The organism is Gluconobacter sp., from assembly GCF_047723935.1.
Classification (GTDB): domain Bacteria; phylum Pseudomonadota; class Alphaproteobacteria; order Acetobacterales; family Acetobacteraceae; genus Gluconobacter.
This window is the reverse complement of sequence record NZ_JBDOBO010000003.1, coordinates 57672-115018: the sequence shown is the minus strand read 5'-3', so window position 1 is coordinate 115018 and position 57347 is coordinate 57672. Positions and strand designations below refer to the sequence as shown.

Annotated in this window: 52 protein-coding genes and 1 riboswitch (2 of these 53 cut by a window edge); of the genes, 33 read left to right on the top strand and 19 right to left on the bottom strand. The window is 56.0% G+C overall.

Translation table 11 applies throughout. From position 1 onward, the window contains the following. The 4 genes from ABF979_RS03635 to ABF979_RS03620 all read left to right on the top strand — a co-directional run. Positions 1-279, top strand: partial view of a fatty acyl-AMP ligase gene (locus ABF979_RS03635; RefSeq protein WP_415557849.1) — the 3' end only. 1533 nt of this gene lie to the left of the window's left edge; only the last 279 of its 1812 coding nucleotides appear in the window; the start codon falls outside the window, past its left edge; the stop codon is at positions 277-279. A 2-nt stretch (positions 280-281) separates the two neighbouring features. Next, the gene (locus ABF979_RS03630; protein WP_415557848.1) at positions 282-1466 is read left to right on the top strand and encodes an autotransporter strand-loop-strand O-heptosyltransferase; all 1185 of its coding nucleotides are present in this window, start codon (positions 282-284) and stop codon (positions 1464-1466) included. Next, entirely contained in the window at positions 1463-2797 is a 1335-nt protein-coding gene (locus ABF979_RS03625; protein ID WP_415557846.1) for an autotransporter strand-loop-strand O-heptosyltransferase, read from the top strand. The genes ABF979_RS03630 and ABF979_RS03625 overlap by 4 nt, the downstream gene beginning before the upstream one ends. 101 nt (positions 2798-2898) lie before the next feature. Next, complete coding sequence (locus ABF979_RS03620) at positions 2899-4077, top strand: serine hydrolase domain-containing protein (protein ID WP_415557844.1); 1179 nt, start codon at positions 2899-2901, stop codon at positions 4075-4077. Between the two features lie 86 nt (positions 4078-4163). On the opposite strand, the gene ABF979_RS03615 is transcribed toward ABF979_RS03620, so the two are convergent. The 5 genes from ABF979_RS03615 to ABF979_RS03595 form a co-directional block, all read right to left on the bottom strand. Next, complete coding sequence (locus ABF979_RS03615; RefSeq protein WP_415557843.1) at positions 4164-5801, bottom strand: S10 family peptidase; 1638 nt, start codon at positions 5799-5801, stop codon at positions 4164-4166. 233 nt (positions 5802-6034) lie between these two features. Then, positions 6035-7396, bottom strand: a complete 1362-nt coding sequence (locus ABF979_RS03610) for an 8-oxoguanine deaminase (RefSeq protein ID WP_415557842.1) — start codon at positions 7394-7396, stop codon at positions 6035-6037. Between the two features lie 152 nt (positions 7397-7548). Beyond that, a complete protein-coding gene (locus ABF979_RS03605; RefSeq protein WP_415557840.1) occupies positions 7549-8043 on the bottom strand; it encodes a nucleoside deaminase in 495 nt (164 codons plus the stop codon). A gap of 12 nt (positions 8044-8055) precedes the next feature. Beyond that, positions 8056-9387 carry an amidohydrolase family protein gene (locus tag ABF979_RS03600; protein WP_415557838.1) on the bottom strand — a complete coding sequence of 444 codons (1332 nt, stop codon included), beginning with the start codon at positions 9385-9387 and terminating at the stop codon, positions 8056-8058. Beyond that, complete coding sequence (locus ABF979_RS03595) at positions 9384-10223, bottom strand: aromatic ring-hydroxylating dioxygenase subunit alpha (protein ID WP_415557836.1); 840 nt, start codon at positions 10221-10223, stop codon at positions 9384-9386. Before ABF979_RS03595 ends, ABF979_RS03600 begins: the two co-directional genes overlap by 4 nt. A 128-nt stretch (positions 10224-10351) precedes the next feature. Here ABF979_RS03595 and ABF979_RS03590 point away from each other — a divergent pair, with 128 nt between their 5' ends. The 8 genes from ABF979_RS03590 (at position 10352) to ABF979_RS03555 (ending at position 17718) form a co-directional block, all read left to right on the top strand. Next, complete coding sequence (locus ABF979_RS03590) at positions 10352-10579, top strand: hypothetical protein (RefSeq protein WP_099212816.1); 228 nt, start codon at positions 10352-10354, stop codon at positions 10577-10579. Then, positions 10576-11187 (top strand): Rieske 2Fe-2S domain-containing protein, encoded by a 612-nt coding sequence (locus ABF979_RS03585; protein ID WP_415557834.1) that lies wholly within the window; start codon positions 10576-10578, stop codon positions 11185-11187. Before ABF979_RS03590 ends, ABF979_RS03585 begins: the two co-directional genes overlap by 4 nt. Beyond that, entirely contained in the window at positions 11184-11735 is a 552-nt protein-coding gene (locus ABF979_RS03580; RefSeq protein ID WP_415557832.1) for a glutathione S-transferase C-terminal domain-containing protein, read from the top strand. Before ABF979_RS03585 ends, ABF979_RS03580 begins: the two co-directional genes overlap by 4 nt. After that, the gene (locus ABF979_RS03575) at positions 11726-12829 is read left to right on the top strand and encodes a BMP family ABC transporter substrate-binding protein (RefSeq protein ID WP_086634647.1); all 1104 of its coding nucleotides are present in this window, start codon (positions 11726-11728) and stop codon (positions 12827-12829) included. Before ABF979_RS03580 ends, ABF979_RS03575 begins: the two co-directional genes overlap by 10 nt. Then, positions 12822-14408 carry an ABC transporter ATP-binding protein gene (locus ABF979_RS03570; RefSeq protein ID WP_415557830.1) on the top strand — a complete coding sequence of 529 codons (1587 nt, stop codon included), beginning with the start codon at positions 12822-12824 and terminating at the stop codon, positions 14406-14408. Before ABF979_RS03575 ends, ABF979_RS03570 begins: the two co-directional genes overlap by 8 nt. After that, on the top strand, positions 14405-15451 hold the full coding sequence (locus ABF979_RS03565; RefSeq protein ID WP_046901946.1) for an ABC transporter permease: 1047 nt from the start codon (positions 14405-14407) through the stop codon (positions 15449-15451). Before ABF979_RS03570 ends, ABF979_RS03565 begins: the two co-directional genes overlap by 4 nt. A 2-nt stretch (positions 15452-15453) precedes the next feature. Further along, on the top strand, positions 15454-16389 hold the full coding sequence (locus ABF979_RS03560; protein WP_415557828.1) for an ABC transporter permease: 936 nt from the start codon (positions 15454-15456) through the stop codon (positions 16387-16389). Between the two features lie 111 nt (positions 16390-16500). Further along, the gene (locus tag ABF979_RS03555; protein WP_317214428.1) at positions 16501-17718 is read left to right on the top strand and encodes a cation:proton antiporter; all 1218 of its coding nucleotides are present in this window, start codon (positions 16501-16503) and stop codon (positions 17716-17718) included. Positions 17719-17776: 58 nt separating this feature from the next. On the opposite strand, the gene ABF979_RS03550 is transcribed toward ABF979_RS03555, so the two are convergent. Together ABF979_RS03550 and putA are read right to left on the bottom strand one after the other, a co-directional pair. Continuing rightward, a complete protein-coding gene (locus ABF979_RS03550; protein ID WP_415557825.1) occupies positions 17777-20410 on the bottom strand; it encodes a M1 family metallopeptidase in 2634 nt (877 codons plus the stop codon). Positions 20411-20609: 199 nt separating this feature from the next. Further along, entirely contained in the window at positions 20610-24179 is a 3570-nt protein-coding gene (gene putA / locus ABF979_RS03545) for a bifunctional proline dehydrogenase/L-glutamate gamma-semialdehyde dehydrogenase PutA (protein WP_415557823.1), read from the bottom strand. 136 nt (positions 24180-24315) lie between these two features. Between putA and ABF979_RS03540 the strand changes: the two genes are divergently transcribed. Continuing rightward, positions 24316-24768 (top strand): Lrp/AsnC ligand binding domain-containing protein, encoded by a 453-nt coding sequence (locus ABF979_RS03540; RefSeq protein ID WP_202207954.1) that lies wholly within the window; start codon positions 24316-24318, stop codon positions 24766-24768. 84 nt (positions 24769-24852) lie between these two features. Then, a complete protein-coding gene (panS, locus tag ABF979_RS03535; RefSeq protein WP_211511016.1) occupies positions 24853-25782 on the top strand; it encodes a ketopantoate/pantoate/pantothenate transporter PanS in 930 nt (309 codons plus the stop codon). Here panS and ABF979_RS03530 read toward each other — a convergent pair. Together ABF979_RS03530 and ABF979_RS03525 are read right to left on the bottom strand one after the other, a co-directional pair. Continuing rightward, on the bottom strand, positions 25769-26674 hold the full coding sequence (locus tag ABF979_RS03530; RefSeq protein ID WP_415557821.1) for a LysR family transcriptional regulator: 906 nt from the start codon (positions 26672-26674) through the stop codon (positions 25769-25771). The genes panS and ABF979_RS03530 overlap by 14 nt on opposite strands. A gap of 209 nt (positions 26675-26883) precedes the next feature. Beyond that, on the bottom strand, positions 26884-28602 hold the full coding sequence (locus ABF979_RS03525) for a M20/M25/M40 family metallo-hydrolase (RefSeq protein WP_415557866.1): 1719 nt from the start codon (positions 28600-28602) through the stop codon (positions 26884-26886). Between the two features lie 139 nt (positions 28603-28741). On the opposite strand from ABF979_RS03525, the gene ABF979_RS03520 reads away from it, so the two are divergent. Continuing rightward, on the top strand, positions 28742-29293 hold the full coding sequence (locus ABF979_RS03520; protein WP_415557819.1) for a histidine phosphatase family protein: 552 nt from the start codon (positions 28742-28744) through the stop codon (positions 29291-29293). On the opposite strand, the gene bluB is transcribed toward ABF979_RS03520, so the two are convergent. From bluB to cobT, 5 genes are all read right to left on the bottom strand, one after another. Beyond that, a complete protein-coding gene (gene bluB / locus ABF979_RS03515) occupies positions 29283-29921 on the bottom strand; it encodes a 5,6-dimethylbenzimidazole synthase (protein ID WP_415557817.1) in 639 nt (212 codons plus the stop codon). The two genes, ABF979_RS03520 and bluB, sit on opposite strands and share 11 nt — an antisense overlap. A 3-nt stretch (positions 29922-29924) precedes the next feature. After that, positions 29925-30662 carry a CbtA family protein gene (locus ABF979_RS03510; protein WP_415557815.1) on the bottom strand — a complete coding sequence of 246 codons (738 nt, stop codon included), beginning with the start codon at positions 30660-30662 and terminating at the stop codon, positions 29925-29927. A 15-nt stretch (positions 30663-30677) separates the two neighbouring features. Continuing rightward, complete coding sequence (locus ABF979_RS03505) at positions 30678-30902, bottom strand: CbtB domain-containing protein (protein WP_415552198.1); 225 nt, start codon at positions 30900-30902, stop codon at positions 30678-30680. A gap of 166 nt (positions 30903-31068) precedes the next feature. Next, positions 31069-31836, bottom strand: coding sequence for an adenosylcobinamide-GDP ribazoletransferase (gene cobS / locus ABF979_RS03500; protein WP_415557813.1), 768 nt, complete (start codon positions 31834-31836; stop codon positions 31069-31071). Then, positions 31833-32891, bottom strand: coding sequence for a nicotinate-nucleotide--dimethylbenzimidazole phosphoribosyltransferase (cobT, locus tag ABF979_RS03495; RefSeq protein WP_415557812.1), 1059 nt, complete (start codon positions 32889-32891; stop codon positions 31833-31835). The genes cobS and cobT overlap by 4 nt, the downstream gene beginning before the upstream one ends. A 30-nt stretch (positions 32892-32921) precedes the next feature. Here cobT and cobU point away from each other — a divergent pair, with 30 nt between their 5' ends. The 8 genes from cobU to cobJ all read left to right on the top strand — a co-directional run bounded on the left by cobU (position 32922) and on the right by cobJ (position 42004). Continuing rightward, positions 32922-33482, top strand: a complete 561-nt coding sequence (cobU, locus tag ABF979_RS03490; RefSeq protein WP_415557811.1) for a bifunctional adenosylcobinamide kinase/adenosylcobinamide-phosphate guanylyltransferase — start codon at positions 32922-32924, stop codon at positions 33480-33482. A 37-nt stretch (positions 33483-33519) separates the two neighbouring features. Continuing rightward, positions 33520-33758, top strand: a riboswitch (cobalamin riboswitch). A 120-nt stretch (positions 33759-33878) separates the two neighbouring features. After that, positions 33879-34292, top strand: a complete 414-nt coding sequence (locus ABF979_RS03485) for a DUF1636 family protein (RefSeq protein WP_415557810.1) — start codon at positions 33879-33881, stop codon at positions 34290-34292. Beyond that, positions 34289-35341 (top strand): cobalamin biosynthesis protein CobW, encoded by a 1053-nt coding sequence (gene cobW, locus ABF979_RS03480; RefSeq protein ID WP_202207945.1) that lies wholly within the window; start codon positions 34289-34291, stop codon positions 35339-35341. The genes ABF979_RS03485 and cobW overlap by 4 nt, the downstream gene beginning before the upstream one ends. Before the next feature lie 4 nt (positions 35342-35345). Continuing rightward, positions 35346-38714, top strand: coding sequence for a cobaltochelatase subunit CobN (cobN, locus tag ABF979_RS03475; protein WP_415557808.1), 3369 nt, complete (start codon positions 35346-35348; stop codon positions 38712-38714). After that, positions 38711-39895, top strand: coding sequence for a precorrin-3B synthase (gene cobG, locus ABF979_RS03470; protein ID WP_415557806.1), 1185 nt, complete (start codon positions 38711-38713; stop codon positions 39893-39895). Before cobN ends, cobG begins: the two co-directional genes overlap by 4 nt. Next, positions 39892-40533, top strand: a complete 642-nt coding sequence (locus ABF979_RS03465; protein WP_415557805.1) for a precorrin-8X methylmutase — start codon at positions 39892-39894, stop codon at positions 40531-40533. Before cobG ends, ABF979_RS03465 begins: the two co-directional genes overlap by 4 nt. After that, positions 40530-41255: a precorrin-2 C(20)-methyltransferase gene (locus ABF979_RS03460; RefSeq protein WP_415557803.1), complete on the top strand. Its 726-nt coding sequence runs from the start codon at positions 40530-40532 to the stop codon at positions 41253-41255. Before ABF979_RS03465 ends, ABF979_RS03460 begins: the two co-directional genes overlap by 4 nt. Continuing rightward, entirely contained in the window at positions 41252-42004 is a 753-nt protein-coding gene (cobJ, locus tag ABF979_RS03455) for a precorrin-3B C(17)-methyltransferase (RefSeq protein WP_415557801.1), read from the top strand. Before ABF979_RS03460 ends, cobJ begins: the two co-directional genes overlap by 4 nt. Here cobJ and ABF979_RS03450 read toward each other — a convergent pair. Further along, complete coding sequence (locus ABF979_RS03450; RefSeq protein ID WP_415557800.1) at positions 41977-42738, bottom strand: cobalt-precorrin-6A reductase; 762 nt, start codon at positions 42736-42738, stop codon at positions 41977-41979. The two genes, cobJ and ABF979_RS03450, sit on opposite strands and share 28 nt — an antisense overlap. A gap of 29 nt (positions 42739-42767) precedes the next feature. On the opposite strand from ABF979_RS03450, the gene cbiE reads away from it, so the two are divergent. From cbiE to cobM, 3 genes are read left to right on the top strand one after another with little or no spacing between them, the layout of a single operon-like run. Beyond that, the gene (gene cbiE / locus ABF979_RS03445) at positions 42768-43988 is read left to right on the top strand and encodes a precorrin-6y C5,15-methyltransferase (decarboxylating) subunit CbiE (protein ID WP_415557798.1); all 1221 of its coding nucleotides are present in this window, start codon (positions 42768-42770) and stop codon (positions 43986-43988) included. Then, positions 43985-44353: a cobalamin biosynthesis protein gene (locus ABF979_RS03440; RefSeq protein WP_415557796.1), complete on the top strand. Its 369-nt coding sequence runs from the start codon at positions 43985-43987 to the stop codon at positions 44351-44353. The genes cbiE and ABF979_RS03440 overlap by 4 nt, the downstream gene beginning before the upstream one ends. A gap of 13 nt (positions 44354-44366) precedes the next feature. Next, the gene (gene cobM, locus ABF979_RS03435; protein WP_415557794.1) at positions 44367-45134 is read left to right on the top strand and encodes a precorrin-4 C(11)-methyltransferase; all 768 of its coding nucleotides are present in this window, start codon (positions 44367-44369) and stop codon (positions 45132-45134) included. Here the strand turns inward: cobM and ABF979_RS03430 are convergent. Beyond that, the gene (locus ABF979_RS03430; RefSeq protein WP_415557865.1) at positions 45098-46186 is read right to left on the bottom strand and encodes a cobalt-precorrin-5B (C(1))-methyltransferase; all 1089 of its coding nucleotides are present in this window, start codon (positions 46184-46186) and stop codon (positions 45098-45100) included. The genes cobM and ABF979_RS03430 overlap by 37 nt on opposite strands. A gap of 62 nt (positions 46187-46248) precedes the next feature. Here ABF979_RS03430 and ABF979_RS03425 point away from each other — a divergent pair, with 62 nt between their 5' ends. From ABF979_RS03425 to ABF979_RS03415, 3 genes are read left to right on the top strand one after another with little or no spacing between them, the layout of a single operon-like run. Further along, entirely contained in the window at positions 46249-47565 is a 1317-nt protein-coding gene (locus tag ABF979_RS03425; RefSeq protein WP_415557792.1) for a cobyrinate a,c-diamide synthase, read from the top strand. Positions 47566-47567: 2 nt separating this feature from the next. Continuing rightward, positions 47568-48176, top strand: a complete 609-nt coding sequence (gene cobO / locus ABF979_RS03420) for a cob(I)yrinic acid a,c-diamide adenosyltransferase (RefSeq protein WP_415557790.1) — start codon at positions 47568-47570, stop codon at positions 48174-48176. Positions 48177-48205: 29 nt separating this feature from the next. Next, positions 48206-49648, top strand: a complete 1443-nt coding sequence (locus ABF979_RS03415; protein ID WP_415557863.1) for a cobyric acid synthase — start codon at positions 48206-48208, stop codon at positions 49646-49648. A gap of 4 nt (positions 49649-49652) precedes the next feature. Here ABF979_RS03415 and cbiB read toward each other — a convergent pair whose 3' ends face one another. Then, positions 49653-50645: an adenosylcobinamide-phosphate synthase CbiB gene (gene cbiB, locus ABF979_RS03410; protein ID WP_415557788.1), complete on the bottom strand. Its 993-nt coding sequence runs from the start codon at positions 50643-50645 to the stop codon at positions 49653-49655. A gap of 36 nt (positions 50646-50681) precedes the next feature. Between cbiB and cobD the strand changes: the two genes are divergently transcribed. Both cobD and ABF979_RS03400 read left to right on the top strand, forming a co-directional pair. Then, the gene (cobD, locus tag ABF979_RS03405) at positions 50682-51719 is read left to right on the top strand and encodes a threonine-phosphate decarboxylase CobD (RefSeq protein WP_415557786.1); all 1038 of its coding nucleotides are present in this window, start codon (positions 50682-50684) and stop codon (positions 51717-51719) included. Further along, a complete protein-coding gene (locus tag ABF979_RS03400) occupies positions 51716-52297 on the top strand; it encodes a histidine phosphatase family protein (protein ID WP_415557784.1) in 582 nt (193 codons plus the stop codon). The genes cobD and ABF979_RS03400 overlap by 4 nt, the downstream gene beginning before the upstream one ends. Here the strand turns inward: ABF979_RS03400 and ABF979_RS03395 are convergent. Both ABF979_RS03395 and ABF979_RS03390 read right to left on the bottom strand, forming a co-directional pair. After that, complete coding sequence (locus ABF979_RS03395) at positions 52269-52445, bottom strand: hypothetical protein (RefSeq protein WP_415557782.1); 177 nt, start codon at positions 52443-52445, stop codon at positions 52269-52271. The two genes, ABF979_RS03400 and ABF979_RS03395, sit on opposite strands and share 29 nt — an antisense overlap. Positions 52446-52628: 183 nt before the next feature. Then, the gene (locus ABF979_RS03390; RefSeq protein ID WP_415557780.1) at positions 52629-53744 is read right to left on the bottom strand and encodes a PQQ-dependent sugar dehydrogenase; all 1116 of its coding nucleotides are present in this window, start codon (positions 53742-53744) and stop codon (positions 52629-52631) included. 284 nt (positions 53745-54028) lie between these two features. Here ABF979_RS03390 and glgP point away from each other — a divergent pair, with 284 nt between their 5' ends. Then, complete coding sequence (gene glgP, locus ABF979_RS03385; RefSeq protein ID WP_415557778.1) at positions 54029-56536, top strand: alpha-glucan family phosphorylase; 2508 nt, start codon at positions 54029-54031, stop codon at positions 56534-56536. A gap of 50 nt (positions 56537-56586) precedes the next feature. Next, a protein-coding gene (locus ABF979_RS03380) for a CHAD domain-containing protein (protein ID WP_415557776.1) crosses the window boundary here: on the top strand, positions 56587-57347 show its 5' portion. 736 nt of this gene lie beyond the right edge of the window; only the first 761 of its 1497 coding nucleotides appear in the window; its start codon is at positions 56587-56589; the stop codon falls past the right edge of the window.

Below are 57347 nucleotides of genomic sequence, written 5' to 3'. Positions count from 1 at the left end.
GTTCTAGTGACGGAACTGCCCTCAGGATCCGCCGGCGATCTGACGCAATTGGGGAAAGCTATTGGCGAGAAAATCTGTGCACATTTTCCTGCCTCTCGATGCCGTATTGTTTTCCTGCGTGCCAGTGCGATCCTGAAAACACCGAGTGGGAAAATCCGCGTAGGGGAAACAAAGAAAGAGCTTCTTCAGGGTAACATTCCGATCCTTGGCGAATATACCCACAGTCCTCTTGGATCTGGCCGGGTGCGTATTCTGAAAATCGCAGAGGGAAAAATGTGAGCATGAGCAGTCCCTCAGTGCCGCTAGTTCAACAAGCCCCCATTGTGCCAGCACTAGAAGGGCCAGGAGGCATCCGCTTCGATTTCAATGATGGCTGCCGCGTTTTTCTTCCAGCGGGGAACTGGCATGTTGTTCTGAAGGACCTGGATACGCATACGATCCTGTTTTCAGAGGATGTATCTCAAGGGATCGTGCAGAGCTCAAAGCGATATTACCTCCGCTTTCAGATCGAGATTACGAAAGACGGTGAACCTTTCTTTACGTATGAAATGAATCTGAAAGACCAGCCTGTTCTTGTTCGAATGCGGGAAGGGGGCATTGGAGATCACTTGGCTTGGTTTGGGCAGGTAGCTGAGTTCGCCCGCAAACACGAGTGTCGCCTGACATGTATCGTGCGCCCGGATATCGCAAATCTGCTCATCCCGGTTTATCCTCATATTCGCCTTGTATCGACTGAAGAAGAGGCGGGAACAGACTATTACGCCTCTTATAAAGTTCTCATTTTTTACAACGACGTTGCCCGGAACCATAGTCCGGTCGATTATCGCGAAGCAGGTCTGGAAAATAATGCAGCGCTCATCCTGGGCCTTTCGCGGACATCGCGTCGGCCCGATGTTGCGATCATGGAGGGAGGGAGGCCTCTTGAAGAGCGATATGTCTGCATTGCTACCCAGGCAACATCCCAGAACAAATACTGGAACAATCCTTTCGGCTGGCTGGAAACGATCCGCTTCTTAAAAAAGCGAGGGTATAGGGTCATCTGTATCGACAGAAACCGGCTGAACGGGGTCGGAACAATCTGGAACCATATCCCGTATGGGGCGGAAGATTTCACAGGCGCGCTGCCTCTGGCCGAACGTGCCCGATGGTTGCGACATGCGGAGTTTTTTATTGGTCTTTCCAGTGGTTTGAGCTGGTTGGCATGGGCTGTCGGTACGCCTATCGTGCTGATCAGCGGCTTTACGAGGCCAGATAACGAGTTCGAAACACCCTACCGCGTGATTAACTGGAATGCCTGCAACAGTTGTTCCAATGATATCCGCTGTCAGCTCAATCCAGCCGATTATCTCTGGTGCCCACGGCAGAGCGGTACAGACAAGCAGTTTGAATGCACCAGACTGATTTCTTCGCAACAGGTGATCGACACAATCATGCAAATTCCCGACCTTGAGGGAGTGTCAGAATGACCGTTGCCAAAGTGAATGACATTTTCCAGTCGATTATGCTTGCTGGCAGCTCGAGTGCGTCTGTTTCAGCGCCAGTCGCCGAGGACCCATCTAGCGAGACCGATAAAGCCCCGAGAGAAGAGGGGGCAGTAGCCTCGGCGTCATCAACCGAGACGACGACATTTCCCAGTCCTTCAAATGTGGCGACACAGGAGGGGCCTGAAGGCATTCGATATGACTTCAACCAAGGTATCCGTGTTGCGGTTCCAGAAGGGATATGGCGTATTCGGCTTACCGATCTTGATACTGACACGGTTATTTTTGATGGGGAGGGAAGTGCCTCTACTTTTGAAAGTCGGAAAAAGCATTATCTGAACGCAAGGATTGAAGTCTTTCAGGCGGGCATGCTCGTTTTTTCGCATGACTACGATGCTAAGGGTAAAAAGATAGCCATTCTTATGGCCGGCAATACAATCGGCGATACGGCTGGTTGGGTGCCATATGCTGTGCGTTTTGCACGAGATCATGCATGCGAACTCACAGTGATGGTATCCGCGCAGATGAAAGAGCTGCTGTCTGCGTCATACCCAGATATCGGATTTATTGAAAAGCAGGAATTCAGCGCGTTAAAAGACGAGTTTTATGCCACATATTACATCGGTTTATTCTTCGGGGATGAAGATAATATCTGGCAGCCTTCTGATTTCAGGCTCGTGGGATTACACAGAACAGCAGGCTATATTCTCGGGGTTTCTCCCGAGGAAGAGCCTCTGCATCTGGATATTTCTGAAGAAAGACCGATTGAAGAACCCTATGTTGTCATAGCCAGTCAGGCCAGTGCACAGTGCAAATACTGGAATAACCCGACAGGTTGGTATGATGTCGTGGAGTTTCTCAAGAGATCAGGTTACCGCGTTATCTGCATCGATCGTGAAATAAAGTATGGTCAAGGTCTTCACTGGAACCAGATTCCGCATAATGCGGAAGATGAGACGGGGGCACGGCCCCTTCAGGAACGCCTCCAATGGCTGAAGCATGCAGAGTTTTTTGTTGGCCTTTCGAGCGGCTTATCCTGGCTTGCCTGGGCGGCTGACACGCCCGTCGTGATGATTTCCGGATTTACACATCCGATAAATGAGTTTCAGACACCATATCGGGTCTTTAATACTAATGCCTGCAACAGTTGCTGGCACGATATTCGCCATCCGTTCATCCACAGTGATTTTCTCTTTTGTCCGCGCCATGCAGGCACCAGTCGTCAGTTTGAATGCACGCGGAATATTACCTCTGGGCAGGTTATCAGCGCCATTAAGGCGGCGATGAGTAACAGGGGGGCGGATAGACGGACCTAATTTGAACGTGCTTTTAAAACTGCCCTGCTTGCGCTCTGCCTGAAGCACGCTACTGTTCAGTTTCTTACGTATCCGGAAGAACCTGAAAGCAGGAGACCAGATTGCAGTATCCATTGACCAAAGAGCGCAGCAGTCGGCGTCAGTTTCTGATAGGAAGTGCAGCGCTGTCTTGTAGCGCTCTGGTGGGGTGTGCCTCCTCCAGTGAAGGCAAGTTCTATAAAGTGGATGCCTTGGCTCGACAGGCCGTGAAAGACAGGGAGACACCAGGCGTCGTTCTTGCTGTTGGTCATAATGGCGAGATTGCACATCGTTATGTGTGTGGAAGCCGTGCTTTGGTGCCTGCTCGCGAGCCCATGACCTGGGAAACGCGGTTCGATATGGCCTCTCTGACCAAGCCGACAATGACGGCTCTGGCTGTCATGCAGTTGGTGGAACACGGAAAAATCAATATTGACGATCCGGTGGTGCGTTATCTTCCAGAGTTCGCCGCAAACGGGAAATCGGCAGTTACCCTGCGACTTCTGCTGACCCATTATTCTGGGCTTCCACCGGATATCCCGCTTGATGATCCCTGGAGCGGAAAAGCAGAGGCTGTCCGTCTTGCCATGACATCGCCGCTTGCCAATCCGCCGGGGGCAAAGTTTGTCTATAGCGACATCAATTACATTACGCTGGGTCTGATCGTGGAAAAGGTTACAGGTCAGCCCCTGAACCAGTATGTCGCTGACAATATTCTGGCGCCTTTGGGGATGTCTCACTCCGGTTACCTGCCCGATGCTGCATTACAGCCAGATATTGCGCCTACGCAGTATGATGACCAACATCACATGCTGCGCGGTGTCGTGCATGATCCGACCGCCCGCCGCATGGGGGGCGTCGCAGGGCATGCGGGGCTTTTCTCCAATGCACAGGACATGTGCCTGTATGCACAGGCGTTACTGGATCGTCTTGCCGGTCGTCCCAGCGCGTTTCCGCTTCAAAGAAGTACATTGGAGTTGATGACAACCCCACAACAGCCCGCTGGGAAAACTGACCTGCGAGGACTGGGCTGGGATATCGCCACGCACTATTCCTCCCCAAGAGGGGATCTGCTTTCGGCGAGATCATTCGGCCATACCGGCTTTACGGGGACGTCGCTCTGGATTGACCCTGAGAATGACAGTTATGTGCTTATTCTGACCAATCGGGTTCATCCGTCCGGGGGCCACAGTGTCGTGAAACTCCGGCATGATATTGCCACGGACGCTGCTCGTGCACTGGGCGTAGCAGCACACGCCTGATCATGTTCTGAATGACGGACCTTTCAAAGCTCAAAAGTTGACAGGTCCGCCATTTAGTATCGCTTAATCGTCAAGACATAATGGTGTTAGCCATGTTGTGTCTTGTTGATGAAGTTGACAACATTATCATGCAGTTCGGTGAGGGCTGGTGCATGGGCATAGACCATGTGACCGGATTCATACTGATGAATTTCGATGTTTGAGGCCAGTTTGTGAGGGATCGGGAGATGCTGCATCTCATAGATCCCTTCGAAGAAGGGCGTCCCAAGATCGTAGTATCCCTGATTGAGCATAATCTTCAGGCTCGGGTTCTGCTTCATGGCGCTTGCAAGATCCGGTAGGACGTTTGGCGCGCCCTTTGCTGGCCGACCGGAGCCTGGCTGCTTGTGCACAAAGGCCCATTTGCCGATTGAATGGGCGCTGACCTTGTATTCTTCGTAGCCGTCATTGAAAGCCGGGTTTGTGCCGTAATGCAGTGTATTGCGCGCATAATCGTTGAAGGCGGACACATAGGCTGACTGCATCGCGGCAAACTGGGGGTCATAGTCAGGGGTTTGCGCCAGTGGATCAATGGCTGGCCCGGAGAAGCGACTGTCCAGACGGCCTGTATCCATTCCGTCATTGCCGAGCAGGGTTTTGGCAAATTCGCCACCACTGACGCGTAGATCAGCTTTCTTCAGGTATTCAACGGGAAGGCCCGTATATTGGTGCAGCTTCTGGGCCGTTTGTTCCAGCTTTTCGTCTGAAATGGCGGTACCATCCTGAAGGGCACTGGTATAGTCCGTCAGGGCAAAATGTTCGACTTCGCTCAGGAAGCTTTTTAGGTCTTTGGGCTGTGCTGGCAATTTGTGATGATACCAGGCCGTGGCAGCGAAGCTAGGCAGGGCAAGGACATAGGGCTGGTCAACACTGGGGTTTGATTTCACATTGTCGATCGAATTGTCGTAATCCAGAATCTGCGACAACAGCATAACGCCATTCAGATCGATGCCTTTTTCAGAGGCTAGCTGGTTGGCGACGATTGCTGAGCGCGTCGTGCCGTAGCTTTCTCCGAACAGGTATTTGGGAGAGTTATATCGCCCGAAACGGGTCAGAAACTGAGCGATGAAGTCCGTGAAGGCTGCGGCGTCCGGATCTGTACCGTAGAACGCTTTTTCTTTGTCTTTGCCAACAAGGCGCCCAAATCCAGTGCCTGGCGCATCAATAAAGACAAGATCCGTGGCATCCAGCGGGCTGTCATTGTTATCGATCAGCTTGTACGGGGCTGCTGCCGTGTGGCTGTCATCTGCGGTGACGATACGATGCGGGCCAAAAGCACCCATATGCATCCAGACACTCGAAGAGCCGGGACCACCATTATAAACAAACGTAATCGGGCGGTTCTCTGCATGCGCGCCCTTCTTGAAATAGGCCACATAGAAAATGGAAGCGACGGCGTCCGGGTTTTTCTTTTCAGCTTTTGAATCGCTGGGGCCGGTATCGGAATCATCCCACCCTTGGGCATGGACAATCAGCGTGCCGGTGACGGCCTGATAAGGAATGTGCTGACCACGAATGGTTACAACTCCATCTGATACAACCTTCTGGGGTGTTGTCAGAAACTGCGATGCCGTTTCAGCCTGTTTGACGTTGTCAGAGACCGGGGCCTCGGCGTGAGCTGTGAGACAGGTGGCTGCCAGCAGGCTGACAGCAAGAAAAGAACGGGTCAGGATGCCTGAACGCATGGGTAACTCCTTACAGATTGAAATGATTTTGTAAGGAATACGGAACCGTTACAAGTTCAGGATCTGGTGAGTGAAATGCGTCACCTCTGAACTGTCACGTTCTGTCTGACGAAACAGGGAGCATACCGCAGTCTTTTCGTTGAAAATAATATTTTCGCAATCTTCAGAACGATCGTTTTTCGATAGCTGAATGATGATCCAGACAGATGTCCAGATCATCGTTCAGCTCTGTTTCAGGCCGCAGGCGTCAAACGCTGGATGCGCATGGCTTCCTTGCGATGAGCACCAAGGATATCCCCCAGATTTTTCAGAACAGGCTGCCCGTTCTCAACCAGAATTTTGCCGTTGACGATGGTGGTTCCGGCAGTCGCCGGGGCGCAGCGAAGCCACGCCTCCACGGGGTCCGTCAAAGCTCCAGCAAGGGAAATGTCCGACATCTGCCAGATAACCAGATCCGCACATGCCCCTGGACGTAGATGCCCGATCTCATCATCCCAGCCCAGGCAGGCAGCTCCACCGCGTGTGGCCATATCCAGAGCGTCTCGGGCCGTCATGGAATGTGGCCCATTGCGGAAGCGCCCCAGAAGGAGCGCCATGCGGGTCTCTAGCCAGAGCGATGCATGGTCTGTCGAAGCTGAACCGTCACAACCGAGCCCGACACGCATCCCACGACGCCGCATATCCATGGCATCCGCAGAGCCGCCTCCAATCATCATGTTGGAGCAGGGACATTGCGCCGTGCAGACGCCCGCATGCGCCAGACGGTCGATTTCGTCAGAGGAGGGGTAAATGTAGTGCGCCACCCAGGAGCGAGGGCTGGCCCAACCTACACGTTCGAAATATTCTGTCGGTGTGCAGCCATAGACTTCCGCACAATAACGGTCCTCATCGTGATCTTCTGCCAGATGGGTGTGTAACCTGAGGTCATATCTGTCTGCCATGGCAGCAGATTCTGTCATGATCCGTTCGGAGACGCTGAAAAGAGAGCAGGGCGCCAGAGCGACTCTGCCCATCGCGCCTGGAGTGGCATCATGATAGGTTTTTACCAGTCTTTCACTGTCTGCCAGAATTGTCTCTTCGTCCTGCACGACGGATGCGGGTGGAAGTCCTCCATCCTCTACGGATCGCGTCATGGAGCCGCGAGTAGCGTGAAAACGAAAGCCTATATCCTTGGCTGCACGAAACTGGGCGTCGATTAGAAAGGGCTTGGGATGGACATACATGTGATCCATGGATGTCGTGCAGCCCCCCATCAGCAGTTCAATCATTGCAACAGCTGTTGAGAGGTAAATAGACTCTTCGTCCAGTCCGGCCCAGAGCGGATACAATCCCTGAAGCCACTCGAACAACGTCCCATTGGTTACGGGAGCATAGGAGCGTGTGAGATTCTGATACATGTGATGGTGGGCATTGATCAGGCCCGGAGTTACCAGCTTTCCATTAGCCGATATGATTTTTTCTGCTTGTGGAGCAGCTTCTCCGGAGTGACCTGTGGAATGAACGCGCCCGTCTTTAATGGCGATCCACCCATTTGGGATTTCCCAATTCCGATCAATGTACAGAGAAGCATTTGTGATGAGGAGGTTGACCGTCATTGCGGCATCCTTTCTCAATAACCATCAGCAAGCCATGATCACTCATGGCTTTCGCAGAAGGCCCTGTTCCGGAGATGCGAAGTCCGGATCGTCATCAAACTTGCTTTGAGCGGGCGAGGAAGGCTTATCGTAGCATCAGGTTCGTCCTGCTGTCACGAGCCATGTGCCGCCCAGAATTCTACCTGCAATGCGGCAGCTTCCTGTTCCAGGAGGGGACCCACAACGTCCACTGGCTGTTGGCCAGCAGCAAAGACGGTCCTGCAAGGGAGATCCAGCGTGGGATTTTCCGCGTGATTGCCGGTCATGTCTTTCAGGTCCTTTTCGGACTGGCCGTAAACCACGCGTCCGATCCCGGACCAGTAGATCGCACCTGAACACATCGCGCAGGGTTCTGCAGAACTGTAGAGCGTGCACTGGCGCAGGCGTTCTGCCCCATAAGCTTTGCTGGCCCGGCTCGCGAGGAGACGTTCGGCATGGGCTGTCATGTCGCATCCTTCTGCGCTGTAGCCATTACCCTGTTCCATCAGAACAGCGCCTGTCTCGTCCACGAGAATAGACCCGAACGGATGATCCCCGCCGTCACGTGCTTTCCTGGCAACATCGAACGCCATACGGAGAAAACGCAGGTCGTCTGTTTCTGTAATCATGCAATCAGTTCCTTATTCCTTGACCAGACGGCCATTGATCCAGACACGATCAATCGTCTCAGGCGAGGCATGACAGACAATTTTCTGGGCACAGCTGGCCGCACTGTCTTGCGATGATAATCGCAGGCTGCCTGACGTGCAGCGAAGCTCCAGCGCATCGAACGCCTGTCCGGGCAGGAGTTGTCCACTTGGCACCCCGAGAGCCTCAGCGCCGCCTCGTGTTGCAAGCCAGAACGCTTCCTGGAAATCTATTCTGTGGTTAGGGAGGCCACGTTTTGTCGGCGGAATTTCTGGGTTTGTCCCGCTTTCCAGCATCCGGGACGCCAGAACGGCCTGCCGCGCATTTTCAAAGATGGACGGAGAATAACCGCCCGAAAGGTCTGTTCCCAGCCCACAGTGAACGTGGTCATCGAGAACGTCGCGAACGGGAAGGGCCGCTCCTGCAAAAAAGGCATTCGAAATGGGGCAGTGGGCAAGTCCGGCGTTGCGCTCTTTGACCAGCGTCCGGTCATTCTGGTTCAGGAACCCTGCGTGCGCAAGAATGGTATGGTCTCGCAGGAGACCAAAAGCATCCAGTGCAGACGTGTCTGTCTGGCCTGTTCTCTCCAGAACATGATGATGCTCCCAGTCGCTTTCTGACGCATGGGTCTGCACTCTGACACTCATTTCTGCGGCAAGTGCGCCAAGACCATTTAACAGTGCGTCGGAGCAGGCGGGAATAAAGCGAGGCGTAATAATGGGCTGGACCAGACCGGCCTCGTTGTCTGGCAAGGCTCGGACGGCATGAATGAAGCGTCGGGTTGCATCGAGAGCCTCCTGAGCGCTGGCCTGACGATAGTCTGGCGGACACAGGTTCGGATGATCCATTGCCACCAGTCCAACGAGCCCGCGTTGCCCGTATTTGAGGCATGTGCGGGCAAGAACAAGACTGGCTTCTTCGTGGATCGTGGCAAAATAGAGCGCGGTGGTTGTGCCATTTCGCAGAAGGGTTTGAACCAGGTCTTCATAAACCGCGGCCGCGAAGGCTGCGTCCGAATAGCGGGACTCTAGAGGGAAGGTATATGTGCCCAGCCACTCTTCCAGCGGACGATCCAGAGCCGTGCCAGCTTGAGGCCATTGAGGCGCATGAATGTGTAGATCTGTCAGGCCGGGAACGAGGAGAGTGTTGTCTGGCAGCTCAATCACAGTTTCACTGCTTTGCAGGTCTTGATAGGCCTGTGTCCCGCAGGTTGCACGACGCTGAATAATCCCGTCGTCTCCAACCAGCAGAGCCACGGTCTCCAAAACAGTTTCCTGCGGTGTTCGAGATGCTAGCGCCCGGCCGGTGACGACAAATGCACTCACGTCAGAGCACCATATGTCACGCCTTTTCCTTTAAGCCAGCGCCGGTAAGCCACGGACGAACGATCTGCCATGGTCGGAATTTCATATTTTCCGTCCAGTGGCATCAGCCGAGGTCGCTGGTTTTCAAGAATGATCCTGTCCTGAAGAAAAATGAACTGCTGGAATTCAACCAGTCCGCCCAGTGAAGAACTGTCGTCGATCAGGAACATCACAGGGTGGGCGCGGGAACGGGTTGCGGTCATCGGTTGAACAAACAAAGCGATGACGTCCTGTCTTTCGGGAGAGGCCGGGCAGGTTTTATAAAGAAGCGTCGAGAACGGCGCTGCCACCCGGTAAGTATAGTCAGTTAAAATCCCGCCGGACGCGGAGAGTGCCGCCTGAGGCTGGAAGAATGTACAGTCGGTTGCCCAGACTTCCGCGCCGTCTTCTCGTGTTTCGATCTGATATCGCCGAACCTCGGTTTCAGGCTCTGCTCCGAGGATATTGGTATGAACAAAGGGGAAGTGGGCCATATCGAGGAAGTTTTCGACGACCCTTAGGCCGGACGAATGTACTGCGATGGACCCGCAACATACTAGCCGGCGGTCTGGCTCAGCGGCCTCGGGAATGGTGGGGATATCCCGGACTGGCTCCCCAAGAGACGTCCAGAGATAACCGTAGCGTTCCTGCACGGGGAGGAGGCGATTGCCGCAGAGCGCCTGAAACGCATTGTTTTCGTCCCGGGAGATCTCAATCAGCCGGTCGAGCAGCATGGTCTGGAAAGTCGCATGTGTCAGATCCCCGACCATAGCCACAGGATACCAGTGTGATAACGTCTCTGGATCGGGGCTGGTCATGGCACGGGCAACCTGCTGCTGGTGACGGATGGGAAGAGTTAATCATGCTCCCCGGCATTGATGGAATACAGAATATTGATAAACCGGAAAATTCTTATTGTGAAATGAGATAAGAAAGGCATGATCCAGTGGTGCGGGAGATTCGTTTCGAAGGGCGCTTTGATCCCGAGCTGTTCCGGGATTTTGCCATTGCCCGGGCGCGCCTTCTGGCCGTGGAGATTACAGACATGTCTGTTTCAGATCATTGTTTTTCAGTTCGGCTGGTGGGTGAAGAAGCACTTCTCGGAATGTTCGAGATGGCATGTCTCCTCGGGCCAGCGGGCTGTATTGTGACAGGCACGGAGAGCCTCGGATGACAGAGTGGTTTCCAGTTGCTCTCAGTATGGATGTTCCCGCTGGAACAGCCGCTCCGGTACGCTTGTCAGGCAAAGAAATTGCTCTTTGGCGTGGCACAGATGGTGAGATTCATGCCTGGGAAGATCGCTGCCCACACAGAGGAATGCGGCTGAGTTTCGGTTTCGTGCGGAACGGAAATCTGGCTTGCCTCTACCACGGCTGGCAGTTTGGAGCAGATTCAACGTGCCGCCACATTCCAGCTCATCCTGAACTCCGTGTACCGGGCACCATTCGCGCGACAGCTTATCAGGTGCAGGAGCGATGCGGAGTGATTTGGGTGAGCCTCGATGAGAAGACATCACTTTCGCACCTGCCGGAAGGCGAGGCGTCAGGCGTTCGGAGCTTGCTGGTTCAGGTGCCTTTGCAAACTGCGCGGACGTCTCTCAATATGGAGGCTTCGAACTGGAAGCAGCAGGATAACTGTCTTTTCGCTGTGCATGAACCAGCAGTTGGCCTGACCATGTTGCATGTTGCGTCATGGACTGTCGCTGGGCGGCAGGAGGCTGCGCGACAAGCTGTGCAGTTACGGGATCGTCTGGAATCCATCAAGGAGACCGTTTCAGCATGAGGTTACGAGACTGGGCACTTGATGACAGATGCTATGCAGTTCGGCTGGGAGCGTCCCTGATGGGAGTGAAGCTGCCTACGGTCACGGATGATAGCGCCTTGGAAAGTGGCCCGGCCCTTGAAATCGTTGACGATGTTCTTCATGGGCCGTTAGAGATCCTGAAACGGCTCGTAACGCTTCCAGACGTCCAGCAGGAGTGGAATTCCGGAACGGACGAGATGACGTGGGCAGCGAACGCCTTGGACCGCTTTTCCATCATACGCAGGATGGTCATGCTGGCGTCTCTTCCTGTTGAAAATCCCGACCAGCTTGCGATGCCGTTGATGGGCGAGATTGAAGATCGGCTTGCAGAGAACCGCTTGGACGGTCGATGCTGGGTGTCAGGGGATCATCCAGGAGTTGCCGACATCATGCTGTTTCCAGTCGTTGCCTTAAGCCAGGATCTTGAAGTTCCTTTGGATCTTTATCCGGCAGCTCGGAACTTCATGAGGCACTTCAAGGCGCTGCCTGGGTTCATAACGATGCCGGGAGTGCCGGAATGTCACTGAAAAATCCTCTGATGCTCCCGCGGCGTTCCGTACTGGCTGCTTTGGGCAGCTCGCTTGTGATGCCGTCAGCTCTGAAGGCAGCGTCACGTCGTTTTGCGCCCATTCGGGAAGAGGATCTTCTGATTGGCTTTGGGCACACCAGCCCCATCACCGATGGCGGATGGAGCCATGCTCATGATCTGGCGGTTCAAGCCGTTAAACGTGCCTATCCAGCCGTCAAAACCCTCTTTGTCGAGAGCGTGCCTTACTCCGCAGATGCAACCCGCATCTTCCGCCAGTTCGTGGCAGAAGGCGCGCAGATGGTGATTTCCACATCCAACTATGGAGACTTCATTCGCGACGTCGCCGATCGCGCTCCGGACGTTGCGTTCATGGAGTGTGATGGCCATGCTGTCAGCAATAATCTTGGCTGGTATTATATCACGCACTGGTACGCCAGTTATGTCATTGGTATCGCCGCAGCCCGTCTGAGCAAAACCGGCAAGCTTGGCTACGTGGCTTCTTTCCCCGTTCCCTCCGTATACGCCAGTGCGAATGCCGTGCTTTTGGGTGCGCGCTCGGTCAATCCACAGGCGACGATGCGCGTCATCTCCATCAATTCGTGGTTTGATCCGCAGGCTGCAACGGAAGCGGGGGCTGCTCTGGTAGACAGTGGCTGTGACTTCCTGTGCGGGATTATGGACGATCCGGGCTATCTGCGTGTCGCGGAGAAACGCGGCGTTTGGGCCGCGATGTGGAACACGGACATGCGTGAGTTCGGGCCCAATGCATATGTCAGCTCTGTCGTGCTGGACTTTGCTGACTACTATATTCAGCAGGTTGGTGCTCGGATCCGGGGAGAGTGGGCGCCGGAGGGACGTTTTCTCACATTGGCCAAAGGCGTCGATCGGGATCGCTGGGGGCAGAACGTTCCTGAGGCTGTACAGAAAGAAGCCGACGCTGCGCGGGACCGGATGCTGGCTGGATGGTCGCCTTTTCAGGGGCCGATCTATGACTCTGAGGGAACGCTGCGGGTTCCAGCAGGCCATGTCATGACTGACATGGAGATGTATAACTGGTCGTGGCAGGTTCAGGGAGTGTCTGGTCTTGGTTGATGTCACGCATGCGTCCAACGCGCCTCCCGCTCATCTTGCAGCAGGAACACCGCCCATTCTGGAACTGGTGAATATTGCGAAATACTTTCCAGGCGTCATTGCGAACGAAAATGTTTCCCTGAACGTCTTCCCCGGTGAAATTCACGCCCTGTTAGGGGAGAATGGTGCAGGGAAGTCCACACTGATGAACGTGGTGACGGGCCTGTATCAGCCCGATGCCGGGGAGATCATCATTGATGGATATGGGACCACGTTTCCGGCCCCTGACGCAGCCATCGCTGCCGGGATTGGCATGGTTCACCAGCATTTTCGTCTGGTTCCCCGTTTTACAGTCGCTGAAAACCTCCATCTGGGTTGGTCTGAAACACCCCGCCGCCTTGCAGGAAAAGACATTGAAGAGCGTGCCTTCGCGCTTTCCAAGAAGTTTGGTCTCCCCATTACACCGTCGGCTATTGTGTCTTCTTTGTCTGCGGGCGAGCAGCAGCGCGTTGAAATCCTTCGTGTTCTGTCTCGTGGCGCTCGACTTCTTATCCTTGATGAACCAACGGCTGTTCTCAGCCCCGTCGAAGTCGGCGAACTGTTTTCCGCCCTGCGTCGGTTTCGCTCCGAGGGAGGGGCCGTCGTTATCATCAGCCACAAGCTTGATGAGATCATGGCGCTTGCGGACCGGGTTTCCGTTCTGCGGCAGGGGCGACTGGTGGGCACGCATCAGACGTCCGATGTAACGCCTGACAGTCTTGTAACGGAGATGATCGGACGCCCTGTTACACTTGCAACCTCGTATCCCCGGCAGTCTCCTGCTCCGGCAGGCGGTGGCTCTGAACCTCTGTCTCTGAAACAGGTGACAGTGCGGGATGTCGCAGGCGTGGTCCGTCTGGATAATGTCAGTCTTTCTCTTCGTCCGGGAGAAGTCCTGGGGATTGCAGGGGTGACGGGTAACGGCCAGCCCGAACTGGCAGAAGTCCTGACCGGGTTGAAGGCGCCTGAGAGCGGAACGGTCTGTTTGAATGGCAATGCTGCCAATCGTGCAGACCCGGCAATGTTTGCGCATGCGGGCGTGGGTCACGTACCTGAAGACCGGCTGAAACGTGCCCTGATGCCGGGGCTGAGCGTTGCGGAAAACATGGCACTTCGGGAGTATGACCGTCCGCCGATTGGTGGCCGGTTCAGCTTCTCCATGGCGCAGGCGCGCAAGTTTGCCCAGATGCTTGCAGACAGGGCAGGGGTGAAGCTTCCGGGCATACAGGTGCAAATTCGCGGGTTATCCGGCGGCAATCAGCAGAGGCTGGTTCTGGAACGTGAGATCAGGATTGCCAGTCATGTTCTGGTGGCCAGTTATCCCAGCCGTGGTCTGGACATCGGGGCTATCTCAGCCATGAGGGATATGCTCGCCCGTGCGCGTGACGCAGGTGTTGCCGTGGTTCTGATGTCAGAAGATCTGGATGAAATCTTTGCCCTGAGTGATCGTATTGCTGTTCTGTATGCAGGGCGCCTTATGGGGGTCATGGATCGTGCAGACGCAGATCGGGAAAGCATAGGCGCGCTCATGAGTGGCCGTAATCTGTCGGAGGCCGCATGAGCGCCGTATCCCCTCGCACGCGTCTTACGGTTGTTCCGTCTCATCGTATTGCCGTTGGCCGCGGGCTTTCCATCCTTGCGGCTCTGGGCATTGTAGCGATTACGCTCGCCGCGATGGGGCGGTCTCCGATTGAGCTTGCCGGGCTCGTCGTTCGATCGACCGTCGGGTCGCGCTTTGGCATTGAGGATCTCGCACTCTTCATGACGCCTCTGATGCTTACAGGGGCGGCAGTTTGGGTCGGGATCCGTGTCAATCTCTGGAATATCGGGGCAGAAGGGCAGCTTTATGCAGGTGCGACGGCAGCGACGGCTGTTGGTCTGTTCACGCATTGGCCCGCGATTGTCGCCCTTCCGGCGATGGTTGTAGCTGGCGCTCTGGCGGGAGCGGCATGGATTTTTATTCCCGCTGCGGCTCGGGCTTGGCTTGGCGTCAGTGAGATTGTTACCTCTCTTCTTCTAAACTTTGTGGCCTCGCTGCTTGTCTATTATCTGGCAACCGGACCGTGGGCTGATCGCGTGACTGGTGCTCTGGCCTCAACTGAACGCCTGCATGTGGCACTTCCGGAGCTCTGGGGGGCGGTTCATCTGGGGTTCTTACTCGCATTGGGTATTGTTGTTGGCTTGGGAGTAGGGCTCGCGAAAAGCCGGTTTGGTTATGAAACGGCTGTGTGCGGCTCCAATCCGCAGGCTGCGCATTATGCTGGGATTAAGGTCGCTCCCCGTATTCTGGCTGTGCTGTTGTTGTCAGGCGCTTTGGCCGGGCTGGCTGGTGTGTTTGAAGTCGCGGGAACCGTTCACCGGCTTCAGGGTGGCCTTGCCAATAATTATGGATATCTGGGCATTGTCGTGGCGCTTCTGGCTCGTGGGTCGTGCTTTGCCCTTATTCCAGCAGCGCTTCTGATGGCACTGATTCTGGATACGGGGATTGTCCTTCAGACAACTCAGATCAGTTCTTCCGCCGTTCTTGCCATTACCGGTCTGCTGGTCCTTGCCATCGCGGCCGGAGACGAAATGGCAGCCTATGTCCGTGTGAACAGGAACTGATCATGGCACTTCTCAGCGACCTTCTTGGTCACGCCGTTCTGTCAGGCGGGGTTCTGGCGCTTGGTGCCCTCGGCGAAGTGATTGCCGAACGTGCAGGTGTTCTGAATCTCGGGGTAGAGGGCCTGATGTCCCTCGGGGCCGTCGTTGCAGTCATGACTGTGAACGCGACGCCTCATCCATGGCTGGGCCTGCTGGCAGCAGGACTGGTTGGTGGGCTGGGAGCAAGTGTGCTTGCGCTCTCCAGCGTTTTACTTCGTGCCAATCAGGTTTTGTGTGGTGTGGCGATCACCTTCCTGGGGCTGGGTCTTAGTTCTGTAATCGGGCGGTCCGTTGCCGGTGTTCCGGTCTCTGCTGTTTTCGAACCAGTCTCTATCCCGGTTCTGTCTGCCATTCCTGTTATCGGACCTGCCTTCTTTAGCCAGAATATTCTCGTTTACCTGATCTATCTCGTCTTTCCTGTAATGGCGCATTTCTGGCTGTTTCGGACGCGTTCGGGCCTGGATCTGCGGGCCGTGGGCGAAAATCCGGCAGCGGCAGACGCGGTTGGGGTGCCTGTCATGAAGTACAGAGCTCTGGCCGTGATTGTTGGGGGCGTTCTGGCTGGTGTGGCTGGCGCTGATCTGACGCTCGCTGTCGTGCCTGTCTGGTCAGACGGGATGATCGCCGGGCGGGGTTGGATTGCAGTGGCGCTGGTGATCTTCGCGGGATACCGCCCAATTGTTGCCGTCTTGTCCGGCCTACTGTTCGGGCTTGTAACGGCAGTAGGGTTCATGGGGCAGGCCAGAGGCTGGCCAGTTGCACCCGCAATCCTGAATACGCTGCCATATCTTGGAACGGTTGCCTGCATTATTGTGCCGATGCTGGCGTTCGCAAAACTGCGCTCTGCCATGGCGGCCCCCGCAGCGCTCGGGACGCCTTATTATCGAAGTGGAAGATAACCGAACTGGGTGTGGAGTGGGGCGCCAGCAGGCGTCCCAAACACTTTGGTTTGCACCTTTTCCCCATAATCGCGTACTCTGTCTCTTCATTTAGGCATAGAGGGGAGGCTGATGACAAACATTACGGCACTTATTGCAGACGCCGCAGTTTTTGTTTTTCTTCCATGGGTTGTATGGAGGATACTGAAGAAAACAATACCGATTGTGGTTCTGCCAATACTTGTCGGTATATTGATTTCTGTCTGGCATATCCCTGTAAAATCACTTGGTATTCCATCGGTTTATGGAAGCGATATTGGGTGGGTTGCTGTTCTGGTTTTGGCGTTTACTGCCGGTCTTGAAATGTGGCAGTCCCCTGGAAGCGTGGCGGACGATCATGCCCTGCCAGCGCCAACATTGGGGCGTCTGCTAACAGGTGCAGCCGTTGCGCTGGGTGGTCCACTTCTGGTGGGATCCATACTCGCCTACGAATTTTTTCTGCCACTTCCCGGATGGCATCCGCCACATGCACAGCCTTGGGTCGCCGCAGCGTCTATTGGCCTGTGCATTGCCGTCAGTGCTTTGCCCGTTCTGATCGGCGTGGTGCGTGAGCTTGACCCTTCGCAACGTCCGTTGGGTCAGTTGGCGCTTAAGCTAGCCGTTGTCGACGATGCTGCTCTCTGGATTGGCCTGGCAATGCTTCAGGTTGCCGAGCGTGGGACGGCTGCCCTCCATGGATGGACGGGCCTCGAAGTCCTCGCGATTGCGTTGCTGGTGGGACTGGCATTTGCCGGAAACTGGGCTTCCCGCCATTTCAGGAACCCGCCTTCCGCTGTTATCTGGATTGCGGTGCCGATTTACCTTGCTGCCGGTTCGTGGGCCAGCATGCAACTCGGTCTGCACGAACTGATTGGCGCTTACTTTGCTGGCGCGATCATGCCGCCGTCGTGGGTTCGGCGGTTGCCCGTTGAGAAGGTGGGAACGTTCTCACTCATCTGGCTCGCCCCGATGTTCTTTGGTCATAGTGGCCTGAATATCGATGGTGATGCTCTGACATGGCCATCCGTGATCGCTTCTCTGTCACTCGTTGCAATCTCAATCGTGACGAAGATTTTGGCGGTCTATATTTACCCGCCTGCATCCGGCCTGAGCAGGCGTCAGGCGTTGAGCGTCGGTGTTCTGTTGCAGTGCAAGGGGCTCATGGAAATTGTTGCTGCAACGATTTTCCACGCCCAGGGCATGATTTCAGAGTTTGCTTTCGCATCTTTGATGGTTCTTGCTGTCATTTCCACGGTCCTGACAGGGCCCATGTTTAAGCTCGTCGCGCCCCGATCTTCTGCGGCGCCTTAAGGGCTTGAAGAGGAGAGGGGAATTAATCCCCTCTCCATAATCACATCCTTCAAAATAATCAGTGATGCGTTGCTAGCCAGTCGTGGATCTGTTCCTGAGTGGCTTTAATAGCGTCCTGACGGGCATTGATCGTATTGACCGCTTTTGCTGTCGCGATTTTTGCGCCTGTTGTCTTCGTGGACCACGGATCGTTCTGAAGTGCCTCCAGGACCTGTAGGTTGTTGGAGTGTCCGGCGATTGAAGCCAGGAAGTCATCCTGCGACCACGGAGCCAGATGCGTGCGAATATCTGCCTCATGCTCCTTCACCAGTTGCCACACCAGATCAGGATTTTCGCTCGACGCTGCAATGACGGCCAGTGAGCGTGCAATCCGCCCGTTCGGGATGGCTCCGCTATAGGCGAGGGCCACGTTCTTGCGGATCAGATCCGGGTTGGTTGCGCTGGCGAGAGCGGCGAAGTAGCGCAGTTTGAGTTCTGTCGCCTGGGTGGTGCGAACCTTCTCAGCCATGAAGTCATATGTCTGGCCATCCGCCGTCTTCATGGCAATGGTCGTAACAGCACCGACAAGATCGGGACGGAGAGAGGCTGGGTTTGCCTTCCAGAGGGCAAAGCGACGCTTGGCTTCCGCAACAACCTGCGGATCGTTGAATGTTCCGAGTGCGCTGATCACGGATGGTCGCAGCATCGTGTCGAGGACGTTCTCGTGCGGCTTTTCGTCCCAGCCCAGACGCGCCAGAACCGGTGCCAGACGGCTGCGAGCATATGTCTGGAAGTCATCACGATCGGCATTGCCGATTTCATACTGATCAATCGTTTCAAGGCGGCTGATAATTTCTTCCAGAACCGCAATGTCGCTTTCATGCGCTGCGGTCAGACTATCGACCAGATCCAGATAAGACCCAAGTTTGGCCTGTCCTGACCGGAAAAGAGCATACTGGTCCCCAAGCAGGTTGGCGCGATCAACGGGAGCAAATTTGCTGAGGGATGTTGCAAGGGCGCTGAGCGCGTTCTTGTCATAAGAAACGCGATAATAGCCGCTCTCGCCAAGATTGAGTTTGAAGGCCGTATCGCAACGGGGCGCCGTGATAGTGACGGGTTCGGTGCCGAGAACAAGGGTTTTTGTCGGAAGTCCTGGTCCACCAGCCACAACCGGAACGCTCCACGTCAGAGGCTGTGCCTGTGGATCATGGATTGTGAAGCGGCTCTGGGTCAGTGTGTAGGTGGCCTGATCATTCTGACAGAACGATGTGACGTTGACCTGCGGGATACCCGGCTGCTCCGTAAAGCTGCGCGCTACCTTGGCAACATCTTCGCCGGAGGTGGAAGAAAGGGCGTTCCACAGATCCTGACTGGTAGCATTGCCGAACGCGTGTGCTTTCATGTAGGCCCGCATGCCATCACGGAATTTGTCCTCACCCAGCCAGCCTTCCAGCATTCGGATGACCAGCTCGCCTTTGCCATAGCTGATGCTGTCAAACGCTGAATTTGCTTCACTGACGTTGTGAATGGTCTGCTGGATCGGATGGGTCGTTGAAAGGGCATCAATGCCCATCGTTTCTTCGCGGGTCTCGTGCTGACGTGGCCAGATGTCCCACTGTGGGTTCAGCTTGTCCGTGACCTTGATTTCCATCCAGGACGCAAAGCCCTCGTTGAGCCAGATGTTGTTCCACCAGCCCATCGTCACAAGATCGCCAGACCACTGATGCGCCATCTCATGCGCAACGACTTCGTGAATTAGTTCGCGTGTTTTGGGTGTGCTGTTTTTCGGGTCAAACAGAAGCACATTGTCGATGTATGTAAGAGCGCCCCAGTTCTCCATCGCACCGGCCTGATAATTCCCTGGAATAGCCAGCATATCCATCTTCGGGAGAGGATATTTTACCCCGAAATAGCTGTTGTAATACGGCAGAATGCGCTGGGCTGATTCAAGAGCGTATCGACCCTGTTCCTCAAGACCGGCTGGCGCATAAACACTCATGGGTGTGCCGTCAGCCTCTCCATGAACGGCTCCCATGTCACCGGCAACTAGTGCCAGCAGGTAGCTGGACATGCGAGGTGTTGGGGCAAAGGAAACACGCTTGGTCTTCGTGTCCTGCTGAGTGGTGCCGATAATGGGCATATTGCTGACAGCAACATCATCAAACGGCAACGTCACATTCAGCTGGAAGCTGGCCTTGAATGCGGGTTCATCCCATCCGGGGAACATCCGGCGGGCATCAGCAACTTCGAACTGCGTCACCAGCATGCGGCGTACCTGACCGGTGGCTGACGTATAATCGTTGATGTAGAGGCCATTTGGCGTCTTGAGGATTGGACCCGTGTAATTGATGGATAGAGTGTGGGGGCCCTTGGGAACAGGCTGTGAGAAATGCAGCGTGGCAGTTTCTGCAGCGTCATCCTGTGTGATGGTCGCGTGCTGCGTCCCATCCAGAACGGCACCAGACAGCTTCAGTCCGGCCTGATTGAGAACAATGTCCTGCGTATCTGTCAGGACCGTGACGTCGATGGTTTCCTGGCCCTTGAGGGTCAGATGCTCCGGGTCTGTTTCGAGATCGATGGCATAGGAGGCCGGAACAACGGTTTTGGGAAGTTGGCCTGGTGTCTGCTGGAAGGAAAACGTTCCTTCGGCATGCGCCACCATGGCAAAGGGAAGACCGGCAAGAAGGGTGCTGAAAGCCAGAAGGCGGCGCATAACGATGCGTATCCTTAATCAGTCAGAATATTGAAGAAACAGCGTAACGCTTTGTTTCAATGGTGGCGCAAGGGTCGCACACTCGGTCCTGACATGAAAGTGGGAGGCAGGTTTGATGCGTGTGTCTCTTTAAACCAAGACCTCCCACCGCAGCCTGTATGACCACGATGGGAGTGTGTCTCGTGTTGGGGCGTAAATACTAAACGGTCGCCATAAGAGCTGCATTTCCGCCAGTAGCCGTCGTATTGGTGCTGCAGGCCCGCTCCTGAACCAGCCATTCCAGTGGGTAACGTCTGTCTGCGTCTGGTGTGTGCAGGCAGACTACCGGTCCGTCTTTATGTTCCAGTGCTGACAAGACCTGTTTGCGGTCTGTTGCATCGCCATTGCACAGCGCCACATCCACGTGAATGTCTGTTGATAGTGGTAAAATAGAGTCTCCCAGGGCCGCAGGCGGTGGGGGCAGACGGCGCCAGATTTCCGCAGGGATCGCACAGACATTTCCGGTAGACAGGGCATCGGTGATTTGCTGACACAGATCCTCAAATATAGGCCCTGCACACAGCACGGTGCCTCGTGCTGTCAAAGTGTAAACGTTGTCTTCTCCGACAGGGCCGGGAAGGGAAAGGGTTGTTCCCAAAGGCGTTCCGGTAGGCACAACGGCTCTGAAGGCTGGTGCGATGGCCCTTAACCACTGCCCGGCAAAATTCAGGACAACTGGCAGGTCATGGTGCGCCAGAGCACCCATTTCAGGGCGGCTGGACAGAAGTCGACGCAGGTAAAGCGGGCCACCTGCCTTCGGGCCTGTTCCGGAAAGGCCGTGCCCCCCAAACGGCTGAGACCCGACGACGGCACCCACAAGGTTACGGTTGACGTAGATATTTCCCGCATCTGAGGTGGCTTTAAGGTCTTCAATTGTACTGTCGATGCGTGAGTGAACGCCGAAGGTCAGGGCATATCCGGTGTTGTTGATGGCTGCCATCAACTGCGAGCGCTCTTCGCGGCGATATCTGACGACATGCAGAACCGGCCCAAACACCTCGCGGCGCAGAGCTGACAAACTGTCGATTTCGATCAGTGTCGGCGGCACAAAGGTCCCGTTTGCGCACTCTTCAGAAATTGCAGACTGATGGATCGAAAAACCACGAGCGCGCATGTCTTCAATATGGCTGAGAATTCCGCTCTGAGCCTCTTCTGTGATGACTGGCCCGACATCTGTCTGCGGAAGAGCTGGATTTCCCGTACGCAGTTCTGCCATCGCCCCTTTGAGCATCGTCAGAACACGATCTGCGCTATCGTTTTGCAGGCATAGTACCCGGAGTGCGCTGCATCGCTGTCCGGCACTGTCAAAGGCGGAAGACAGCACATCCCCGACGACCTGTTCAGACAGAGCTGAGCTGTCCACAACAAGTGCATTCTGGCCGCCCGTTTCGGCAATCAGAGGAATAGGTGTGCCATCTGCATTCAGGCGTCCGGCAAGCTGCTTTTGGATCAGCCTTGCGACTTCCGTCGAGCCCGTGAACAGAACGCCGGTTATGCGGGGATCGGCGACGAGCGCCGCTCCGATTTCGCCGCCACCTGGTACAAGCTGTAAGGCTTCTGCTGGCACTCCGGCATCATGGAGAATGCGGATAGCTTCTTGCGCAATGAGAGGTGTTTCTTCCGCTGGTTTGGCGAGAACGCTGTTCCCGGCTGCCAGGGAAGCAGAAACCTGCCCCAGAAAAATGGCGAGAGGGAAGTTCCAGGGGCTAATGCAGACGACGGGTCCCAGTGGGGCAGCATTGTCAGCAGTAAAGTCGCGGCGGATCTGGGCAGAATAATAGCGTAGAAAATCTACAGCCTCGCGGATTTCAGACACCGCATTGGCAAGGGTCTTTCCTGCTTCCCGGATAATCAGTCCCATAAGTCTGGGCATGTCGTCTTCAAGGCTCTGAGCGGCCTTCTCCAGACATGTAGCGCGTTCGGAGACTGGTGTGTTCTTCCAGACATCAAAACCTGTGACGGCTTTGCTGATGACAGCCCCTACGCTTTCGACAGCCGTGGGTTTGATACATCCAATGACATCTGACTTGTCGGAAGGATTAACAACATCCTCGCCCGCTGTTCCACCAAATGAGGCCTCCTTATTCAGAGCAACACCGAGTGTTTTCAGAGTGTTTTCGTCTGCAAGATCCAGCCCATGCGAGTTTTCACGCTCAGGCTGAAAAAGATCGCTCGGCTGGCGCAATGTGCTGGGGAGGGCATTGGCGGAGAGCGTGACGGGGTCGGTAATCAGCTCTTCCACCGAAACTGCGGGATCCTGAATACGGTTCACAAAGGACGAATTCGCGCCATTTTCCAGTAGGCGGCGTACGAGATAGGCCAAGAGCGTTTCATGCGTGCCTACAGGAGCATAGACGCGGACAGGCCGATTCAGCTTTTCCGGACCAACAACTTCTTTGTACAGCGTTTCTCCCATGCCGTGCAGGCATTGAAATTCATAGGACTCAGTCGTGAAATTCGGGCCTGCCAAGGCGTGAATGCTGGCCAGGGTTTGCGCGTTATGCGTTGCAAACTGTGGGAAAATGGCGTCTGGAGCAGCCAGAAGCTTCTTGGCGCAGGCAATGTAGGAAATGTCGGTATGGATCTTCTGCGTAAAGAGCGGAAAATCCTCCATCCCATCGACCTGGGCACGTTTGATTTCACTGTCCCAATAGGCACCCTTAACCAGCCGGACCATCAGGCGGTGATTTGTGCGACGGGCCAGATCAATCACCCAGTCGAGTACGAACGGCGCACGCTTCTGATAAGCCTGAACAACGAAGCCAATGCCCTTCCAGTTTTTCAGGGCTGGGTCGAAACAAAGCGTTTCGAGCAGGTCCAGAGAGAGCTCCAGCCGGTCCGTCTCTTCAGCATCGATGTTGAAGCCAATGTCATAGTGACAGGCAAGGCGCGCGAGTGCTGTCAGGCGAGGGCCCAACTCGGCGAGAACGCGTTCCCTCTGGAGGCGGCTATAGCGCGGATGCAGTGCAGACAGCTTGACTGAAATACCCGGGCCTTGATAGGCGCCAGCGCCTGCTGATGCCTGGCCAATGGCGTGAATGGCTGTTTCATAATCACGGTAATACCGATCAGCGTCCGCCATGGTCGTGGCAGCTTCTCCCAGCATGTCGTAGGAGTAACGGAACCCCTTTGCGACAAGGGGCTTGCTGTTTTCGAGCGCGTTCGCGATGGTTTGGCCAGTTACAAACTGCTCACCCATCATGCGCATTGCCATATCGACCCCCTTGCGGATCACAGGCTCACCGCACCGTCCGATCAGGCGTTTGAGGCTTCCCGGCAGCGCTTTCGTCTCTTCCGTCGACAGGACCTTGCCTGAGACGACCAGTCCCCAGGTCGCCGCGTTTACGAACAGGGAAGACTTGCGACTGATGTGCTCATGCCAGTGACCGTTCCCAATCTTGTCGCGAATGAGGGCGTCACGCGTGGGAAGGTCAGGGATACGAAGCAGGGCCTCCGCCAGGCACATCAGGGCGACACCCTCCTGAGAGGAGAGATCGTATTCCTGCACCAGATCCTGAACAATGCCGCTACTGCGGCCTTGACGAAGAGCTTCGACCAACCGCCTTGCTGTCTGACGGGCGAGGGCAGCCTGATCGTCCTCAAGGCGAGCCTCACGCGAAAGCGCCGTCACCCGCGGGGCTTCCGCTACACGGGTGTGGTCGGTGATGGCCTGACGTAGCGGAGACCGCGGCGGAACGATGGCTGCAAGGGACGCGAAAGGTGAGGTCATGAGGATACCGCTGTTCTGATGGTCTCTCACAGATATTGAAACGTTTGCGAAACAGGTGCTGGTATTTTAAGGGGGACGACGAATTAAATTCGGTTTATCGAATTTATGGAAAATTATATTTAGCAGGTGGTGCGAAGTGGATGACATAGATCGCAGAATTCTGAGGTTTCTTCAGAAGGATGGCCGCATCACGAACATTGATCTGTCACGGCAGATTCATCTCAGCCCGGCCGCTACGCTGGAGCGCGTCAAAAAGCTGGAGCAAAATGGGGTAATCCGCGGTTATATGGCCCGTCTGGACCCTGAAACCGTCAATCTTGGGCTACTTGTTTTCATTCAGGTCACGCTGGATCGCACCAGTCCGGATATTTTTGAAGCCTTCTCCAAAGCACTCAAAACCATTCCTCAGGTCAGTGAGTGCTATATGGTTGCGGGCGGGTTCGATTATCTGGTGAAGGCGCGGGTCAAGGATATGACCGCATATCGTAATTTTCTTGGGAAAACCCTGACCCGGCTCCCGGGGGTTCGGCAGACGCATACCTATACCGTCATGGAAGAGGTCAAAGCCGATCCCGAATTGCCGATCTGACGGCTATCTTTTCCCAGGTGGACAAGATGACGGTATGAGGAACGTTACCTTACTCGTGTTCTAACAATGGAGACGCTCCGCCAGATGATGACGCGCCTTTTCCCGGTCTGGGCCATTTTGGTCTCGCTGGCAGCCATCGTGCTTCCCGCGCCGTTCCTGAAACTGTTGCCGGTCATCACACCGCTGCTCGCGTTCATCATGTTTACAATGGGCGTTTCTCTGACAGTGCAGGATTTTTCCCGCATTGCCCGGCGCCCTTATCCTGTTCTGGCGGGGGTAGGATTGCATTATCTCGTCATGCCTTTGGCGGCATGGGGGATTGCGCATCTGCTCGGTATGCCTCCCGGTTTGGCGACAGGCATGGTTCTTGTGGGCTGTGTCTCTAGCGGCACAGCCTCCAATGTGATGATTTTTCTCTCCAAAGGGGACGTAGCGCTGTCCGTCAGTATTAGTGCGCTGTCTACTTTGGTGGGAATTTTTGCAACACCATTACTGACACGGCTGTATGTGTCTGCGGGTGTCTCTGTTGATAGCTGGGGGCTGTTCCGAAGCATCATTACCATGGTTGCGTTACCGGTTTTTGCCGGTGTGATCGTCAATACGCTGTGGCATCGGACCATCCAGCGGATTGAGAGCGCCTTGCCGCCCGTGGCCATGGTGTCCATTTTGCTGATCATTGGTTGCGTCGTCGCGGGCGCCGGTCCCTCCTTGGCTCAAGCAGGCCCCCTTTTGATCCTGGGCGTTATTCTGCATAACGCTATTGGTTTGTTGGGGGGATACTGGGGCGGCAGGCTTCTGGGCTTCGATGAGTCCGTCTGCCGAACGCTTGCGCTTGAAGTCGGGATGCAGAACTCGGCGCTCGCCGCAACGCTGGGCCGTCTTTACTTTTCGCCCCTTGCGGCACTGCCAGGAGCAGTTTTCTCTGTCTGGCACAATGTGTCCGGCTCCGTGCTGGCCGCGTACTGGGCCGCACGGCCTCTCAGTAAGGGCACGTCACGGATCAAGGCACCTTGAGATAATCCTGTATTCGCGGAACCATGAAATCAAGAAAGGCACGCACTCGCGGTGGGCTCTGATGTCCTGCAGGGAAGAGGGCATGAATGTCTTCTTCGTCCTGTATCGTGGCGTCACTCAGAACTTCAACCAAGCGGCCAGTCTTCAGGTCTTCACGGACATGATATTCGCCAAGCCGTGCCAGCCCGACGCCTTGCAGGGCCATACGCCTTACCGTTTCACCGTTATTCGCCAAAAGGGGGCCGTGCACCCGCCGGTCAATCAGCCGCCCTTTCTCCTGAAACGGCCAGACAGGGGTTGTGCGCTGGAAATTGAACCCAAGGCATTGATGGCTGTCTAAATCCGCAACGGTCTGAGGCGTACCGTGGCGTTCAAGATAGGTGGGTGAGGCTACAATCCTGCGTGGTACCGCCCCCAGGTGACGGACAGTGAGACCTGAATCCTGTAGTCGGCCGACACGAAAGGCCACGTCTGTTCGGTCAAGGTAAAGGTCCGTTACGTCGTCAGAAAGTGAGAGATCAATCAGAATATCCGGATAGGCATTCCAAAACGCAGGGAGGAATGGCTCCAGTCCAAGGGTGCCGAACGCAACGGACGCGTTGACCCGGACCGTCCCTCTGGGCTGCATGGTTCCCGTTGTGAGGCTGCGTTCAATATCATCGAGTTCTGCTATCAGGCTGACAGCGCGCGTATAATAGGTCTGTCCTTCCTGCGTTACGGAAAGGCGGCGGGTCGAGCGTTCGATCAGGCGGACACCCAGACGGGCTTCAATTCTGGCAATGAGCTTGCTGACGGTTGACGGCGTCATGACCAGCAGCCGGGCGGCTTCTGAGAAACTACCGCTTTCGACTACCCGTAGGAAAACCTGCATTTCGCCAACGCGATTGTCCATCTCGATCCCATCTATGAACGGGTTGCAGGGACTCTGTTCAAAGCGCGCAAATTTTCAGGCGCGCTTGACGCCAACTGGGGATTGCCACCTGCTTGAACAGGGCGGCTAGAAATGTCCTTCGCTATGAAACGGATTAAGACATTTCTAAAATATATCTTTTAAAATCAGACATCAGGCGGATTTTTTTGGGAGCCGCCTGAACCTGAAGTTTAGTGAGCCGAACGAATGTCGTTGCTCTTTTCACGGATAGCCCGGAACTCGGAGCCACCTTTCCACGTCGGCCAATCATGCGAGAAGGCCGCATTATATCCGACCTGGCGGACAACATCGACGTCCTGCGCCGCACCTTGGACGTCCCAGTCAGGGCTCCAGGCATCGCAGGCCTGATGATAGCAGGCCATATATGCCGTCAGCCATTTGCTGCCCGCGGCTGTTCCACCCTTAAGAAGATCGAACGGGCCAGCCATATCCATAACCGCGAGAACGGGCACGCCAGCCCGGGCGAAAGGCAGATGGTCCGCACGGTAAAAGGCTCCGCGCTCTGGCATGGCTTCCGGCTGGGTTATACGGCCCTGTTTAAGGGCTGCGGCTGCGAAGTCATCCTGCAGGGTGTCCTGTCCAGCGCCGATAATGAAGGCATTATGAGCTGGGCCTGCCATCTGAAGCACATCCATGGTCAGGTTAGCCGCAGTCTTGTCCAGCGGTGCCAGCGGATGGGCGACATACCAGCTCGATCCCAGAAGGCCGCGCTCTTCACCAGTCCAAGAAGCAAAACTGACAGTCCGTTTTGGCTTTGGCCCCTTCTTGAAAGCCCGTGCGATTTCCAAAACCGCTGCAATACCAGAGCCGTCGTCAATCGCTCCGCGCCGAATAACGGTCTTGCCTGCGGCATCGGTGCTTTTGCCAAACGCATCCCAGTGCGCGCCGAACATTACAGTTTCGTCGGGATAATCCGTACCCGTGATCTTGCCGATGACGTTCTGGCTCTGGAGGTGATCGACCTTGACCGGCATGTCCACTGAAAGCGTCGTGTCATGAATATTGACCGGATGGAAATCCGGCGAACGTGCCTGACGACGCAGACGGTTAAGATCCAGCCCGGCGCGGGCAAACAATGTTTTGGCTGCATTGCCTTCGATCCAGCCGATCATCGGTACGGACTTCAGGTCCTTATCGTCGTGAAGAATGTCATACTCTTCACCCTGAGGTGCGACGACCGTGCTCCAGGGATAGGATGCGCCCGGAGTATCATGAATGATCAGCGCTCCGGCTGCACCGCGACGGGCGGCTTCCTCGAACTTGTAGGTCCAGCGGCCATAATACGTCATGGTCTTGCCACCAAAGCGGCCAGCAACAGGCTCTTCCGGTCCAGCATCGAAATCAGGATCATTCACCAGGAAGACCGCAATCTTGCCGTGCAGATCAACCTGCTTGAAGTCATTCCAGCGACGTTCCGGCGCCGTCACACCATAGCCCACGAAGACCAGAGGGACGTTTGACAGCTGAAGGCGCTCGATCGGCTGGAGCGTCGACATGACGATATCTGTCAGCTGATGAAGCGGCAGAGCAGCCTGCCCCCGTGTCTTGATCGTCGCGATCGCTTTCGGATCAGGGCGGGTACGGATCATGGGGACATTCTGCGTCCATCCACCATTTTCGCCGCCAGGTTCCAGTCCAAGCTTCTGATACTGATCAATCAGCCACTTGACCGTGACGGCCTCACCTGGGGTGCCAGGGGCACGTCCCTCAAATGAGTCCGAAGCCAGAACCCGCATTGTCTCCGACATCCGAGCCGGGTCGATAGGGCCGGAGGCGCCTGCGTCAGATGCTGCATGGGCCACGGAAACGCCGATTGCGAGCGGAGCTATCGCGAAAGCGGCAAGAGCGGTAGCCAATTTCAGGCGGTTTCGAAGGGAAGATTTGTGCATCATGTCCTCAGTCTTTGTCATAACGCGTGTCTGACGAAATGAGGCATACCTTACACATCGGATTGCTGATCAGGAAATGGCATAAAATCATCGGGCTGGCTGGTTGACGGAAAACGCGTGGCACCCCCATTTACGATTAATGACCACTCTCACCATTCCGGTTCTCCTGTCCCGCCATCCTCCCGTTGAGGGGAGTGAAGGCCTTTGTTACGGGCGACAGGAAATGGAACTCAGAGCGGGGTGGGAGGCCCAGGCCGCTGGTCTGCTGACCCTTGCAAGGGGCGCCGGCTGTTCCGTTATCTACACGTCACCATCGGCCCGGTGTCTGTCTGTCGCGCGAAGACTTGAGGCGCAGACCGGGTGGCCGCTGCGTTTGGATGACCGGTTACTGGAGCTAAATTTTGGCCAGTGGGAAGGGCTATCCTGGAATGTTGTGCCGCGTGTGGCTCTCGATAGCTGGGCCGAAGATCCTGAAGGGTTTTCTCCCCCAAAAGGTGAAAGTGGGCGAGCGCTGCAGGAGCGTGTGCAGTCTTTCTGGGCAGACCTCATTCAGGCCGGAGAGGCCGCGTTAGTCATTTCGCACGGCGGCCCACTTCGTCTTCTTGATGGGCTTGCCAAAGGAGAGAGGGTCAACCTGCTAGCACCTTCAATGCCGCAGGGCAGCAGCAGGCTCCATTACGTCAGCGTTTGATCCACTCACGTCGGTCCGGGTTTCTTGTTTCCCAGCCCATGCGCTCCAGTTCTGGCGTTTTGGCATGGGCTGCAGGATATCCGATGCAAAGATACGCGATAAGGTTCCATCCCGGCTCGGCATCAAGAAGGTCTGACACGTGCTCGGGCTCAAGAATGGAGACCCAGCCCAGCCCAACACCAGCCGCTGTTGCGGCCAGCCAGAACGTATGGATGGCCATCACAGCGGACCACGTCGTTGTTTCGGGCATGGTCGCACGTCCAAGACCATGTCCCTGGTCCGGAAATGTTTCGCAGAAGACCGCGACATGATGCGGGGCATCATCTAATCCGGCCAGTTTGAGCGTTGCATAGGATGCTGCTTGTTCGCCTTCATATCCCTGAAGAGCTTCCCGGTTGCAGGTTTCAAAGCTCTTCCGAACGGCTGCTTTTCGCTCTGGGTTTTCAACGAGCACGAAGCGCCAGGGCTCACTCAAACCAACGGAAGGCGCCAGGGTCGATGCATGCAGGAGATCATCGAGCACTGATGCGGGCAGAGGATCACGTTGGAAATGTCGCGCATCCCGGCGCCATGTGAAAAGGCGCTCCAGATCTTTTCTGAAATCGTCTGAAAAGGCTGGTACCGTCATGGTTTATCCGTTGCGTGCAAGAGATTCGTCGGCGCCCGCCATCAGGACACGGGATGCCAGAGGCCCGAAGAGCAGTCCGATCGTAGCCCATAGAACGATCTGCATCCCCAAGGCTGCTTCCCGGAAACGCCAGAGCACTGTTGCCGGGAAATCTGTTGGAACTTCATTGATATCAGGCATACCAGCTTGTACGGCGGCCACCAGAATGATGAAGACACCGAGAGAGGCTAGCACACCGTTCCAGTGGCCCAGGCGCCGGATGAGTGGTCGGCTGACCATATAGGATGCCGCTGCCGAGCAAAGCGATAAAGCGATCATGCCGAAATAGGCGCCCGTTCGTAGGCCGATGGTGGATGGAAGGCCAACAGCAGGCGGATTGGGAGGATATTTCAGGTCTGGCACCAGCACGAACACAACGAATGCTGCGGCTGCCAGAAGTGCAGATAAGGCTCGCGGTGAAAAGCGTCCCACCCGACCGTAAGCAAACGCAAAAACGGTTGCAAAAATGCCGCCGTAAGCCGCGCCATACATAACGGCTGCTGTCAGAAGGCCGAAAGAGGCCTGAACGCCGCGGCTGATAATTTCCGGTTCAGGCGGCTCGCCAGCAGCGAGGTCTTTCGCGCTCTCGAATGCAATCGCAAGATTGACCTGCGGCTCTCCAAAAAAACGCGCAAACACGAACGCAAGCAATGCGGCAGCAATCCCGGCAATCATGCCGCGGCTCAAAAGACGACCTGTCATGAAACTATGCTGCGTTTAGTGGCAGGGGAAGCCGAGAAGATGGCGCCCATCATGAACAAATTCATGGACCGCATGCCCTGAAATCAGAGACGTCGCGCCTTGTTCTGCACCAACAAAATAAAGCAGCAGAAGGCTGAGAACGACCGTGAAGGCAGCCCATGGAAGGAGCGTGCGGATCGGCAGCGCAATCGGCGCGGCGATGCTGGCGGGCAGATGGGACGGGGAAAGGCTCTGGCTCATAATAGGCTCCGCTGGAAAAGCGCGTTCTGCGGTGGAAAATTGATAAAGGAGGTCTGGCTTCGCAACGTGATTTCACGAGCATTACAGTGGCGCGACCGCACCGGATTTGCGCCGGCTTCTCCCTGCTTCCGCTAGGAGAGAGGATGTAGCGTTTCGTGAGAAAGTGTCAACTTTTCCATGCTGAGGCCAGCACTGTCAGGAGAACGCACTCGGCAAAACTGGCCGTTGCTCCCAGCACGTCTCCTGTATATCCGCCGAGTAGTTTTCGGGCGACGGCGCGAACTCCAAGCATCGTGCACAGTGCGGCAAGAAGAGTTTGGAGGCCCAGTTGTGCGGGAAGGCAAATCACCGTCACGCAAAAGCCGGAAAACAACGTGCCCAGCAGCTGGTCCCGCGTCAGACTGGAGAGCTGCTTTGCCAGCCCGTTGTCACGCGCAGGCTGTGTGATGAACGTCAGGAGTGGGAGTACTGTGCGGGAGAGCGCTCCCGTCGCAGCCATTGCCGGCAAGATCATTGAAGGAGGCAGCGCTGCTAACGTCGTAACGCGGACGATTAAGCTGATGCCCAAAGCTAACCCCCCATAGCTGCCGATACGACTATCGCGCATGATGGTCAGGCGCTTCTCAGGAGTATGGCCGCCACCACATCCGTCCGCCATATCCGCCAGTCCGTCTTCGTGCAGGCCTCCGGTTAAGAGAACTTGTAGGCCGACGCTCCAGGCTGCCGCTACCAGAGGGGGAACACTCAAGGCGCTCAGCAGCAAGAACATTGATGCGCTGAGAATACCGACAAGCGCCCCAATTAGGGGCCAGCACCAGACAGACCGCGCCAGAGACCAGTCCTGTCCGCTGACGCGCAGCCATCCCAAGGGAAGGCGGGTCAGCAGGCCTGCACCACAGGCGATGTCTTCTCGAATGGTGCGCCAAAGCCTCATTGAATGGAGACGTCTGATTGGGAAACCGCAGCCTCTGCGAACGTCGCCATACCGTTGTGGCAGGCCAATGCTGCTCTGAGGACGGGAATGGCAACCGCAGACCCAGATCCCTCTCCGAGGCGCAAGCCCAGGTCCAGTATTGGTTTCAGCCTGAGGGCATCTGCCAGCCTGCGGTGACCAGCTTCAGCGGAACAATGCGAGAGCTTTGTGTGGTCGAGTGCTGAGGCAGTCAGTTTGATCAATGGCAGCACGGCTGCGGTACAGACGAAGCCGTCAAGCAGAACCGGGATACGATGGTGTCTGGCGGCCAGAACACTTCCCAATATGGCGGCCAGTTCGTAACCACCCAGACAACGTGCGGTATCCAAGGGGTCGCTAAGTGACGCCGCGTGCATACACAGGGCCTCATCAATAACAGAAGCCTTGAGGTTAACGCCCGCCTGATCGAGACCCGTTCCACGTCCTGCCCAGTCCGCGCCAGTGCCTCCTAGAAGGGCAGCACAGAGTGCGGCGGAAGGGGTTGTGTTGCCGATGCCCATTTCGCCTGGGCAGAACAGATCCAGCATGGGGGATACAGCGGTGTATCCGACCGAGACCGCATCAAGGAACTCCTCTTCGCTCATAGCTGGGAACGCTGTGAAATCTGCCGTGGCCGTTAGGTTTCGGACGGGAACAACAGCAAGGTCCGCACCAGCATTTCGGGCAAGCTGGTTGATTGCTGCGCCGCCACGCTGGAAATTCGACACCATCTGGGCCGTAACATCCGAAGGCCACGGAGATACGCCCCGGCGGACCACACCATGATTCCCTGCGAAAATCGTTATCTGAACGTGCTCTAGCGTTGGTTTCTGATGGCCCTGCCATTCACCGAGCCAAATGGATAGCTCTTCCAACCGCCCGAGGCTGCCGGGAGGTTTGGTCAGAGTTGCGTCTCGCTCCGCTATCAGGGCGGCGACTTTTGGGTCGGGGTCTGGAAGTGACAGGCAGGCAGTGCGAAGTTCTGCAATGCTGGCGAAAGGAGGCTGACAGAACGAGGGCATGATGTGCGATGGCATGACAGGTCTTTTGTGCTGTTATCAGGGACCATGCAAGAAGAAGGCGCAGGAGACATTGTGGCACAGACCACCACTCAAACAGGACTGCCGAATGTGTCACTGGTCCTCGGGGGCGCCAGGTCAGGAAAAAGCAGGATCGCTGAGGCAATCATCACTGGTCTTCCGGCCCCTTGGGTTTACCTCGCGACCGGTCGGGCTTTTGATGAGGAAATGCAGGCCAGGATAGATTTGCACCGTACCACCCGTGGGAACAAAGGGTGGCATACAGTTGAAGAGCCATTTGATATCGCTGGTGTCTTACAGGTCGAGCAGGGCGCACCGGTCCTGGTTGATTGCCTGACTTTATGGCTGACAAATCTCATTCTGGAAGACCGTAATATACACGCCGCGACGAAAGACCTTCTCGAGGCGTTGCAAGCACGGAAAGGCCGGACCGTTCTTGTGGGCAACGAGGTAGGGCTCGGAATTGTCCCGGACAATGCCCTGGCTCGTCGTTTTCGCGATGAAGCGGGTCTTCTTCATCAGAAGATCGCCGCAGTCGCCGGAGAAGTACTGTTTGTGGCGGCGGGTTTGTCTTTGAAAATGAAATGAGCCCATTTCCCGGGCTTTGACACGCTTTCATCCCAGAGATAGGAGAGGGTTTGATGGTTCCTCTGGGAAGAGGATGAAAAGGGAAGCTGGTGCGGCCTTAGAAGTAGGTCAAACCCGGCACTGCCCCCGCAACTGTGGACGGTTTTCTGTCCTGCCAGTCTTTCTTTCAGGAAAGGCAGCCACTGGATTTCGATCTGGGAAGGCCCGGTGGGAGAGGAGGTGCTAATGGCGCCTCAGCCGTGAGTCAGGAGACCTGCCATCTGAGCCAAGTGTCATGATCCGGCGGGGTGCCCGGACTGTGAGGGCGCGCCATCATGTGCGTGTCACTTTCGCGATTGCGAAGGCCTTTCATCGCGCCTTTTGTTATGCCGTTGTGGCTGCAAGAGAGACGAAACCATGGCAGATACCCTGCCTTATGCTGAAGCGGGCCAGTCATCCGTTTCGCCAGTTTTCCATGTCTGTGTGACGTGTCGTCGCAGTCTACCGGTTGGGAATGACCCTGTTCAGGGGCGGCAGCTCTACGATGCCTTGCTTGACCAGGCTGCTGAAGGCGATTTCAGCGTCCAGCCCGTTGAATGTATGGCAGCCTGTAGCCGAGGCTGTATTGCCACGCTTTCCATGCCGGAAAAATGGACTTTTGTTTTAGGTGAGCTTGGTCCGGAAAAGCTGTCTGACCTGCTGGCTTACCTTCAGCTTTACCGAGCATCGAAAACCGGAACAGTGATGCCGTCAAAGCGACCCGCATCGCTTTCTGATATGGTTATCGCCCGTCTTCCATCTTCTTTGTCTGCTTCACAGGAACTTTCATGATGTCCCAGACTGTTTCAGGCTCCGGTCGCAAGATTCCGGTTACGATCATCACGGGTTTTCTGGGGGCAGGGAAAACAACCCTTCTGCGAAATCTTCTCGCGCAGGCTGACGGACGCCGTATTGCGATCGTTGTTAACGAGTTCGGTTCACTTGGGATCGACGGAGAAATTCTACGGTCCTGCGGGATCGAAGGATGTGCTGACGAGGATATCGTCGAGCTCACCAACGGATGCCTCTGCTGCACGGTTGCAGACGACTTCATTCCGACCATGGAGGCTCTGATCGATCGTCCTGATCCGCCAGAGCACATCGTGATCGAGACATCTGGCCTTGCGCTGCCCAAGCCTCTTCTCAAGGCATTCAGTTGGCCCGGGATCCGTACCCGCATGACCGTTGATGGTGTGATTACGCTGGTGGACGCACCTGCTGTCGCCGCGGGTCGCTTTGCGGACGATCCGGAAGCCGTTGCCGCACAGCAGGCTGCCGACCCTTCGCTGGATCATGATAATCCATTGGCTGAAGTCTATGAAGATCAGTTGAATGCGGCGGATCTGATTGTTCTGAACAAGACTGATCTTTTGGACGAAGCCGGGATTGATGCGGTTGAAAAGGGCATTACGGAGGCTGTGCCGCGGAAAGTTATTACGCTGCGCGCAGTAGAGGGACGCCTGGACCCCGCTGTTCTGCTGGGGATTGGTGCCGGTGCCGAAGACGATCTCCAGGCTCGTCCGTCCAATCATGATGGCGCAGATGACCACGAACATGATGACTTCGAGAGTTTCGTCGTGGTCCTTCCAGAGCAGAAAAGTGCTGAAGCATTACTCAAGCGCTTGAGTGAGGTTGCGGGGCAATTCGATATCCTCCGTATGAAAGGCTTTGCAGCCGTGCAGGGCAAGAAAATGCGATTGGCCGTGCAGGGTGTCGGAACCCGTTTCCGTCATGAATTTGATGTGCCTCTCGCAGATGCAGGCCGGGACGGGCGTCTCGTCGTAATTGGCCAGACAGGCCTGGATCGCGCAGCCATCGAAGCCGCACTGCTGGCGGACTGACCTGATGCATCTGCTTGTCCGGGAACGACACGGAATAGACGATCAGGACGTGGCCGAGGATCTCGGTCATGCGCCTGCTGATGTCGTGTTTCTGTCCTTCTCGGATAGCGATCTTCTGGCGCTTGAGCGGGCCTATTCCCGTTTGAATGAGCAGGCCCCGACCGGCGCAGGTTTTTCGCTGCGACTGGTTAGTCTTGCTCGCCTCAGACACCCCATGTCGGTCGATTTATACGTTGAGCAGACCATAGCATCGTCCCGCTGCGTCATCGCACGGCTTCTGGGTGGCGTGGATTACTGGCGCTATGGGGCGGAAGAACTCCAGAATTTTTGTGGCAGGAACAGCACTCCCTTGGCTCTGTTGCCCGGAGATGCCCGTCAGGATGCACGGCTTGAAGAGTGGTCCAGCATCGAAGCAGAAAAGCATTCCAGACTCACGGGGTTTTTGAGGGAAGGTGGTCCTGAGAATGTGCATCGTGCCCTTTTGCTCATGGCTCATCTTGCCGGACACGGAGATGACGTCTCAGGACAACCCGCAGCGCTTCCCCCAGCTGGAATTTATCGCCAGACGACTGCGGATTTTCCTTTAAGAGCCACAATTGTTTTCTACCGTGCTCACCTTCTGGCTGCCGATACAGCTGCTATTGACGGTCTTGCGGATGAACTGGAAAAGTCCGGGGTCGCGACAGATGTTCTATATGTCGCATCGCTGAAGAACCCGGATGTTGCCGAGTGGATTCAAAGCCGCCTGATTGAAACTCCGCCAGACATTATTCTGAACGCGACCTTCTTTTCTGCACGCGGAAAAGAGGGGGCATCTCCTCTTGATGTTGCTGCTGTTCCGGTTCTTCAGGTTTTGCAGCCTGGTGTGACAGCATCGGCATGGGCTGAGAGCGGGCGCGGTTTATCGCAATCCGACCTCGCGATGCAGGTCGTTTTGCCAGAACTTGATGGGCGAATTTCTTCGTCTCCGATCTCCTTCAAATCCGAAACAGTTCCGGGAGATGCGGCAAGGCATATGCCCTTTCAACCGGGTATTGCCGCTGCTGCAGAGCAAGCTCTCGCATGGGCAAGGCTCAAGAAAACACCTCCGCGCGAGAAGCGTCTTGCGATTGTTCTTTCTGATTATCCCGGTGCGGATGGACAGACTGCACACGCCGTCGGGTTAGATACTTTTGCCAGCCTTGAATCCATCCTGAAAGCCGTGAAACAGGCAGGGTATGACTGTGGAGATGCGAAAAGTCCCACCAGCAGGGCGTTGGTGGGAGCTTTGTGTGAAGACCTGCCACAGCCCTGTTTGTCTCTGAACGATTATAACGAGCTGTTTGCGCGCTTGCCCGTCCCCTTCCGGGACGCTGTGACCCAGAGTTGGGGATCCTCTGCGGAAGATCCTGCCGTTCAGGACGGTTCATTCTGTCTTAAATTCGTGGCGCTTGGTAATGTTGTAGTCGCTGTCCAGCACGATCGTGGCAGCGCGCAGGACCGTAAAGCCCAGTACCACGACCCTGATACACCCCCACGCCACGCCTATATCGCGTTCCACCTCTGGCTACGTCATGTCTGCCAGACAGATGCCATGGTTCATCTTGGAACGCATGGCACACTCGAATGGCTGCCTGGCAAAGCTGTGGCGCTTTCCAATCAGTGCGCTCCCGCCGTTCTTCGCGGCGCTTTGCCGGTTTTGTATCCCTTTATCGTCAACAATCCGGGAGAAGCAGCTTCGGCGAAACGTCGTCTCGGCGCAGTCACCATCGGACATATGACACCGCCTGTTATGAAGGCCGGACTTGATCCGGACATGGCAGAGCTGGAACAACTGATCGATGAGTTTGCAGAGGCAGATGGTCTGGACAGGCGTCGTGGCGCCATTCTGAAGCGTGATATTCTGGACCGAGCAACGCGCATGGGACTTCTGAGCGAAAGTGGAGTCAAAGCGGGCGAAGGTGACGAAGCAGAGGCTCTGGCGCGGCTGGATGCTTATCTCTGTGATGTGAAGGACCTTCAGATCCGTGATGGTCTGCATGTTTTTGGTCAAGTAGCACCGCATGCCGAGAAATTGGCCGAAATGGTGTCTTCTGTAGCAAAGGCGCCCCAGCAATCGGTTTCTACTCTGATCGAAGCCAGCGCAGATGCGGAAATGAAGGCACTTCTGGCTGGGCTGGAAGGACGGTTCATTCAACCCGGGCCGTCTGGTGCTCCGACACGTGGGCGAGTGGACGTTCTGCCGACCGGGCGCAATCTTTTCACGCTTGACCCGAGAGCTGTTCCCACGGCTTCTGCGGTAGAGCTTGCCCGAACGCAGGCAAAGCAGATCCTGCTGTGTCATTTGCAGAACGAGGGCGAGCCGCTTCAAACCATCGTTATAGATCTATGGGGTTCCTCCACCCTGCGCACGGGAGGAGAGGATCTGGCACTGGCTCTGATCCTGATGGGAGTAAACCCCACGTGGGATGCGTCGAGCGGTCGGGTATCAGGATTTGAAATTACACCGCTGGCTGTTCTCGATCGTCCGCGTGTCGATGTGACACTTCGAATTTCAGGATTGTTCCGGGATGCTTTTCCGGCACAGATTTCTCTTTTCGATCAGGTGGTTGAAGCTGTTTCCTGTTTGGAGGAAGGCGAGGAATGGAACCCGTTGTCTGCCCGTATGAGAAATCTGGAAGGTGAGGCTCGAAAAATTGCTGGAGCGCGGATTTTTGGCGCAGCGCCCGGTACGTACGGGACAGGCATTGAAGATGCTCTCACGCGGAGTAACTGGGAAGACCAATCTGAACTCGGTCAGTCTTATCTGGACGACAACGACTGGATGTACGGTGGTGGTCGTGACGGGACACGGAGCAGCGTAGCATTGGCCCAAAATCTGGCACGGGCAGATGCAATCCTGCATGTGCAGGACCATGCAGAGACGGATATTCTCGAAAGTCCGGATTTTGCTGCTCATGAGGGTGGGCTTGCAGCGGCGGCGGCTCTGCTAGGGGCCGATCCCGTCCTTTGGCATGGCGATACGTCCCGTGCGGACGCGCCCCGTCTTCGGAGAGTTGAAGACGAAGTGAAGCGCATAGTTCGAGGGCGTCTGGCCAATCCCCGTTGGCTGGCAGGGATGCAGCGGCATGACTATCGGGGAGGTGCAGAAATTGCCCGGGGACTGGACGCCCTCTGCGCTTTTGCCGCGACCCTTTCTGTTCGGTTTGACCAACAGTTTGACTTGGTATTTGCCGCAACGCTTGGCGATGACACCTGTGATGCGTTCCTGAAAAGCGCTAACCCTCAGGCACGTCAGGCAATGCGCACGCGGTTCCAGGATATGATCCGTCGAGGCCTCTGGCACCCGCGCCTGAATAGCGTCTCTGCGATGTTGGAGAGTGGGAGCAAATGACAATTCCCCCCCTTGTTCGCGGCTGGTGTCCGGATATGTTCGCGCCGATGGAAGCGCGAGATGGATTTCTGGTCCGTATCCGTTCCCCGCTCGGTGGTTTTGAGGGGCCACAAGTGCTGGCGATTGCAGATCTGGCACGACGTTTCGGAAACGGCGTTGTTGAACTGACCAATCGTGGCAACGTGCAGTTGCGAGGATTTTCTTCGACGAGTGCAAAACTCGCGCTAGAAAGCGCACTTGCGGAGGGGCTTGTAGATCCTGATCCAGCGAAAGAGCGCCGAAGGGCCATTCTGGTTTCACCTCTTGCTGGCTTGGATCCTGCATGCAATCCGGAAACGTTGGACGTCGCGCAGTCGCTTCAGACGGCGCTTCTTGAAGAGAACGCATTGTCGGCGCTGAGCGGCAAGTTTGGTTGGGCCGTTGATGGTGGCGGGTATGTTCCAGAAGGAGCGTTATCAGCGGATATTGCGCTTCAGTCCCGCCCGGATGGATGGTCAGTTGTTTGTGGTGCCATGGAGACCGGAGTGCTTGATAACGCTGCAGCTGTCAGAGCAGTCGTGGTGATCTCCCGGGTGTGTGCAGAAAATTCTGACCTTGGCCGACCATCGCGAGACACAGCAACCGCAGCCTTCGTTTTTGCGAAGGCCGGGCTAGAGGGAATTCCGTGCAAACGGCAGGGTACTCGTCCGGTATCTCTCATAGGGCCACTGCCGGGGCAAGTCATGGGTGTTGGCCTGCCATTCGGCCGATGCCATGTCAAAGACTTTGAGGTTCTTGCCGAACGTACAGGAACTGCAAGTCTGCGGGTAACGCCGTGGCGTAGTGTACTCCTGCCGCAGCAGGACGGCACATGGCCCGGCTTCATCACCAGTTCGGTAGATCCATTGTTGCGAGTGGAAGCCTGTATTGGCCGTTCCGGGTGTGCGAAAGCCACCGCAGATGTTGTCGAGACAGCCTTGGCTCTGGCATCTGATGTGCCGCCGGGCTGTGTGCTGCATGTTTCAGGCTGCATAAAGGGGTGCGCGCATCCCCGTGCGGCAGATATGACGCTTGTTGCTGATAACGGGCATTATGAGGTTGTGCGCAATGGGTGCACAACAGACACGCCATCATGGCACGACAGGGATATTCCGCAGATACGGACCCTGTTGCGTCATGAATTGAAGGAGACACAGGTTTGAGCGCCGGACCCTCTTCCTACGACTATATTCGGGATGGCGCGGCCATTTATGCCCGGTCCTTCGCAACGATCCGTGCAGAGGCCGATCTGTCGGGTTTTACCTCTGAACAGTCCAAGATTGCAGTGCGCATTATCCATGCATGCGGAATGGTGGAGGTCGCAGGATCAGTCGCCATGACGTCTGATCTTGTCAGCAAAGCGCGTGCAGCGTTGCAGGCGGGTAAGCCAATCCTGTGTGATTCCGAGATGGTCGCCCATGGTGTTACGCGCGCCCGGTTGCCAGCCAATAATGCCGTTATCTGCACGTTGCGCGATGAACGGACGCCAGATCTTGCCAGACAAATTGGCAATACGCGCTCTGCCGCAGCTCTTGATCTTTGGGGCGATCAGATTGAAGGAGCTGTTGTAGCGATCGGGAATGCCCCGACAGCGCTTTTTCATCTTCTTGAGCTCATTGATGCAGGTGGCCCGCGCCCCGCGGCAATTATCGGTATGCCTGTTGGTTTTGTGGGAGCCGCAGAGTCCAAGGATGCTCTGGCGGCTCGCTCTGACCTTGCGCATGTCATCGTACGTGGTCGACTGGGCGGAAGCGCCATGGCTGCCGCGGCCCTGAACGCCCTTGCCAGCGAGGCAGAATGACAGCTGCAACAGTTTACGTCGTCGGCGTAGGGCCGGGTGATCCGGAACTTATGACGCTCAAGGCAGCGCGGGTCATTTCAACAGCTCCCGTCATCGCCTATTTCTGCCGTCATGACAAAATGGGTCATGCGCGGAAAATCGCTGACACGCATATTACGCCGGGCACGAAAGAGCTGCGTTTTGCGTATCCCTTTACGACGGAGCGCCTCGTTAATGACCCGTCCTATCATCCTGATATGTCGTCGTTTTACGATGAGTGTGCGAAGCAGATTGCGGTCGAAATAGAAGCTGGCCGAAGCGTTGCTCTTCTTTGTGAGGGTGACCCGTTTTTGTATGGCTCCGCCATGTATGTGTTTGATCGGCTTGAGACCGTCGGACCCTGCGAAGTCATTCCCGGAATCACAGGAATGAGTGGATGCTGGACGCAGGCGGCACTCCCCATGACGCATGGTGATGATGTCTTGTGCGTTCTGCCTGCCACTATGTCGGAAGATGATCTGGCTCAGTGGCTGAAGCAGGCTGATGCAGCCGTTGTGATGAAACTGGGACGCAATCTTCCAAAGCTTCGCACAGCGCTGGAACGTGCGGGTCGATTGCAGGATGCCGTTTATGTGGAGCGGGGGACGCAGGAAGAGGCTCGTGTTCTGCCGTTGAATGACATGGAGGGTGCGGCTCCTTATTTCTCTCTGGCGTTGTTGCCAGGGCGCCGGGGTGTCCGGTGAGCCAGATCTTCGTCATTGGTCTCGGGCCGGGAAAGCCCAGCCAGCGAACGCCTGAGGCTGAAGAGGCACTTGCTCAGGCAACAGACGTTATAGGATATGGCCCATACGTGGATCGTGTGGATCTGCCAGCTCATATTACTCGCCACCCATCGGATAACCGTGTCGAACTGGATCGCGCTCGCCATGCCCTCGAACTTGCGGAGCAGGGGCGTTGTGTGGCGATCGTGTCAGGCGGAGATGCGGGCGTGTTTGGCATGGCAAGCGCCCTGTTTGAAGCCATCGATCACGAACCAGATCGATGGAGTGGTATGAATGTCACTGTCATTCCCGGTGTTTCCGCCGTTCTGGCTGCCGCAGCCCGTATTGGCGCGCCCCTCGGAGGCGATTTTTGCGTCATGTCTTTGTCAGATAATCTCAAGCCTTGGGAAACAGTCTGCCGGCGTCTGACGTTGGCCGCGCAGGCGGGCTTCGTGATTGCGCTCTACAACCCCCGTTCAAAGGCACGTCCCTGGCAGTTGGGCGAGGCTTTCGAAGTGCTGCGTCAGGAGTTATCTGAAACGGTGCCTGTTGCCTTTGCAAGGGCTATTGGAAGAGCCGATGAAAGGCTGCACCTGACGGATCTGAGCCATGCTGATCCCGAACTGGTGGATATGAGTACACTTGTCCTGATCGGGACCACTCTTACACATCGCATCGAGCGGCCGGATGGACAGGCATGGCTTTACACGTCGCGGTCTGTGCCCGCGTGATAATGGCGCTCCAACCAGTCCAGCGCGTCTTCGACCGTCGTGACACTCTCCACTGGCGGCAGCGTCGGGCGGTTAATCATGATAACGGGCAATTTCAACGCTCTGGCGGCAATCAGCTTGGCGGCCGTCGCATCAGCTCCAGCATTCTTGGTGACGAGAACCTGCACCGCATGGTCTCTCATAAGTGCGATTTCTCTGTCCACCGTGAACGGAGGGCGGGCAAGCAGAAGCGTGACGTTAGGCGGCAGGGACAAGGGATCAGGCTGGTCGATACTGCGCAGAATGTAGTGATGATGCGGAGCCTTCTGGAACGGCAGCAGGTCCTTGCGGCCCGTCGTCAGAAAGACAGTGCGCGCGGCCGCCCCCAGCGCTTCTACAGCGGCATCAATACTGGGAACGAACGTCCATTGATCGTCAAGCTGGGCTTTCCAGCTAGGGCGGTCTATCCGAAGCAGAGGACGGCCCATTCGTACACATGCCGTCACGGCGTGTCGGCTCATTTGTGCGGCGAACGGATGAGTCGCGTCCACCACTGCATCAATGTTCTCTGTAGCCAGGAACGTTTCCAGCCCCGGAATGCCGCCAAATCCGCCAATGCGCACAGGGATTCCGGGAAGAATTGGATTTTTCGTCACGCCAGCAAGAGAAAAGACGGGCTCGAAATCTTTTCTTTCCGCGAGACATTGCGCCAGTTGGTTGGCTTGTGTCGTGCCTCCAAGGATCAGAACGCGCATGGACTTGGTTCCTGTGCCGGAGCAGGCCGATGAAGACCCCATGGCTGAGCGTTATCGGAATTGGCGAGGATGGTGTCGAGGGGCTTTCGTCTCTCGCACGTCAGATCGTTCTTCAGGCCGAGTTTGTGATGGGCGGTGAAAGGCATCTTGAATTGGCTGCGAGTTTGATCTCCGGGCAAGCTGAACCTTGGGGTTCACCGTTTTCATCTGGAGTGCGCCGTGTTCTTGAACGGCGCGGACAGCCCGTCACCGTCCTCGCATCCGGAGACCCGTTCTGCTTTGGTGTCGGAAGCACACTTGCACGCCATATTCCGCCAGAGGAAATGCTCTGTGTGCCCGCGCCGTCTTCAATATCCTGGGCCTGCGGGCGCCTTGGATGGGCTGAACAGGACGCGCGTGTCGTGTCGCTCTGTGGGCGCCCGATTGAGACACTGGTTCCGTACCTTCAGCGGGCTATGCGGCTGATTGTTTTGTCAGAAGACGGTAACACGCCGAGAAAAGTCAGTCAGTTTTTGACTGGGCGAGGCTTTGGGCCCTCTCGCATTCATGTCATGGAGCGGGTAGGTGGCCCCAATGAGCGGTCGCGTGTAATCGTGGCTTCGGACGGTCTCGAAGATGTCGATCCGCTGAACCTTATGGGAATTGAAATCGAAGCGGCTTCAGGGGCGAAGATGATCCCCCTTTCCAGTGGTTTAGAGGACGATCTGTTTGAGCATGACGGGCAGATTACCAAGCGTGAAATTCGTGCGGTTACGCTTTCAACATTAGCCCCGCATCCCGGAGAACTCCTTTGGGACATTGGTGGCGGGGCCGGGTCTGTGGCTATTGAGTGGATGCTTCGTCATCCCGCCAATCGGGCCATCGTCATTGAGAAAAATCCACTGCGGGCGGCGAGAATAGCGAGAAATGCCCTGAAACTGGGTGTGCCGGGACTAAAGATTGTGGAAGGCACGGCGCCTGATGCTTTGCCTGAACTTGAAAGACCAGACGTCGTTTTCATAGGCGGAGGGTTGGCACAAGTGGATATTTTCATGCAGGCGAGAGCCGCACTTCCCGTTGGCGGACGTCTTGTCGCCAATGCCGTAACTCTGGAAGGGGAAGCGGTTCTATCCGCTCAATATACGCGCTATGGCGGGACGCTAACGCGGATCGGTATTGAACGGCTTGATGTTGTCGGTGGGCTGCATGCTTTCCGGCCCGCCATGCGCGTAACGCAATATGCGACAGTAATTTCTGAGGATAGGTTATGATCGTCGCGGGTATTGGCTGTCGACCAAAAGTGGACGAACAATCCCTGCTGGACCTCATCATGCGGGTGACATCTGGCCGCAGGTTCGATCGGCTTGCTGCTCCGGAGTTCAGAAAAGCGGAGCCAGCTATTCCAGAGCTGGCAAAACGTTTGAATGTTGAGCTTGTGTGGATTGATACGGAAAGCCTGACAGAGCGTCAGGTAGAGTGCGAAACCCATTCCGCAATTGCTTTTGAAAAGACAGGATTCAGTTCTGTGGCGGAGGCTTGCGCGCTGGCTGGTGCCGGGCCAAAAAGTCGTTTGATCATTATGCGGCAGAGTGGAAAAGACGTAACCTGTGCTCTTGCGCAGTCAGTTGAGACATGAGGAAAGAGAACGGATGGCGGTTCATTTTATTGGTGCAGGACCGGGCGCCGCTGATCTTCTGACACTGCGAGGCCGGGACCTTTTGGCTTCATGTAAAGTCTGTCTGTATGCGGGGTCTATCGTCCCGGCAGAAATGCTGGAGCACTGCCCGCCAGATGCCCGCAAGGTGAACACGGCGCCGCTATCGCTGGACCAGATCGAGCAGGAATACATCCGGGCACACGCTGAAGGGCAGGACGTCGCGCGTCTTCATTCTGGAGATCTGTCTATCTACAGCGCTGTTGCCGAACAGACGCGCCGCCTGGATAGGCTTGGTATTTCCTGGACCATGACGCCGGGAGTGCCTGCATTTGCGGCAGCAGCCTCTGTCTTGGGTCGGGAACTCACTGTCCCGGAAGTTGCGCAGACAGTCGTGCTGACCCGCGTCAGTGGCCGGGCGTCTTCGATGCCAGCGCGTGAAACGCTCTCAGCCTATGCTGCGACCGGCGCTACACTGGCCATTCATCTGGCAGTGCATGCGCTGGACCGTATCGTTACGGAGTTGCTGCCACATTATGGGCCAGAGTGCCCTGTGGCGGTGGTGGCACGTGCAAGCTGGCCGGATCAGATCACCATTCGCGCCACGCTTGGAACTCTTCTTGAAAAAGCGGCAGCTAACCCGGTGGAGCGTACTGCTCTTGTTTTGGTTGGCTCCGCGCTTGCGGTGGATGAATTTCGGGAGAGTGCGCTCTATGACCCGGACTATCAGCGCCGGTTCAGGTCTGGATCATCAGCCGGATGACTGCGTCCTACGCAGTTGCCTTGTCGGTCAAAAACCATAACGTCCAGAGCGATACTGCTGTCTTCCAGAACGCTGCTGGCAAACTGGTACGCAGCCCGCGCGATGTGATCGCCCAGCGGAATATTTTGCGCGGAAGCAAGAAGAAATGCTTCTGCGACCGTAGGGGAAACTGCAATAGCATCGGCCAATTCCGCGCTCGCGCCTGCCTGCGTTGCCAAGGCCGCCAGAGCTGGCATATCTGCGGCCCCTCGCTTGGAATGCAGATCCATCCGGCCCTGAGCCAGCTTGGTCATCTTGGCGATGCCTCCGCCGATTGTAAGGCGAGGGACCGGGTGTCGACGAATATATTTCAGGATGCCACCTGCAAAGTCACCCATTTCGATCAGCGCTGTTTCAGGCAATCCGTAGAGCGCCTGAACAGCGCGTTCGGAAACATCTCCTGTGGTCGCGGCCAGATGTGGCAGGTTCAGAGCCCGCGCGACGTCAATCCCACGATGAATACTGTCAATCCAGGCCGAGCAGGAGAAGGGCACGACAATTCCCGTTGTGCCAAGAATGGACAACCCGCCGACAATGCCCAGCCGACTATTCAGGGTTTTTCTGGCCAGCGTAACGCCATTTTCAACGCTGATTGTGACCTCAGCGGAGGCCCCCTGAAGTGCGAGACGGATCATCTGGCGGGGGACAGGGTTAATGGCCGGTTCACCCGGCGGCAGGGGGAGACCGGGGCGCGTAATTGTTCCAACACCATCGCCTGCGCGAAAAATAATATCTTGCCCCTCAGGCAATGGGCGCACATCTGCCCGGATAAGGGCGCCATGTGTGACATCGGGGTCGTCTCCGGCATCCTTGACGACCGCTGCCCAGGCGCCCGTTTTGTCCATCCCATGGGCAGCCAGCGCAAACGCCGCCTGTTTGCCTCCGGGCAGCGTGATGGACACGGGATCAGGAAACGTTCCAGTCTGGAGAGCTATCCATGCAGCTTTGGCCGCAGCGGTCGCGCAGCTTCCAGTCGTCCAGCCATATCGCAGAGGGGAGCCTTGGGCAGTCATCGGAGACAGGATACGATATTTCATGCTGAAAGCGAGACATGCCATCGGAAAGGATCGCTGATATGACCCGCGCGATCATGATTGCCGCGCCTCGCTCAGGTGGAGGGAAAACGACTGCTACGCTTGGTATTCTGTCAGCTCTGAGGGCCAGAAATATCGAAATTCAGGCTGCCAAAACAGGTCCGGATTATATTGATCCAGCGTTTCATGAGGTTGTAACCGGGCGTTCCAGTCTGAACCTTGATAGCTGGGTGATGACGCCTGAGCTTCTCGAGAGCATGTTGGCGCGTGCGGCTGAAGGTGCGGATCTTTTGGTCGTTGAATCTGCTATGGGGCTATTCGACGGCTTGCTGGGACCTGCTGACGCGCGCGGTGCACCGTCCGATATTGCGGCTCGTTTCGGTATCCCGGTTATTCTTGTGCTGGATGTATCGGGGCAGGGTCAGTCTGCCGCGGCCATTGCTCACGGTTTCGCCACGCTTGATCCCGCTCTGCATGTTGCCGGTGTCATCCTCAACCAGGTTGCGTCCGCCCGGCATCTGGCTATGGCCCGCGAGGCCATTCTGGCCGCAGGTATCCCCGTTCTGGGTGCATACATGCGGGACACCACTCTGAAACTTCCGGAGCGACATCTTGGCCTTGTGCAGGCACGGGAACAGGACACACTGAAAGACCTTCTTGCTAGCCTGCGGGAGAGGACGGAAGGTTCGCTTGACCTCGATGCCATCATGGCCGCGGCAGCACCTCTCGATATTGAGGATTATGGCTGTGTTGCCATAAGCCCTCCGGGACAAAGGATCGCGGTTGCGGATGACGCTGCGTTTTCGTTCCTTTATGGGCATGTGGCGCAGAGTTGGAGGAATGCAGGAGCCGAACTTGTTCCGTTCTCGCCATTGGCAGATCAAGGGCCTGATGAGGACTGTGATGTCTGCTGGCTTCCGGGGGGATATCCAGAATTACATGCTGAACAACTGGCGGTGTCCCGTCACTTTCAATCCCGTCTGGTGAAGTTCTCGGAGACACGGCCAGTCCACGGAGAATGCGGGGGCTTCATGGCGCTGGGAGAGTTTCTGGAAGATGCAAACGGTGTGACGCATAAGATGGTGGGCCTTCTGGGGCACGGAACCAGCTTTGCAAAGCGTAAAATGAATCTGGGATATCGTGAGGCGATACTGGCAACAGACTGCGCGCTGGAGTCAAAAGGCAGTATCTTTCGAGGACATGAATTTCATTATGCCCGCGTGGTCCAGGCCGGAGCGGACGAGCCTCTCGCAACCTTGAGAGACGGCTACGGCAATGATCTTGGGCTGGCTGGAGGCTGTCGCGGGCTGGTGTCCGGATCATTTTTTCACGTGATGGCACGTAGAGACAGGAAGTGAGCATGAACACCACGGATGATGGGGCCCGGCACCGGGAAAAAATGCAGAAACGCAAAGACGTGCAGGACAAGGAAGTCGCGTCAAAAACTGTCGAAAAAGGCGTTCTGGCGGTTCACACAGGTCCGGGGAAAGGGAAGTCTACCGCAGCCTTTGGTCTCGCGCTGCGTGCGCTGGGCCATGGAAAGCGGGTTGTTGTTGTGCAGTTTATCAAGGGCGCCTGGGTGACGGGGGAGCGCGCTGCGTTGGAACGCTTTGACGATCTGGTAGAGTGGCACACGATGGGCGAGGGGTTCACCTGGGAAACGCAGGATCGCTCAAAAGATATTGCTGCGTGCGCCCGGGCGTGGGAAGTGGCGCAAGCCGCCCTGAAACGCGACGATGTTGCTCTTGTGGTTCTCGATGAACTGAATATCGCCCTGCGATACGACTATCTGCCCTTGGAGCAGGTTCTGGAAGACCTGAAAGCGCGTCCTGGAATGCAGCATGTCGTCATAACCGGGCGTAATGCTAAACCAGCCCTTGTGGACGCTGCGGATCTGGTGACGGAAATGACATTGGTAAAACATCATTTCAATGCAGGTGTGAAAGCTCAGGCCGGGTTCGAATTCTGATGACGCAGCGGCAGGGCCCCAGGGCTCTCATGTTTCAGGGAACGGGCTCCAGCGTTGGGAAATCTGTGCTCGTTGCAGGGATTGCCCGAGCCCTGACACGACGAGGCCTTACAGTGCGTCCGTTCAAGCCTCAGAACATGTCAAACAACGCCGCCGTGACCAGAGACGGGGGCGAAATTGGGCGCGCCCAGGCTCTTCAGGCCCGGGCCTGTGGGGTTCCTCCTACCGTGGACATGAATCCTGTGCTGTTGAAGCCTCAAAGCGAGACAGGATCCCAGCTTGTGGTTCGGGGGAAAGTGCGAGGAACCGTGCGGGCCCGCGCGTATCAGGACGTCAAGATAACTCTCATGCCGGACGTGTTGTCCGCGTTTCGCACTTTGGCGACAGAAGCTGATATCGTTTTGATTGAAGGGGCCGGCTCGGCTTCAGAGGTCAATCTGCGGGAAAATGACATTGCCAATATGGGTTTTGCCGAAGCCGCCGATGTAGACGTCGTGCTTATTGGTGATATCGACCGGGGAGGCGTGATTGCCAGCCTTGTCGGAACCAAAATGGTGCTTTCAGAGCTGGATGCCGGGCGGATCAAGGGATTTATCGTAAACAAAATGCGTGGAGACGCCTCGCTGTTTGCCGAGGGTATGAACATTATCTCACGTCAGACGGGATGGAAAAAGCTCGGTCTTGTCACACACTGTGCGCATGTTGGTGACCTTCCCGCTGAAGACGCATCTGATCTTGTGAACGAAACGCCAGCAGGCGACGGCTTACGGGTTGTCGTGCCGCATCTACCCACGATCGCCAATTTCGATGATTTAGACCCTTTACGATCTGATCCGGGCGTTGCTCTGGAGATCGTGGCACCCGGTCGACCCCTTCCAGTTTGTGATCTTGTGATCATACCTGGTTCGAAGGCAACCATTTCCGATCTGGCGTTTTTCAAAAAACAGGGATGGGACATTGACCTGAAGGCGCATACCCGCCGTGGCGGTCGTGTTCTTGGCATTTGCGGTGGATATCAAATGCTTGGAAAATCCATTGAGGACAAGGATGGGATCGAAGGCCCCCCGGGTCTCGTCGAGGGCTTGGGCTTGCTGGACGTGCAGACGGTTCTGACAAATGATAAGCGTTTGACAGAAGTGAGTGGATTACTGGTGCCGGAAGGGACCCCGCTCACTGGCTATGAAATTCATGTCGGGCGAACGGCTGGTCCTGATACTCAGAGGCCATTTGCAACGGTAGACGGTGAGCCTGAAGGTGCCGTTTCGCCAGACGGACGCGTTTGGGGAACATATCTGCATGGGGTTCTGTCTGGTGGAGACGTGCGGAAAGCTCTTCTTTCACGTGTAGGGCGCGCCGGGCCTAACCTTCAGGATCATGATGAGCGGGTTGATGCCGCGCTGGATGCCTGGGCGGACCATCTTGACGCCTGCATTGATCTGGATGCGCTTCTTGCATTGGCCCGACCTGTCTAATCCTTCACAACCAGAACAGAAGGGTGAGCAGGACCAGCACTGCTCCCTGAATGAAGCAGGCCCGACGGTAGAGGGTGATAGCTCGCCAGAGGTCGTCAGTGGTTGCCGTGGCACGGCCTTCGCCCATCCATGAATCTTCGACTAGAAGGCCGTTATAAACTCTGGGGCCAGCAAGCTTGAGGCCCAACGCACCTGCCATGGCGGCTTCCGGCCAACCGGCGTTTGGGGAGCGATGGTGGCCTGCATCTCGCCGGACTGCTCGAAATGCCTCAGTCGGGTTAGTATCGCGCATCGTGAGTGCTGCCAAAACAAGCCATAGAGCGGATAGACGGGAGGCGGGAAGGTTCACCAGATCGTCCAACTTCGCAGAAGCCCACCCAAAGGCTTTGTGTCGAAGCGTGAGGTGACCGATCATGCTGTCTGCTGTGTTGATTGACTTGTAAGCGGTTGTGCCTGGCAGGCCACAGAGGGCAGTCCAGAAAAGCGGCGCAACAACGCCATCGGAAAAATTCTCAGCCAGACTTTCAATGGCCGCGCGTACTACGCCAGCTTCATCAAGTTGCTCAGGATCACGGCCAACAATCATGGAAACCGCTTTCCTGCCACCTGCCAGTCCCGCTGTCTGCAGACCAGTGTGGACCGCTCGGACATGTTCCCACAGGGAGCGTTGGGCAATCAGAGTGCTGGCCATAATTCCTTCCATCCCCCAGGCAAGCAGAGGGGAACACAGAAGGTGCATGCACTGAAGGGCCATGTAGACAATCAGGAGCGGAACCCCAACGAGGATCGTCAGGCAGACCATTCCCCATAACCGTTGCCGGAAAGCGCTATCCTGCGAGCAGTTGAGCGAACGATCCAGTCGCGCAATAAGGGCACCAATCCACATGACTGGGTGGCCAATTTTGCGAAAAAGCCAGTTCGGATAACCGAAAGCGGCTTCAATCGCACAGGCCAGACAGGCAACGGACAGTGTGTGGGACAGGAGGGAGAAAGTCATGAGCCTGTGTGTTTCATCCGGATGGCTTGATCTAGCATGATGCGATCGGTGCTGGAAAACATGCCGGTGCATGGGGGGCAAGTGGGGCAGGTGATGTCGCGTTTCCCGCAGGCCCCGAGGCCTTTCATAGACCTTTCCACAGGAATTAGTCCTTACGAGTACCCCCTTTCTCCCGTAGAGATGTCCATGCTCACCCGGCTACCGGAAACAGCAGATGAGGCGGCGCTCCTAAAAGCAGCAGCAGCAGCTTACGGTGTGCCGACTGAAGACATGATTGTAGCGGGGCCGGGCACACAGTTGCTTATCGCCTTGTTGCCTTTGGTGCTGAAGGCAGAAAACGTCTTCATTCTCGGACCCACTTATTCTGGCCACGAGCAGGCATGGAGAAACGCAGGGGTCAATGTGTCGATCGTGACGGATCTTCAGTCCTTAAGAGCTGCCGCAGGGCAGGCAGGGGCTGTGTGCGTAGTCTGTAATCCGAATAATCCAGACGGTCGATGTCTGCCTGTCGAGACGCTTCTGGAACTCTCAAAGCGCTGTGCAGCCTCCGGTGGACGGTTAATCGTAGATGAGGCGTATGCGGATTTCGAGCATGAAAGTGCCGCCGCATCTTTCCCGCAAACCGGCCTTCTGGTTTTGCGCTCTTTTGGGAAAACCTACGGATTGCCGGGCGTACGGCTTGGTTTCCTGATTGCGTCCAACGGAACGGCAGATCAAATGCGGAAGCTGATAGGGGATTGGGCGGTCAGCGCCCTGGCTCTGTCCGCAGGACGTCAGGCCCTGTCGGATCAGGACTGGCTGGGTAGAACGAAAGCGCAGTTGGAGCAGGACGCACAACGTCTTGCAAAAATCTTAAAACGGGCGGGTCTGACCATCAAAGGAAACACGCTTCTGTTCTGTCTGGTCAGTTCAGATGAGGCGGCTTCTCTATGGGCGTTCCTCTGTGGATGCGGCATCGTAACCCGTGCTTTCCCGGAGCGCCCAACGGAACTGAGATTTGGTCTGCCGCGGGATAGTGCTGGTTGGGATCGTCTAGAACGCGCGCTTCAGGAATGGTCAAAGCACGTAAAATGAAGCTGTTCTGTTTTGCTCTACCCCCATACCCGTCTGTGAAGCGGAGCGTTTTCCCCGAGAGCGGTGAACAACGTGACACAGGGTGCCTGGAAGGGAGTTTTTGGCCAAAGTCCCTGCCCATCCTGACAGGGTGCAACTCTGATGCAGCATGGCTTGAGGCGCACTCCGAGTGTCCTGTGACCGTGGATGAGCGACTTAGGGGCCATGACTATGGTGATTGGTGCGGACAGAGCCTTAAAACCCTGTCGCCAGAAAGTCTGGCACAATGGATGATGGACCCCGATTTTTCACCGCCGGCTGGTGAGAGCCGGACCAGAATGTATGCCCGTCTTGCTGGGTGGCTATCAGACATCAGGGAGAGCCAAAATCCCGTAATTTTGGGAGTGGACGCTGAGGTCGTGCGAGCCCTGACTTTGCTGGCAATGAGCCTGAATGCAGAAGCGGTGGAGAAGCTGGATATTCTTCCGCAGAGTTGGAGCGTCCTGTCCTTTTACGGGACATGGCGCGTCCAGGCCGTGTCCGTTCCGAACAATAGAATAACGTTTGAAGTTATTTTCGGCTCAGAAAACGATCGTTAATCCAAGCGGCTGCGCCGACGGCAACAAGAATAGGACCGAGAATAAAAAGTGCCGCCACGAGGGCTACCAGAATAATAATACCAAAAGACATTTTATTTTTCTCCTTATTCAGAACGGGAACTGTTACGTTCTGAATCACGTTTGCCATAGTTCCTGCGCATATTCGCCAAGTTTATGCTTCACGATAACCTCTGAAAAGGGGAATGATATGCGTTATTTTCTCATGATTCTACTGGGGGCTGTCGTCACCCGTTTCTGGCTGCGGATAGCCTCTGTTCAAACCGTCCGACGGGTCGCTGCACCCGTGCCGGCTCTTCCAACTCTATGATACTTATTTTTGTACGGCAGAGGCATAAGTCAGCCTGTAGAGCGAGCCGGAAAAATCGTCGCTAACGAGAATGCTGCCGTCAGGCATTGGTTGAACATCTGCCGGGCGGCCAAAAGTCCGTCCGTTCCGCCGAAAACCCCAGATTAAGGGCTCTGGTTGCTGTGGATGGTCTGTACTATCAAATTTTACTGTAACGACCTGATACCCTGATGGAACGCTCCGGTTCCACGACCCATGTTCTGCAATCAGTAATGTACCATTCAAGGAACGTGACGCGGCAGGACCTTCGTAAAATCGCAAACCTAATGCTGCGACATGGGCTCCTAGCTTCAGGACCGGCGGAGTAAACTCACTGCAGGAGTGGTCTGTTCCGTAATGGGGATCGGGGACATCTCCCTGGTGGCAATACGGATAGCCGAAAGACTGTTGGGGCCGTGTAAGGGTGTTCAATTCGTCAGAAGGGACGTCATCGCCCATCATATCGCGGCCGTTATCCGTAAACCACAGGTCCTTTCCTGTTTTTCGCCATGCTAGACCAACTGAGTTGCGAATGCCGTAAGCCACGTCCTGCCTGTCGGTGCCGTCGGGCTTTATGCTGATGATTTTTCCAAAATCATGCCCAACATCGCAGACGTTGCAGGGCGCCCCGATGGTTACGTACAGCCTTCCATCTGGCCCGAAAGCGATAAACTTCCAAAAATGGTCACCGTCTCTGAAAGGCAAATGATCTGTGATGACTTCCGGTTTGGGGGGATCATCCAGATGAGCCTCGATATCTCTTAAAACCAGAAGTCTTTCTGGTTCAGCGATGTAGAGATCTCCGTCATGAAATGCGACGCCTGAAGGCGTCTCGAGGGCACTGGCAACAGTTCGGACCTGAACCGGTTTTCCGGGATTCCCCACTCTGGAGACGGCATAGACCTTTCCGGACCCCATCGAGCCAAGGAAAATAGTTCCCCTGTCTCCAAGGGCAATTTCCCGCGCACCACGGACATCAGCGGATACGATCTCTAGATGGAAGCCCCGAGCGACAGACAAATTTTTCGTGGAGGGAGCACCCCATGCTGGCAGAAAAACGCATGAACCTATTATTGAGACGAGCAGAAGCTTCCGGAGCATGACGCACCTCATTAATGGGGCAGTTCTTGAAGAACAGCGCCGTTCATAGCAAACGGATGAGGGGAACAGAGGTTTTCTTAGCTAAAACCCATCTTACTTTCGTGCATTTATCATAAAATGTGATGTCACGAAGCATGTCTGGAGGCGGGTTCACCTTGTCCTTCCCTGGTTCTCATGCGTTAGCGCTCCAGTTACCATCCTTAATGTACGCAAGCTGTCCTACTCACTGAAATGGCCATACCTCCAGAGAGCTGGCTGCGGACAGTCATGGGAGTTCCGGTTCTATGGTCGACACGTCTCCTCGTATGCCGCGTGCAGCAGAAGCAGCTCTGCGAATGCTGGCGCTTGATTTGCATTGGACATGGAATCACGAGGCGGATCTGCTTTGGCAGATGATCAATCCGGACCTCTGGGACAAAACTCATAATCCATGGATCACTCTGACCCGCACACCTAAAGCTCAGCTACGCGATGCTCTGCAGAATGCGGACGTTCGGCGTCTTCTAAAAGCCAGTATAGAGCGCCGCAAATATGAGCTCGAACGTCCAACATGGTTTGCGGAAAACCATGGTCAAACGGAGCTGTCTGAGGTCGCCTATTTCAGCATGGAATATATGCTCAGCGAGGCACTCCCGATCTATTCTGGTGGTCTCGGAAATGTAGCCGCTGATCAGCTCAAGGCAGCGAGTGATCTGGGTGTTCCTGTTGTCGCTGTCGGGCTCCTTTATGCGCAGGGCTACTTTCGCCAGGTCATTACTCCAGCAGGCGAGCAGCGCGCGCTCTATCCGTTTAATGATCCTGACCAGCTTCCAATACAGCCAGTCTTGACCCCGGACGGGGACTGGTTCCGACTTTCTGTCCAGACAGCGACGGGTGAAATCTGGCTTCGGGCCTGGAAAGCCGTTGTAGGCCGGGCAACCCTTTATCTTCTGGATACGAACGATCCGTCCAATCCTCCGGCTGTTCGCTGCATTACAACTCAGCTTTATGGTGGAGATGCAGAGCTTCGCTTACGGCAGGAGATGGTGCTGGGAATTGGGGGCTGGAGGTTGCTGCATGCTTTAGGGCACCGGCCAGATATTTGCCATCTGAACGAGGGACATGCAGCATTCGCAGCGCTGGAGAGGGCCCGCTGCCTTTCGGAAGAAGAGGAAATCCCGTTCGCGCAGGCTCGGGCTATTGTCCGCGCTGGAACAATCTTCACAACCCACACTGCTGTGCCCGCCGGGTTTGATCTTTTCCCGCCCAAACTCATTGAGAGCCATCTCACGTTCTATGCCGAAGAGCGTCTCGGAATGCCCATTCAGGATTTTCTTGCGCTAGGGCGGCTTGATCCAGAGAATGGCGATGAATTCTTCAATATGGCTTATCTGGCCGTTCGAAGTAGCGGTGCTGTCAATGGCGTGAGCCAGTTGCATGGCGCTGTCAGCAGGTCCCTATTCACGCCCTTATTCCCGCGGTGGCCACAAAGCGAAGTCCCAATCTCTCATGTGACAAACGGCGTTCACACTCCGACCTGGGATTCAGTAGCGGCTGATGAACTTTGGACCAAGGTCGGGGGGAGAAGTCGGTGGGAAGGCAATCTGGAAGGCCTGGGCGATGCTGTGCGTCGCCTTGACGACACGACTCTTTGGCAAAGCCGGTGTGAGTCCCGCGCAGGATTTGTTCAGGCTCTGGGAGAGGAGCTCTCTGCCCGGCAATGTATCGTTGGTGAAGACGGGCTATGGTGTCTGCCCGCGCCAACCCTGAACCCTGACGCTCTGACAATCGGGTTTGCGCGGAGGTTTGCTACTTACAAGCGCCCGGATCTTCTGCTGTACGACGAGGAACGGCTCGTCCGTCTGTTGCGACATGCTGATCGCCCGGTTCAGATCATTCTTTCAGGTAAAGCTCATCCGCGTGATCAGGAGGGGCAAGCTATGATCACGCGCTGGGTCCGCTTCTGCCAACGTCAGGATATCGTAGGGAAAGTCATATTCCTCGCTGATTACGACATGGCTCTGGCGCAGAAAATGGTTCAGGGAGTGGATCTGTGGCTGAACACACCGCGGCGTCCATGGGAAGCCAGCGGAACCAGCGGCATGAAAGTTTTGGTGAATGGTGGCATAAACCTGTCGGAACTCGATGGATGGTGGGCTGAGGCCTATGCGCCAGAAGTTGGCTGGGCGCTAGGGGATGGTCTGGAACATGCCGGAGATCCGGCTTATGACCATTCTGACGCGCAGGAACTCTACAGACTGTTGGAAGAGCATGTTCTTCCTGAGTTCTATGAACGCGATCCCAGCGGAATACCGCGCGCATGGGTGGCGAAAATGCGCGAAAGCATGGCGCGTCTGACGCCTCAGTTTTCTGCGAACCGAACGGTTCGCGACTATACGGAACAGTTCTATCTAACAGGCGCACAGCGCTACAGACGCCGCTTGACCGAACACGGGGAGGATGCTGGAACAGTTCTGGACCAGCAGAAAGCCCTCTCTGCCGGTTGGAGTAGTCTCAGGATCGGTGAGGTTGTCATTCCCGAGAGTGGGGGAGAACAGAAAGCTCATGCATTCATTCATCCCGGTATGCTCGACCCTGCTTTGTTCAGTGTTCAGTTCTACGCCAATCCGCAGAATGGCCATCCACGCATCAAGTCCCTGACACAGGCAGAACATCTTCAGGATGGTTGGATTGCCTATACTCTTGAGACAGAGCTCCCTGCGCCTGCGGCAGAGTGTACGCTACGGATCATTCCAGCAGCAGACATTCTCAGCGTTCCACTGGAAGCTCCTTTTATCCTCTGGCAACGTTAGGGCATGAGGGCTTACGCTTCATGGGTGGTCATGCTGGAGGGGAAAGAACAATGATCCGAAGCCTTTTGCCGCAACGTTTGACATTTCGCTTTCTGCCAGAAGCATGGCCTCTCATTCGACATCACCCGATTATTGCTCCAGCGTTGAAAAGTGTCAGGCCTCGCCGTCGGGTCTGGACATTCCATGACACGGCATCAGGCCTGCTGTCTCGCCATGATTGGGCGCTGTGCACAGGGCGGGAAGGCCGTTTTTCGGTTCAGGGGCTGGAGCCTGTAGCGTGGTCTGGCTTACCGAATATGAAGTCTTCAGAACGTTGGGTCTGGTCGAGGAAGGGATTACGTCCCGAGACAACGCTGCTTGAAGCCACTCCGGCTGCGAACCTGGATCTTTCAGGTGCATTGCTCCCAATATACCGATCGGATTTCTGGCAGTTACAGGGGGAGCAGGCGTCTGATGATCACACCATCAGGGTTACTCTATCTCGCGGATCGGTGCAGGCTGGAGAATTGGCGGAAGCTGTTTGTACGTTGGATCTGATGCTGGTCAGAGGGGATGTGCGCAGTCTCTACGGCATGGCGCAGACGCTGAATGATCTGCCCATTTGGCTGACGGGGGAGACCGTTCCTATGAGGGGCGTCCGGCTGGCAACAGGCCTCTATCCCGATGGTGCGATGGTTAAAGCCCCTGTCTTTACAGGTGATGTAACTGTTGGGGAGGGCTGGAGCCAGTCTGTCCGAGGGCTTCTGGCGGCTTTTCTGACCCTTCAGCCGTCAGCCGAGCAGGGAAGCGTCGGGGGCGTTCACCAGATGCG

Bases quoted from the DNA above. Each gene is read 5' to 3' on its own strand.
- cobU (WP_415557811.1), top strand. From the start codon at position 32,922: ATGCAAGAAGAAGGCGCAGGAGACATTGTGGCACAGACCACCACTCAA.
- ABF979_RS03555 (WP_317214428.1), top strand. From the start codon at position 16,501: ATGACAAACATTACGGCACTTATTGCAGACGCCGCAGTTTTTGTTTTT.
- ABF979_RS03565 (WP_046901946.1), top strand. From the start codon at position 14,405: ATGAGCGCCGTATCCCCTCGCACGCGTCTTACGGTTGTTCCGTCTCAT.
- ABF979_RS03615 (WP_415557843.1), bottom strand. From the start codon at position 5,801: ATGCGTTCAGGCATCCTGACCCGTTCTTTTCTTGCTGTCAGCCTGCTG.
- ABF979_RS03520 (WP_415557819.1), top strand. From the start codon at position 28,742: ATGACCACTCTCACCATTCCGGTTCTCCTGTCCCGCCATCCTCCCGTT.
- ABF979_RS03560 (WP_415557828.1), top strand. From the start codon at position 15,454: ATGGCACTTCTCAGCGACCTTCTTGGTCACGCCGTTCTGTCAGGCGGG.
- ABF979_RS03415 (WP_415557863.1), top strand. From the start codon at position 48,206: ATGTTTCAGGGAACGGGCTCCAGCGTTGGGAAATCTGTGCTCGTTGCA.
- ABF979_RS03610 (WP_415557842.1), bottom strand. From the start codon at position 7,396: ATGACGGTCAACCTCCTCATCACAAATGCTTCTCTGTACATTGATCGG.
- cobD (WP_415557786.1), top strand. From the start codon at position 50,682: ATGATGCGATCGGTGCTGGAAAACATGCCGGTGCATGGGGGGCAAGTG.
- ABF979_RS03580 (WP_415557832.1), top strand. From the start codon at position 11,184: ATGAGGTTACGAGACTGGGCACTTGATGACAGATGCTATGCAGTTCGG.
- cobT (WP_415557812.1), bottom strand. From the start codon at position 32,891: ATGCCATCGCACATCATGCCCTCGTTCTGTCAGCCTCCTTTCGCCAGC.
- ABF979_RS03440 (WP_415557796.1), top strand. From the start codon at position 43,985: ATGATCGTCGCGGGTATTGGCTGTCGACCAAAAGTGGACGAACAATCC.
- ABF979_RS03400 (WP_415557784.1), top strand. From the start codon at position 51,716: ATGAAGCTGTTCTGTTTTGCTCTACCCCCATACCCGTCTGTGAAGCGG.
- ABF979_RS03575 (WP_086634647.1), top strand. From the start codon at position 11,726: ATGTCACTGAAAAATCCTCTGATGCTCCCGCGGCGTTCCGTACTGGCT.
- ABF979_RS03485 (WP_415557810.1), top strand. From the start codon at position 33,879: ATGGCAGATACCCTGCCTTATGCTGAAGCGGGCCAGTCATCCGTTTCG.
- ABF979_RS03525 (WP_415557866.1), bottom strand. From the start codon at position 28,602: ATGCACAAATCTTCCCTTCGAAACCGCCTGAAATTGGCTACCGCTCTT.
- ABF979_RS03585 (WP_415557834.1), top strand. From the start codon at position 10,576: ATGACAGAGTGGTTTCCAGTTGCTCTCAGTATGGATGTTCCCGCTGGA.
- ABF979_RS03605 (WP_415557840.1), bottom strand. From the start codon at position 8,043: ATGATTACAGAAACAGACGACCTGCGTTTTCTCCGTATGGCGTTCGAT.
- cobW (WP_202207945.1), top strand. From the start codon at position 34,289: ATGATGTCCCAGACTGTTTCAGGCTCCGGTCGCAAGATTCCGGTTACG.
- ABF979_RS03530 (WP_415557821.1), bottom strand. From the start codon at position 26,674: ATGGACAATCGCGTTGGCGAAATGCAGGTTTTCCTACGGGTAGTCGAA.
- ABF979_RS03395 (WP_415557782.1), bottom strand. From the start codon at position 52,445: ATGGCAAACGTGATTCAGAACGTAACAGTTCCCGTTCTGAATAAGGAG.
- cobS (WP_415557813.1), bottom strand. From the start codon at position 31,836: ATGAGGCTTTGGCGCACCATTCGAGAAGACATCGCCTGTGGTGCAGGC.
- cobM (WP_415557794.1), top strand. From the start codon at position 44,367: ATGGCGGTTCATTTTATTGGTGCAGGACCGGGCGCCGCTGATCTTCTG.
- ABF979_RS03510 (WP_415557815.1), bottom strand. From the start codon at position 30,662: ATGACAGGTCGTCTTTTGAGCCGCGGCATGATTGCCGGGATTGCTGCC.
- ABF979_RS03430 (WP_415557865.1), bottom strand. From the start codon at position 46,186: ATGACTGCCCAAGGCTCCCCTCTGCGATATGGCTGGACGACTGGAAGC.
- ABF979_RS03460 (WP_415557803.1), top strand. From the start codon at position 40,530: ATGACAGCTGCAACAGTTTACGTCGTCGGCGTAGGGCCGGGTGATCCG.
- ABF979_RS03505 (WP_415552198.1), bottom strand. From the start codon at position 30,902: ATGAGCCAGAGCCTTTCCCCGTCCCATCTGCCCGCCAGCATCGCCGCG.
- cobG (WP_415557806.1), top strand. From the start codon at position 38,711: ATGACAATTCCCCCCCTTGTTCGCGGCTGGTGTCCGGATATGTTCGCG.
- ABF979_RS03595 (WP_415557836.1), bottom strand. From the start codon at position 10,223: ATGACCAGCCCCGATCCAGAGACGTTATCACACTGGTATCCTGTGGCT.
- glgP (WP_415557778.1), top strand. From the start codon at position 54,029: ATGGTCGACACGTCTCCTCGTATGCCGCGTGCAGCAGAAGCAGCTCTG.
- ABF979_RS03625 (WP_415557846.1), top strand. From the start codon at position 1,463: ATGACCGTTGCCAAAGTGAATGACATTTTCCAGTCGATTATGCTTGCT.
- bluB (WP_415557817.1), bottom strand. From the start codon at position 29,921: ATGACGGTACCAGCCTTTTCAGACGATTTCAGAAAAGATCTGGAGCGC.
- putA (WP_415557823.1), bottom strand. From the start codon at position 24,179: ATGACCTCACCTTTCGCGTCCCTTGCAGCCATCGTTCCGCCGCGGTCT.
- cobN (WP_415557808.1), top strand. From the start codon at position 35,346: ATGCATCTGCTTGTCCGGGAACGACACGGAATAGACGATCAGGACGTG.
- ABF979_RS03450 (WP_415557800.1), bottom strand. From the start codon at position 42,738: ATGCGCGTTCTGATCCTTGGAGGCACGACACAAGCCAACCAACTGGCG.
- ABF979_RS03425 (WP_415557792.1), top strand. From the start codon at position 46,249: ATGACCCGCGCGATCATGATTGCCGCGCCTCGCTCAGGTGGAGGGAAA.
- ABF979_RS03550 (WP_415557825.1), bottom strand. From the start codon at position 20,410: ATGCGCCGCCTTCTGGCTTTCAGCACCCTTCTTGCCGGTCTTCCCTTT.
- panS (WP_211511016.1), top strand. From the start codon at position 24,853: ATGATGACGCGCCTTTTCCCGGTCTGGGCCATTTTGGTCTCGCTGGCA.
- cbiB (WP_415557788.1), bottom strand. From the start codon at position 50,645: ATGACTTTCTCCCTCCTGTCCCACACACTGTCCGTTGCCTGTCTGGCC.
- cbiE (WP_415557798.1), top strand. From the start codon at position 42,768: ATGAAGACCCCATGGCTGAGCGTTATCGGAATTGGCGAGGATGGTGTC.
- ABF979_RS03630 (WP_415557848.1), top strand. From the start codon at position 282: ATGAGCAGTCCCTCAGTGCCGCTAGTTCAACAAGCCCCCATTGTGCCA.
- ABF979_RS03390 (WP_415557780.1), bottom strand. From the start codon at position 53,744: ATGCTCCGGAAGCTTCTGCTCGTCTCAATAATAGGTTCATGCGTTTTT.
- cobO (WP_415557790.1), top strand. From the start codon at position 47,568: ATGAACACCACGGATGATGGGGCCCGGCACCGGGAAAAAATGCAGAAA.